Below are 57671 nucleotides of genomic sequence, written 5' to 3'. Positions count from 1 at the left end.
TGGAAAGGAGCGGATGTGTTCGAGACAACGCTTGCTTGGTGGCCGCTCATTTTTATCTTACTTGGTTTAGAAATTGTAATTTACACCTTATGGTTCCGTGGTAAAGGGAAAATGTACTATGATGTGCTAAGTGTTCTGTTCGTCGGATTTCTGGCAGTGTGCTGTTTAGTATTCGCAGGAGTCAGCTCTTTAGGATTAACACAGGAACTTAGACATGTGATCTCATCTACGGAGGAGAATTATTCCTTGCCGGAATGGAAGGGGAATGTTCCACAGGGTGTAGGTACACTTATAATCCAGGCTGCCGAACCTTATGGAATTATGGTTGATCGAACGGCTGGGAATGAGTTGAATGTATTTGGGAGTTATTCCACGGCAGAAGGGCAACTCAAGCAAGAGCAAGAGAAGCGGCTGTTGCAAACTAAACAAGTCGGAGATACATTTTACGTCATTTTAGGAGACATACCTAGACATCTAGTATTCGATAACTCCAGGAATGCGTTGAACGTGACCGTTGCGGCTCCTGTAAATCTAAAGGTAATCGTAAGAGATAATTATGGAAATGTTGTAACAAGGTAAAAAAAGATCGCTTCCCACCCGATGAGGGGATGGGCTGCGATCTTTTTTTGGTTAAGAACGAAGCTCTTTCTCTAGGGCAGCACCCATTTCACGTGAGCGCTCGGCACATCGGTTAACGGCTGCAATCACAGTTTCAAAGAATTCCCCTCGTTCAAGCACTTCTATAGCTGCTTGTGTTGATCCGTTAGGGGAAGTAACCTTCTTACGAAGTGCTGCGGGTTCTTCTCCCGTCTGTTGTACCATTCGGGCAGCTCCCAGCACAGTTTGAACAGTTAATTCGGTGCTTTGATCAAGTGGCAGCCCACCACGGATACCAGCGGCGATCATGGCTTCCATCATGTAATAGATATACGCAGGCCCGCTGCCTGAAATTCCGGTCAAGGTTTCCATACGTTCCTCATCAATGACTGTTGTAAGCCCGACAGCCTCAAAGATATTAAGAGCAAGGCGACGGCCTCTTTCGTCTACTTCTTTGGAGAAGGCTAGACCAGTGGCACCCAGACCGATGGAACTGGATGTGTTAGGCATTGTGCGAACAATAGGCTGTGCTTTGCCAAGTAGACCTTGCATGGTTCGAATAGATAGACCTGCAATGACAGAAACTACGATCTGATCCGGAGAAAGAAGCGGGCCTAGTCCGCGTAAGGATTCGGCAGCATCTTTAGGTTTCATTGCCAGTACTATTACTGGTGCGTTCCGTAAGTATTCTACTTTTTGTTCGGGATCATTTGTGCCTATTACACCATAACGGCTTTTTAATTCTGCCAGACGTTCACTGCTGCTGCGATTGAGCATGATGACATTATCGGACTTCACGATATTGCGGCTAATCATCCCGCGAACGATGGCTTCTGCCATGGAGCCTGCGCCATAAAAAACAATATTATGATTCATGAGTGGAACTGAAGGTTGCTGACACATGGCTAAAATCCTCCTAAAAGTTGTGTGATAGAATACTTAAACGTGTATACTAACCCCGAATTTGTCCCGTTCCGTAGATCTTATATTTGGTTGAAGTTAGTGCAGGCAGACCCATCGGGCCACGAGCGTGGAGTTTCTGGGTACTAATACCAATCTCTGCACCGAATCCAAATTCAAAGCCATCCGTGAAGCGGGTTGAGGCATTGTGATAAACAGCGGCAGCATCCACTTCTTGTAAAAAGCGTGTGGCGTTCTCCTGATCTTCTGTTACGATACATTCCGAATGTTTTGTGCCATACTGGGCGATATGCTGCATAGCTTCTTCCATATCACTGACGATTCTAATATTAAGGATATAATCATTGTATTCTGTAGCATAGTCTTCTACGGTTGCAGGTAATACCCATGGGACATGAGAGATGGTTTGTTGACAGCCACGAAGTTCTACATGAACCTCACGGAATGCTTCGGCTAAGGATAACAGATATTTGCTCGCGTAATCCTGATGAACGAGTAGTGTTTCCATAGAGTTACATACCGAAGGGCGCTGAGCTTTGGCATTTAAACTAATGTCCTGTGCCATTTCTGGCAAGGCAGTTGCGTCGAGATAAGTATGGCAGATGCCTGCTCCAGTTTCAATTACGGGAACGGTTGCGTTAAGGACTACATTTTGAATAAGAGAGCTGCCTCCGCGCGGGATAATCACATCTAAAAGTCCGTTCAGCTTTAGCATTTCATCTACTGAAGAACGATTTGGGTCTTCAATCAGCTGAAGCGCGTTAGGCGGCATTGAGGTTTCAGCAAGAGCATTGTGCAGAACCTCGACAATTTTACGGTTGGAGGACAGGGCAGAGGAGCCACCGCGCAGCACAACAGCGTTGCCGGTTTTAAGACATAGACCCGCAGCATCAACAGTCACATTGGGACGTGCTTCGTAGATGATGCCGATCACACCAAGCGGAACACGCAGCTTCTGGATGTTGAGGCCGTTAGGACGTTCAATGCTTTCTAGCGTGTCACCGATAGGGTCCGGTAATACAGCGATTTGTTGCAAGCCTTCGGCAATGCTGTTAATCCGGTCAACATCTAATGCCAGCCGGTCGAGCATGGATTCCGGAGTTCCATTAAGTCTTCCTCGTTCCAAATCCTCCGCGTTGGCGGTGATAATGGCGGGAGCTTCGCGGCGAAGTGCATCGGCCATGACCAGCAGTGCTTCATTCTTCTGGCCAGTTGTTAAGCTTGCTAGAACTCCTGTTGTCTCCTTGGCTAATTTACTCTTATTAATAACTTCACTCATGACGTTTCCTCCCTATATTTGAATTGAAAAAAATGTTTATCTCAGTGTAATCCATTCGTCACGGTGAATGACCTCAAGCCGGTGTACTTCTCCCAGCTTCGGTACAATTTCACGGCTTGGCAGACCTTGAATGCTGCGCAGCTGAGCATCATCGTAATTTACAATCCCACGTCCAAGCAATTTGGAGTCGGGTCCAAGAACTTCTACAACATCTCCTGCGTGAAAACTACCTTCTGTCTGTTTGACGCCTACAGGCAACAGGCTGTGTCCGCCATGTAGCAAAGCTTCTACAGCCCCTTCGTCCACGTATAGGGAGCCGAGAGGGGTAGACATAAAGCCTAGCCATTGTTTTTTGACGGGAAGAGAGGATAGCTTCGTTGCAAAATAAGTGCCCCTGCCTTCTCCCGTTGCAGCAAGCTGTAAATCACCAGGTTCGGTGGCTCTTCCGACAAAGACAGGAACACCACCCCGAGTAGCAATTTTGGCCGCATCGATTTTGGATCGCATACCGCCTGTTCCAACACTAGAGCCAGCTCCACCAGCAATAGCATATATCTCCGGTGTAATGTCATCTACGAACTGATAACGGACAGCATCCGGATGCTTGCGGGGATCTCCACTGTATAAACCATCCATGTCGGTTAAGACAAGCAGTCTAGAGGCTTTTAACAGGTTGGCTACGAGCGCAGAGAGGGTATCATTATCGCCAAATTTCAGTTCATCTACGGAGACAGTGTCATTCTCGTTAAATACGGGCACCGCTCCTTGGCGAAGTAGCTCTTCTACAGTCATCATAGCGTTATTCATGGCTCTGCGGCTGCAGAAATCGGTGCGAGTCAGCAATATTTGCGCGGTAGTAATTCCATGCTGGGCAAAAGCTTCCTGATAAGCCTGCATCAGCAGTACCTGACCCACAGCCGCAGCGGCCTGCTTCTCATGCAGCAGCTTCGGACGTGCTGGATAACCGATACTGCGGAAGCCGGCGGCTACCGCACCAGAGGTTACTAACAACACCTCACAGCCGTTTTTCTTCAACTCGGCAATCTCTGAGGCAAAAAAGGAGACTGCTTCACGATTCAAACCGCCCTCGGGTCCGGTCAGCGAGCTGCTGCCTATTTTGACCACGATTCGCGTCGTCATTTCTATCCACATCCTCTTCGTTTATTAAGTCCTGAAAACAACAAAAAGCCCCCATCCTTAGACTTAGCAAAGGACGAAAGCTTATAAACTTCCGCGGTACCACCTTCATTGATGAGGGATCATCCGACTTCATTCTCATAACGGGAGGATCCGTCCTGTTAGACACAGGCCGCTCGGGGGTAGGATTCGGAACGAAAACCGCGGTAAATTCTTTCAGCCTGTCGGAATCTACTCTCTAGGCGCGGTTAGACTCATTCTTACTGGTCCCGTCTGCACGTTTCACTTATTTTCAATAGAATACCATGGAGCTGGTTGCATTGCAAAGGGAAAACGTAGGATATATTTCTTCATGCAGAAAGCTCTATATATTATGTTTAACCTCAAAGAGAAGGGGTAAAGAACTTATAATCTGTTACCAGGAGGTGGATTAAATTGACTAAAGACAACAATGCCGAGCAGGGACAGAATCAAGATTCAAACGAAGTAGCAGAGCTTCAGAATAGTGTGACTCGTGAATTTGTGGAAGAGCACACCGGGGCTCCAGTTGATAAGGGATTGACTGATTCAAGTAAAGCACGTGTGTCGGATGATCAGAACCGCCTGATTACACAGCGTAATTTGCGTAAATAATCTAGTATTGTTAAAAGAGGTTTACCTGAAAAAGTGCCCCGACAACCACGCGAATGGTTACTGGGGCACTTTATTTGTATATATTCTATTCTTCCGTTAATTCAGACACGGTTGATTTGAATGTTTCTACAAAAGCCTTTGCGGCCTTGGATAAATATCGTCCGCGTCGATATGCTACAACTAGCGTACGACTAGGCACCGGATCAGCGAGCGGTAAGTAGACTGGAACAAATTCACTCCGCGGTGCACGAGCGATAAAACGAGGAACAAGAGTCACGCCCATACCTGTTGCCACTAGGGATTGAACGGTTTCCATATTATTGCTCTCGAAAACGATTCGTGGCTCGAATCCGGCTTTCCGGCACAGCTCCACAGTCATTTTGCGGAAGCCCTGACCTTCCTTAAGTACGATGAAAGGTTCGTCCTTAAGCTCTTCAAGTGAGGTCCGTGTTCCATCTATGATTCGTTTAGCGAGCGGATGTTCAGGAGGGACGGCAAGATCAATTCTTTCCTCTCCAAGCTCTTCATAAGCTAGAGCAGGAATTTCGAGGGGTAAGGAGAGCAGGCTTAAATCGGTCTGACCACTTGCCGTGAGCTTCTCTAGGTTCATCGACGAGTCTTCTAGCAGCGTAATTTCTACCTCAGGATAATTTTGTTTGAAAACTGGAAGCACATGCGGCAGAAGATGTGCACCTGTAATCGGCATACTGCCCACAACTACACGTCCAGTGCGCAGTTCTGATATGTCGGACATCTCTTGTCGCAGCAGCTCCACTGCGTCAATGATAATCTGGGCTTGTTCAACGAATTTAGAACCTGCGTAGGTCAGCTCAACTGAGCTGGTATTACGCTGAAAAAGCATTACGCCGAGCTCTTTTTCCAGTTTGGAAAGCTGCTGGCTGAGCGAGGGCTGGGCAATATGCAGCTTGTCCGCTGCACGTGAAAAGTTTTTTTCGGCTGCGATTTGCAGCACATACTGCAGTTGTCTCAGTTCCATATATGGACTCCTTAGGGAAATGATTTACTTATAAGTATATCCTATTGGATTATAGTTTTGTATAGGCAACCCGAAGGAGCATTCACTTCTTCACTCCCCAGAATTTGCGGGGCCTGTTTTCAAGAATTATCCCTACTACACTGATCGAAGTATCCGATACCCTCCCGCAGTATATTTATTGCGCCGGATCTTGAGAGTATCTATGAGATAACTGCATTCTGTGCAGCTATTTCGTATGCAAAAGGGATGATTTTGGTTTTAAGTGTATTCTATACAACTAAAAACCAGAGTTCCCAGCTATAGAGCGATAATTCAAGAAAATAGCTGCACAAAATACAGTTATATTCATTAACGAATGATTCACAGGAATATAGCTGTACAAAATACAACTAAACGCTCCTACACATCCCGCTTGCGCAACGCTCCTACATATCCCGCTTGCTCAACGCTCCTACACATCCAGCTTGCGCCTCGCTCCTACACATCAAGCTTGCGCATCGCTCTTACACATCCCGGTTGCGCAACGCTCCTACACATCCAGCTTGCGCCTCGCTCCTATACATCCCGGTTGTGCATCGCACCTACATATTGCGCCTCAACACACCCTAACTCAGCTTATAGGTTCAGACTATCACTTTTATAGATATCATATCTTGGAATTATAAAGACAGGGGTGTTATATTTAGATCATTCAAGAGAGACTCCACGCTCTCTTCCAATGAACGATTCTATTAATGAGGTGAAATTATGAGCAACAAGACAATGTTTGAGAAGATTTGGGAGAATCACGTTATTCATCAAGAGGAAGGTAAACCTAGCATTATTTATATTGATCTGCATTTGGTTCATGAAGTTACTTCTCCGCAGGCTTTTGAAGGGCTTCGCCTCAGCAACCGGAAGGTTCGCCGTCCTGAGCTGACTTTCGCAACGATGGATCATAACGTACCAACTAAAGATCGTTTTAACATTAAAGATCCAATCTCCAAGCAGCAAATTGATACCCTTTCTAAGAACTGTGCTGATTTTGGTGTAAGACTGTTCGATCTGAATGATATTGATCAAGGCGTTGTACACGTAATGGGTCCTGAAATCGGGTTGACACATCCTGGTAAAACTATCGTTTGCGGCGACAGCCATACCTCCACGCATGGTGCATTCGGCGCGCTGGCATTCGGTATCGGAACTAGTGAAGTTGAACATGTAATGGCTACCCAATGTTTGCAGCAATCCAAAGCTAAGACTATGGAAGTACGCTTTACAGGCAAACGTAACCCTGGCGTAACAGCAAAAGATATGATCCTTGGTGTTATTGCTAAGTACGGTACTGATTTTGCCACAGGTTATGTAATTGAGTATACAGGCGAAGCTATTCGTGAATTGTCGATGGAAGAACGTATGACTGTCTGCAATATGTCGATCGAAGGTGGAGCAAGAGCTGGCTTGATTGCCCCTGATGAAACTACTTTTAATTATCTGCGTGGACGTCAATACGTACCGCAAGGCGAAGCTTATGATGCTGCTGTAGAAGCATGGAAGAGTCTTGTAAGCGACGAGGGCGCCCAGTACGATACGGTTGTTGAATTTGATGTGGAAACATTGATTCCACAAGTGACTTGGGGTACTAGCCCGGGCATGGGAACTGACATCAACTCCAGCGTTCCGAATCCAGCGGACTTCACCACTGAAAATGAACGTAAAGCTGCTGAAAAGGCGCTTGAATATATGGATTTGACTCCTGGAACACCTATTTCCGAAATTCCGATTGATTATGTATTTATCGGTTCCTGCACTAACGGGCGGATCGAAGATTTGAGAGCTGCAGCAGTGGTAGCTAAAGGTCATAAGGTGTCTGAAAAGGTTACTGCCATTGTTGTTCCAGGCTCGGGCCGTGTTAAGATGCAGGCTGAGAAAGAAGGACTTGATAAAGTCTTTACTGACGCTGGCTTTGAATGGCGTGAAGCGGGATGCAGCATGTGCTTGGCCATGAACCCGGATGTTCTGCAGCCTGGACAACGCTGTGCATCTACCTCGAACCGTAACTTTGAAGGACGCCAAGGACGCGGAGGACGTACACATCTGGTATCTCCAGCTATGGCAGCCGCAGCTGCGATCAAAGGTCGTTTCACTGATGTACGTGATTGGAATTATAAGACGGAAGCCGTCAGCTCATAGAACTAGAGAGAACACGGGAGGATAAAACTATGGATGCTTTTAAAAAATTAACAGGAATTGTTGCACCAGTTGACCGGGTAAATGTAGATACGGATGCGATTATTCCAAAACAGTTTTTGAAACGGATTGAACGGACGGGATTTGGACAGTTTTTGTTCTATGAATGGCGTTTTGATGAAGAAGGTAACGATAATCCAGCCTTCGAAATGAATAAACCACGTTATCAAGGGGCTTCTGTTCTGATCTCACGCGCTAACTTTGGCTGTGGATCCTCTCGGGAGCATGCACCATGGGCGATTATGGATTACGGGTTCAGAGTTGTAATTGCACCTTCTTATGCGGATATCTTCTACAATAACTGCTTTAAGAACGGCATTCTGCCGATTAAGCTTTCGGAAGAGCAAGTGGATGAATTGTTCAAACGGACAGCTGAGCATGAGGACTACAAGCTGACAGTTGATCTTGAGAACAATGCTTTACAAGATGAATTCGGACTGAGCATCAGCTTTGATCTGGATGAGCACCGTCGTCAATTCCTGCTGCAAGGCTTGGATGATATCGGTTTGACCCTTCAACATGCAGATGAAATTGCTGCTTATGAAGAGCGTCATGCTGCAAAGCTATTCTCTTAAAAAGAGGATATAACTGGTCTGATACTTAAACTTTACAAAAAATACGCAAAACTTCTATTTCCGGGTGTCGGAAATAGAAGTTTTTTTGCTATAATCGATATATTCATTGGTCATTAAGGAAACATTTGGTGATTTCTGTCGTCTAAATACTTATCTAGGATCTATTACTTGCAGAAGGAGCGGAAAATGAGAATGAGAAGAGCTGGGCTTCGTGTATTGCTGCTTTTGTTACTGCCTTTATTATTTTTAACATCCACCGGACAAGAAGCTGCCGCAGCTGGTAGCAGCACAGGCAGAATTATTATGGACAATCAGGAACTTGCTTTGCCAAAAGGAATTAAACTCGAAAATGTAAATGGTAGCGTTATGATTCCGGTCAGAGTGGTAGTAGAGAATCTTGGATTCGAGGTGTTATGGGAGCAGCAGACCCGGAAAGTAACCGTTCACCAGGATGGTAAAAGCATTGAGCTGGCGGTAGGACGGAAAACAGCTGATGCAGATGGGGTGACATTTGATTTAAATGCAGCTCCTAAGCAGAGTGGCGGCACAGTACTCGTTCCAATTCGTTTCGTAAGCGAGCAGTTCGGCTTAAAGGTGGGCTGGGATAATGTTGATAAAACCGTCTATTTGACAGGTGGACAAGTTAGCAATCCTACAATGACACCTGAGGGGAATACTACCAATCCAACAGCAACTAATACACCTGCTCCAACTCCAAGTGCTACGCCGGGAAGTGACAACGGGACAACTGCTGGCAGTGTAGTAACTTCACCCAGCCCGACACCAGTTCCACAAACAACTACGGCACCGGGAAGCACAGCAGGAATTCCAACAGGCCCTCTAGTAAACGGGGCAGTATTCACTGAGAACCGACTTATTATCGCTGTGTCGGGGGCTACTAAGCCAAACGTTACAAAAATGAGCAACCCTGATCGAATCGTCGTAGATTTTCCGGGTGCTGCGTTCGATCCGAATTTCATTGGAAGTCTTACGGGTGTTACCACCACTGGCGGTCCACAAGGTAAGCTGGACGTTGCCGGCTACCCGCTCGTTTCTGAGATCCGTTATGCACTGTTCAGTGTGAGTCCTTCCACTGTCAGATTCGTAATTCAAACGGTTGGAAATCAACCGTACCAGCTTAGTACGGATGAAAGCACCGGGCTGGTTACGATTGATTTGAATGTAACTAACAACGGAGGCAACACCACAGGGGCTAATGGAACGTTAGGTAAGCCAATTGTAGTTCTAGATGCGGGTCATGGCGGAACTCAATCAGGAGCTGTCAGTCTCACAGGTAAGCTGGAAAAAGACTTCAATCTGGCCGTCATCCGCAAAGTACAAACACTGTTAACGCAGGAAGCATTAGTTGACGTGGTGTTTACTCGAACTGACGATGCTACATTGGGGCTTCAGGATCGCGTGAAAATTGCGGAGGCTGCTAAAGCGAATCTCTTTATTTCAGTGCACGCGAATTCGCTAGAGGTTGGATATCCAAATAGAGATAAAATAAATGGCAGTGAAACCTATTATTCTCGCAGTGATAGTCTGCCTCTTGCTCAGATTATGCATAAGCATTTATTAGCCGCTACTGGTTTTAAAGACAACGGGATTCGTACGAAAAGCCTTCATGTTACACGGGAAACCACAATGCCAGCAGTCTTGCTAGAGGTAGGATATCTTACAAATTCAGGAAATGAATCGGCGATGTATAGTGAGCAGCTTCAAGAGAAATTAGCGAGAGAAATTGTTGCCGGAATTAAGGAATATCTGGGGCTTTAACACTTGCGGTTGGTGAGATTTCTCAATTTTTATGGAATATATTCGCAACCTTTATAGATTACCAGCGTCTAATAGAGGTCTGAGGTTGACGGAGACAGGGGCACCACGATCGCCATTCACAGGCGAATACTAGATTCTTAGAGGTGAAGAATGAAGAAATTCAGTTTGATGTTGTTATTGTTGCTCTTTGTGTTGGTTTTGCCTGAGCATGGACATGCTGCTGCCGCGAATAGCAAGATTTATCTAGACGGCAAAGAGATTACTGCAGGGCAAAAAGTACCGGTTGAAAATGTGAATGATACTATCATGGTACCGTTGAGATTGATCTCCGAGAGTCTTGGTTATACCGTGGGCTGGGATCAAAAAAGCAAAACGGTGACGATTGAACAGCAAGGGAAGGTAATCAAACTTATTGTTAATCAAAAGACAGCTTCGGTTGATGACAAAACAGTACAGCTTACCACTGCGCCTGTCCTGCGGAGTGATACGACACTTGTACCTATACGGTTCATAAGTGAGCAGTTTGGTCTCACCGTCACTTGGGATAATGCGAAGAAGATCGTGTATCTTATTACCCCAGGATCCTCAAATGAAAACGGCAGTTCTGATGGGAACTCTGGAAATGGTGGATCTGAAGTTGTTGTTCCGCCGGTAGATCCTACTAAAAATTTAACCATGATAAATGGTTTGAGCTTTAGTGAGAATCGTTTGAGCATTGCGATGGAAGGTAATTCCGAGCCAAAAGTAAGTGTAATGACAGGGCCGGATCGGTTAGTTATTGATTTTCCTAATGCCACTTTCTCAGATCTGTTTGGTACGGGACAAGTTCTTGATCCTGATCTGAATGGTAAACTGGAAGTGAAGGATTATCCTGATGTATCAGGTGTCCGGTATTCGCTTTATAGCTCCAATCCTTATACTGTACGTTTTGTAATTGATTTGAATTATCCTAAGAATTATAACATCAGCGTATCTGGGACGGATTCTAAGTTGGTTATCATTGACCTGAATGCAGAAAGTACGGATGATACTTCAACACAGCCAGGTAATGATGGCAAGAAGCTCGTAGTACTGGATGCGGGGCACGGAGCTAAAGATTCTGGTGCAGTAGGAGTAACAGGAAAATACGAAAAGAATTTTAATTTAGCTATAGTACTTAAGACAGCAGCATTGCTGAAAAAAGAAAGTAATATCGATGTCGTACTGACACGCAGTGATGATACATTCTTGGAGCTCAAGGATAGAGCGGCTATGGCTAATAATTTAAAAGCAGATCTATTCATTTCTGTACATGCTAACAGTTCCGCATCTTCTGCGGCAAGCGGGACAGAAACGTATTATCAGCGGGAAGCCAGTAAGGCCTTAGCGAAAGTAATGCATAAGTATCTTGTTGAGGCTACAGGGCTTAGTGATCGCGGTGTACGATACGGAAATTTCCATGTCATTCGTGAAACGAAAATGCCTGCTGTTCTACTTGAAGTAGGATACCTTAGCAATAAGAAGGATGAGACATTGCTCTTTACGGAAGCATTACAAAATAAAGTTGCTGCTTCAATAGTGAGTGGAATCAAGGAATATTTGGGTATAAAATAACAGACCAGTGGCAGACGAGCGCCGCAAAGTCAGCTTTCTGCTTTTATCAATAAAAAGGCAAGAAGTGGTTTTGCGGTACCTGTCTGCCCGTATTCATCTAGAGGAGGCGTTTATTAATGTTTAAACAAAAATGGACTATGGTTGGGGTTGCTGCGCTGCTTCTACTAGTGATAGCTGGCTGTGGAGATAAGCCTACTGCAGCTCCTGCTAATGGAGTGGAGCAAGATACTACAAACGTTGTAAGTGGTGCGGGAGAAAGTACCCCAGCTCCATCTGATGATCAGGAAACCGAAGTGGCTAGTACTCCGCAACCGACAGCAGATAATACTAATGTAGAAACTCAGCCGTCTTCGAAGCCGGTAGAAAATGAGACACAAAAGCAAAGCCAGAGTATTGAAGTTTATTACACTGATTCGCAAATTATGAATTTAGTGCCTGCTAAGACTACGATTAACTACTCTGACGATGTTGAGAAATATACAGAAACGTTCAAAGCACTGCAAAGTAGTGAAAATACAGATCTTATACCTTTATGGGGAAAAATTGAACTGAAATCATTAAAATTTGTAGAGGGTCAAATCGTAATGGATATTCACAAACCAGATGAAGCTCAGCTTGGTGCGGGTGGAGAATCCTTTGCCATTACTTCACTTGCCAAAACTTATTTTCAATTTGCGGAAGTAAAGAGTATCGAAGTTTTAGTTGATGGTGAAAAGGTAGAAAGTCTAATGGGCCATGTGGATCTATTGCATCCTATGACTAGAGATAATTCTTAATTGGTTATGCAACAAAGGAATTAGGCATCTAGCTGACGAATTTTTAAACATACTATTTATTTGAGTCATAGAGAGGGGAATAATCTATTGTCCGCGCAAAAAAGGTCAAAACGTCCATTGAAGGCTTATTCTAATAAAGCAGTGTCGGCTGTTATGGCTGGTGTTATGGTTTTTGGTGGTGCAAGTGCAGTGTTTGCAGACACAGCTGCCACTACACCGACATCAACCACTACACAATCTGTAGGGATTTTTAGCGATGTGAAGACAGGCTTCTGGGCTGAAAAACATATTTATAAACTCGCTTCACAAGGAATTGTGGTTGGGAATAATGGATTGTTCCGTCCGGGTGATTCTGTAACTCAGCAGGAAGCAGTGCTTATGGCCCTGCGGTTTATGAAGCTGCAGGATAAAGTGGATGCTTCTTCTGCGGTAGCATTGCCTACAGATTTTAAGGTTACGAATTATTACAAGGATTATGTTGTGTTAGCTTTTCAACAAGGATTACTCGATAAAGCAACCGAAATGGCTCCAGATAATCTGAAGACTTCTTGGGGAGAGCGTAAAGCATCCCGGGAATGGATTGCGGAGCTGTTAATCCGCTCCCTTGGAAAAAGCGCAGATGCAGCAGGGGCCGCTAGTGAGCCAACAGGCTTTGCGGATGATACCAAAGTGTCTGCCAACAAACGTGGTTACATCAACGTTGCCGTTGATTTAGGCCTAGCAAACGGACTTGACGGCAATCGTTTTGATCCGCAAGGTGCTGTAACACGTGCGCAATTGGCGACTTTTTTCAGTCGTGCTGAAGCTCACAATACGGTTGAATACGACAACACGGTATCAGGAACGATCAGTCAATTAGCAGATGGGAAACTATCCGTTTATAACAACGGAAAGACTTCTACATATACCCTGGGAGCAAGCACTGCTTATTACACAAGTGCTTCTGAAAGCAGAATCAATCTAAGTGATGTCCAACCCTACACTAAGGTTACTGTAATTGGCGCGACATATAACGCGGCTTATGTTGAAGTGACTGACCCTACACAACAAGTAGAGACTCTGTCAGGAAACTTTGCCATGGTAGCTCCAGGTAATAAGCTTTGGTTAAAGTCACCAACAGGGTTCACTGAATACTACTACGATGAGACTACTTCCTTTGTGGATGTAAATGGAGCTGGAATTGAACCTGCTTCGCTGGTAACAGACAGTGTAGTTTCACTGCAACGTGAAACGTACAGTGGTTCGCATAAAGTAGTGAAGGTTCAGGTGACTTCAGGGGTCATTAACAAAACAACAACAGGCACCATTCAAAGTGTAGATCTTACTGGCAAAAGCATTACTTTCAAAAATACCGCGGGTACAGTAGAAACTTTTAAATGGGAAGATGAGACTTCATTATTCAGCTCCCAAGCATCAGTGCTGAAACCTGCAGATTTGAAGACAGGTAATGCGGTGAAATATACGATTCAAGATAATGTGATCCGCACTGTAGAAGTGACGGAAGGTGTTGAACGGACAGTTGAGGGGGTACTTACCGAGCTGACTAGTTCCACAGTTGTTTACAAAAAAGCAGACGGAAATCGTGAGGTTAAACTGCTTGGCACTAAACCGACGATTGTTATTCCGAACATGAGTGGAGCAGTAGCTGATGATCTTATTGCTGATGCAGTAGGTGGGGACAAGATTCAGGTTACCTTAAACAGCAGCGATCAAGTTACCAAAATTGAAGTGTTAAGCCGCCAAATTGAGCAGTATAGTGGAGCAACAATTGTGGATTATAATAGCAAAACACAGCTCCTTACAGTTATGGACAGCAGCAAAAAAGCCCATGTGGTTCAGTTGGATGAGAAAACAAAGCTGATTTATGAAGGTGCATTGCCTAACTTAACTAATATGGGTGCGAAACTTATCGAGAACCGCAAAGTTAATCTGAAGGCAATAGGACAGCGGGCTTTGTCTTTGGAAATTGTCACAAAGTACGAAGGAACTTTAACAGCTGTTAATTCTACGTCGAAAACTCTTGTTTTGAAGCTTAATGATGGACAAAGTTTAACGATGCCTTATCCGCAACTTGTTGATCTCTTTGGTAAGACTAGTCCTTCCCTAAGTGATATTCCTATTGGAAGCAATGTAACGGCTTCACTGACTACAGGTCAGGATCTGATAGCGGTATTGAAAGTGAAGACTGTGCTGCAAGTTGAAGCGGCAACCGTGAATTCTGGAACCAACCGTTTGGGCATCAAATGGAATGGGGGAACCAGTGATATTAATACTTTGGCAATCCCGTTGACCAATGAAGCTGGTGAGAGCATTAAGCTAACGGATTTAAAAGCGGGAGATTATCTTAATGTGACCTTTGATGGTAGCTCACCGCTGGCTATTCAAGCAGTTAAGCTCACAACAGGTCAGGTAAGTTCTGTAGATGCCGCTGGGAATAGCGTAGTCGTGAAGGATTATGCTGGAGCTGCACAGACCTTAGCGGTAAGTGGAGGAGTCAAAATCATTCGTGACGGCTCGACAACGACTGCTCTTAGCAACTTGACGGCAGGGGACAGAGTAGAGATTCGCAAGGATCCGGATGGATCTACAACGATTCGTATTATGTCTCAGCTCAGTAGAACATTCTCACGTTATGAGAGTGCAACAAACTCATTGGTGACGAAGAGACCTAATTTGAACGATAAATATCAATTTTTTGTTCCTGCTAATGTTTATATTCATCAGGGAGATTCGACTTTATCCGTGCAATCTTTGAAAGAAAATGATAATATTATAATGTATTTCAATAATGATATTTTGGTTGAAATTGTGAAACAATAGTTGCAATGGTGGATTTCTGAGTGAATCACCGTCTTGACACAGGGGGCTTTACCTGCGTCAAGACGTTTTTTTTGAAATATAAGAAAGTATAAGTATTGCTCCTATACTGTATGTCTTATATTTCTCGCTTAAACGCTTACTGTTCTTATTAGGACAATCCAGGCGTTAATACTTGAAATATAATGCCAGTATCGTATGTGTTGAAATGTATGAATCCATACGTTATAATACATACTTTGCTTATATTTCTAACATTTGAGGTGAGACGCTCGTAGAATTTTCTGAGCGTTTTTGCTCCGTGGAGGGGACACTATGAAAGCTGCAGACGTCCGCCACATTTTGGATACGATTGGAGATTTGTTTCCGGATGCACATTGTGAGCTGAATCACAGTAACGCTTTTGAATTGACAATAGCGGTGCTGCTGTCAGCCCAATGTACGGATGCAACGGTGAACAAAGTGACCGAGGACCTGTTCCAAAAGTACAAAGCCCCCATCGATTATATTTCTGTGCCGCTGGAGGAATTGGAGGGGGATATCCGGCGCATCGGCTTATATCGTAACAAAGCTAAGCATATCCAAAGCCTGTGCTCTATACTCATAGAACAGTATGGCGGAGAAGTGCCTGAGGCACATGACTTACTTGTAACGTTGCCAGGAGTAGGTCGTAAAACCGCTAACGTAGTAGTATCCAACGCATTTGGAGTTCCTGCCATTGCTGTGGACACTCATGTGGAGCGGGTTGCTAAACGACTTGCATTGGCAGGCTGGAAAGATTCTGTGCTGGAAGTGGAGAAAAAGCTGATGAAGGCTGTGCCACGTGATGAATGGACGCTCACGCATCACCGGCTAATCTTTTTCGGACGATATCACTGTAAGGCTCAGAATCCAAAATGTCAGGTTTGTCCGCTCCTTGATGTATGTCGAGAGGGCAAAAAACGTATGAAAACGGCTGTCGTCAGGAAAGCTAAAGATCATACGCCAAAAAGTTAAAAGTTAGAGTTGAAGAAGAGGATGGGATAGAGATGAAATGCATTTCTGTATACACAGATAATTTTGAGGTATTCTCGGATATTTTTGACCGCGTAGTGGAAAGCCCGCTGGAAGAAAATGAAGAGCAAGAAGTAGAGGGCATTACGATCAGTCATTCCGGTGATGTGCCTGAGCACTATCTGGAGCGTATGTCTGTAAAACCAGAGGTTGTCGTAATGAGAGACAAATCTCGTGGATTGACTATTCTGCAGCACGGAAAAGTATTTGAAATTCTGTTGCCTGTTTTGGAAACTGCATAATTGAGAAGTGACCTGAAATGGAGTCGGCCCTTGGGGCTGGCTCCTTTTTTATTGAATATCCTTATATTTCTACGAGAAACGACTGTTGGCTTTACAGGACGACAACCTCGCTTCTTTTTTTTATCATTTCGTAGGAGATGATAGGTTATTTTGTAAGTAGTGTGTATTTAATTTGTGTCAAACTGGTGATAAACTGTAATTATTATTTATAAAAATGTTCCGCGCTAAAGTTCAGAAATTGTACCTATATAAGTTTTGCATAAAAAAGAGCTTAAATCAGTATTCAAGAATGGATTAAGATCAGTGCATGATTAGAAGGTAACTGTGGAGGTGGAATGTCTGTGGGAGCGGAACGGGTTAGAATTCAGAGAGAGACATTAAGTGAAACAGCATCGCTGCTTTCCCAGCTGAAAGATTTAATGCGCCACTGGGGCGACGAGAGTGCTGAACGAATATATGAAGATTTACAAAATAAAGAGGGTGGGAATGAACTGACCCTTGCTTTTTGTGGGCATTTTTCGGCAGGGAAATCCAGCATGATTAATCTTTTATGCGGTAGCTCAGTGTTACCTTCCGGACCTGTGCCGACTAGTGCCAATATTGTTTCTATTCGCAGCGGGGCTCCACGAGTGCTTATCTATCCAAGGGTTGAGGGAAGTGAAAATGAATCTGCCCCTGTAGAGACAACACCAGAAAGATTACAGGAATATTGTCGAAATGGCGGAGAATATTCCGCGATTGAAGTCTGGAATGAGATTCCTCTTCTAGGGAAGCATGGTGTTCTATTGGATACGCCTGGCGTAGATTCGACGGATGATGGTCACCAGGCGGCCACTCGTTCCGCGCTGCATTTAGCTGATGTCGTCTTTTATGTTATGGATTATAACCATGTACAGTCAGAGAATAATTTGGCTTTTGCCAAAAATCTTAGTGACTGGGGCAAACCGCTCTATCTTATTGTTAATCAGATAGACAAGCATAGAGAACAAGAAATTTCCATTGAAGAATATAAACGCCAGCTTGAAAATGCTTTTGAGCAGTGGGGGATTCATTGTGCGGGGATTCTGTTTACCTCACTCAAAATGAAAGAGCACCCACTGAATCATTGGGATAATCTGCTGAACCTTATAACAGAGCTGTTGGAGCACAGGGAACAATTGCTTCAATATAGCTTGTCACGTTCCATTCATCATACAGCAGATTCTTCGCTAACCGCGTTCCGTGAAGACCAGCAGGAGGAACGGGAAACTTTTTTAGCTGAGCTAGAGGGTGCAGCGGTTACAGTTGTGATGGAAGAGCTGAAATCGCTGGAAGAAGAGAAGGCACTGCTTGAGGAGCTGCCTCAGCAATCACGAGCTAGCCTGCGAAGTGATCTTGATGCCTTACTCAATAATGCTAACTTAATGCCTGCGGATGTTAGAGAGGCGGCAGGGAGCTATGTGGAGAGTGTCAGCCCAGGCTTCCGCTTAGGTTTGTTCTCTACAGCCGGACGGCGGGAGAAGGAACAAGGCAAACGACTGGATGCCTGGCAAGGATTACTGGTCCGAGAGGTTTCCGCTCAGCTGGAATGGCATCTGATTCAGCTGGTACGTCAATGGGCGGAGAATCTCGGACTGTGGGCAGAGGAGGCAGAGACGACTCTGAAGCAAGGGTTCCCGGCGGTGAGCCAAGAATGGCTGGCGGCTGTAGTAAAGCCGGGAACGGGGTATAGCGGCGAGGCGCTGCTCAATTTCTGCCGCACACTTGCGGCAGAGCTGAAGAGCCAATTCCGCCGCGCTGCGCTGTTAGTTGGCGATGAGCTGCTGGCGAAGCTGCCATCGCTTATCGAGGAGCAGCGCGCGGAACTCCAGCGCCGCGAACAGGCCCTTACGCGGCAGGCGAGCGCTGCCCGCGCGCTAGCCGCCCTGGACCGCGCGGCTGACGCTCGCGCGCACGAGCTAGCGGCGCTGCTGCCGCCGCGCCGGACCCTCACCCCCGGCATCCTGCCGGAGGTGAGGGTCACCCCGCGTGCGGCTGCGCAGAGCGCCGCACCGCGGGCGACCCAGCCGCGCGAACGCGCCGCGGCTGGAAGTGCCGCCGCCGCAAGCTGGGCGGCGGGAACGGCTTCGCCGGCGGGCGGCCGCCGCCGGCTCTCGGCAGCCGCTGACGCGCTGGCGGCTGCGGCAGAGCTGCTGCGCCGCGAGCCAGCGATGGCATCGGCGGCGCGCAGTCTGGCCGCGCGGGCGGAGGATCTCGCCGGCGGCCGCTTTACCCTTGCGCTGTTCGGTGCGTTCAGCGCAGGCAAATCTTCCTTCGCCAACGCTTTGCTCGGCGAAGAAGTACTGCCCGTGTCGCCACACCCTGCCACGGCCGCAGTTAACCGCATATTGGCGCCGGAAGGAGACTTCCGCCATGCCAGCGCGGTTGTAACGATGAAGAGCATGGCGGATTTCTGGGATGACATCTGCCATTCCTTCAGCGTGCTGCAGCTTGGAGAGCCGCAACAGGATACGTGGACAGCAGTACTTGCGAGCCTGCCAACACGGGGAATTCACCCCTCTGCGCTGCCGCATGCAGGATTTCTAAGAGCCGCAGCATCCGGTTGGGCTGAAGCTGAGCCGCTATTAGGAACGGTACGGACGGTTGATTTGGATGAATATCGAAACCTAGTTGCGGAAGAGACCCGGGCTTGCTTCGTGCAAGGGATTGACCTGTATTATGCCTGTCCTTTGACGGAGAGCGGGATTGTGCTCGTAGATACACCAGGAGCAGATTCACTGCATGCACGCCACACTGGCGTAACCTTTAGTTACATGAAAAATGCGGATGCGATCTGTTTTGTGACCTATTATAACCACGCCTTTTCGAAGGCGGATCGCGGCCTCTTGGCCCAGCTGGGCCGCATTAAAGACAGCTTTGCTCTCGATAAAATGTTCTTTATTATCAATGCTTCTGATCTCGCTTCAAGCGAAGAAGAACTAGATGAGGTTAAAGCACATGTCGTTCAAAATCTGCGTGCCGGAGGTTTGCGGTCTCCGAGAATCTATGCTTTGTCCAGCTTGCTTGCTCTAGAAGCTAAAACTCAACATAATCACGATCTTTATGAAACCTCCCGCTTCAATGAATTTGAGCAAGCATTATCCAGCTTTGCTGGTGATGAGCTTCCACAGCTTTCACTTAACGCAGCTGCTGAGAGCATCGCATCGGTTCGGCGCCGGGCTGAGGAATGGCAGAATCTGGCTTCCAAGGCGGCGAGCGAGCGTGAAGCCGGGTTAAAAGAACTGCAGGAACGGCGGCAGTTCGCCATGAAGCGGTTATCTCTTTTGGAGACTGAGGAACGTCCTAGCAGAGATCTTATTCATGAAAGTGAAGAACTGATCTATCATGTGTGCCAGCGGATTAGCTTCTCCTTCAACAGAAATTTTCAGGAATCTTTTCATCCCTCCTTACTGCGTGAGGATGCAGGGAATTTAAAAGCCATTTTCTCTGCCTGTGGTGCCGAACTAATGCGTACTACTCAGCGCGAGCTTGAGCAAGAGCTATGGGCAACAACGCTGCGGCTAGAGAGCACGGGACGCAGGCTTGTACATGAAGCTGCTGAAGCGGCAGCTACAGAGCTACTCTTTTCCACGGAGGAATTTCATCTTATGGAGAATGAGGAGCAGGCTTGGCCATCTCCTAAGGATCTGGAATGCCAGCTTCAGCCTGTGCAGTGGTCCGCTTTATGGGGCCATTTCAAATCCCCGCGTTATTTCTTTGAGGGAACTGGGCGGGAATTAGTCAAAGGTGCGGCAGAGCCGCTTTTGAAAGAAGCGGTTAATCTTGCAGCGGCAGTGCAGAAGGAAAAATTAATTGCTCATTACGTCGAGAATATCAGCAGAGAATTAAAATCTGCTGCCGAAAGCCTGCAAGAAGGGCTTGCGGAGCAAGAGAAAGCGATGTTAGATCTCCTTAAAGGGGGTGAGACTGCAGATCATTGGGGCCAAATAAGCCACCAATTATCACGTCTAGAACAAACTTTCGTTGATAAAGTCGACAAAGTTCTGTGAAGTTTGTAGGAAAATGTCGAAGAACACTTGCAATCTGGCGTATGATGGATGAAAATAAAGAAGCCTGAAAATATACAATGAAACTGTTACGTTTTCTGAAATTCATAAAAACGAGACAGTCAATTTGCCGAAAGAGGTTGGAATCGACAATGTGGGGAGCTCCTTTTTCAGCTCAAAGCCGCAAGCTGTTGCTGCTGGGCAGCGGGGAACTGGGTAAGGAAGTCATAATTGAAGCTCAACGCCTTGGCGTAGAGACCGTAGCTGTAGACCGTTATACCGATGCACCGGCGATGGGTGTAGCTCATCGTTCACATGTAATTGATATGCTGGATGCAGAGGCGCTGAAAGCGCTGATTCGCTCTGAGAAACCGGATGTCATTGTTCCGGAGATTGAGGCAATTGCGACTCATGCTCTTCAAGAGCTTGAAGAAGAAGGCTTTTTCGTTGTTCCGACGGCGCGGGCGGCTCGGCTGACCATGGACAGAGAAGGGATTCGTCGTCTTGCGGCTGAAGACCTTGGACTGCCAACTGCTGATTACCGTTTTGCGGATAGTCTGGAAGAGCTGCAACAAGCTATAGCCGAGTTAGGCACTCCTTGTGTCATTAAGCCGATTATGAGTTCTTCTGGCAAGGGTCAGAGCGTATGCAAAAGACCTGAAGATGCAGAAAACTGCTGGAACACTGCTTTGGATGGAGCGAGAGCTAAAGGAACACGGGTTATCGTGGAGGCTTTTGTTACTTTTGAGAGCGAGATTACTCTTTTGACGGTGCGATCTGTGTCTGGTACGGTATTTTGTCCACCTATTGGACATATTCAGAAGGATGGAGATTACGTGGAATCCTGGCAGCCTCACTTTATGAAGCCAGAGCTGCTTGAAGAAGCGCAATCTATTGCAAAAGCAGTAACGGATCAGCTCGGAGGTTTCGGTATTTTTGGAGTGGAACTTTTTTTGACAGATCGAGGCGTATTGTTCAGTGAAGTGTCACCTAGACCCCATGATACGGGGATGGTCACGATGGCGACGCAGGATTTATCTCAATTTGCAGTGCATGTCAGAGCTATTCTTGGTTTTCCTGTCCAGTCAGTACAATTGCTGACACCTGGTGCCTCAGCTACGCTGAAGGCTGATGGAGAAGGACGAGCCTTTGCTGTGACCGGAATTGGTGAAGCTTTGGAACTGCCTAGGACTCAGGTTCGCGTATTTGGTAAACCGGAAGTTCGTCCTGGTCGGCGGATGGCAGTAGCGTTAAGTGCGGCGGAAGATGTGGAAATCGCGCGGACGATAGCCAAGCAGGCGGCGTCTATGCTAAAAGTGGAGGTATATGAGGATGAACAGTAGTACCATGGCACCTGTACTGGAAATTCGCAAATGCGGCTTGAATGATCTGGAGAGAGTTACAGCGCTTCTGCGGGAATTCGGCTATCCAACAACGCTAAGCGTGATGAAAGAGAGACTGGAAAGCATGGAGAACAGCAATCTCCAATGCACACTTGTAGCAGAGCTGAACAATGAAGTTGTGGGTATGATCGGCCTTAGACAGGTAAGCTCGTATTACAAACAGACAGATTGTATCACTGAGATTACTGCACTTATCGTATCAGAAGAACTCAGAGGAAACGGACTCGGTAAAAGACTTGTGGCCGCAGCAGAAGAATGGGCACGTGAGCAAGGTTGCTGTCAGCTTTTCCTTAGAAGTGGCAACCGCGTAGAACGCGCACCGGCACATGCTTTTTATCGTCATATCGGTTTCGAAAAGACAGCAGGCTATCGCTTTAACAAAGCGTTGCTATAATACTTATAGGTTACCGATCATCCCCATCCCAGCTACGGCGGGATGGTTTTTTTTTGCTCTGGAACTCTTTTTTTATATGTATTTAATATATTAATACCTAAAACTATTTAAATAACTTAACCATAGATGGATTGGTTTGAATCATATACAATAAAATTTATGACATCTAAAACGTTTCCAAAGAGGGATGAGACATGTATAAGCTAGTTCTTGCTGAAGATGAAGAAGACGTTAGGGAAGGCGTTATCGGGCAGATTGACTGGGAGCGTTACGGATTTGAGATTGTCGAGCAGGCGGAGAATGGACGGGAAGCTGCGGATGCCATAGACCGTTTGCTGCCGGATGTGGTAGTTACCGATATCCAAATGCCTTTTATGAATGGACTTCAGCTGGCTGAATGGATTCGTAGTCATCATCCTAACACTAAGATTATCATTTTGACTGGGTATGATGAATTTGAATATGCTCAGAAGGCGATAAAATTGCAAATTGATGAGTATATTTTGAAACCGTTCTCTTCACAGGAATTAATTGAAGTATTGCTTAAGGTTAGAGCCACTATCGAGGCTGAAATTGCAGAAAAAGAAAATGTATTTGTACTCAGTGAGCATTACCGGAAAAGTCTGCCTGTGTTAAGGGAGCAATTTTTATCGTCCCTTATTTCGCGTAGATTGCGTACGGATGAAATTGCTGAGAAAAGCACTGAATATGGCATAAAATTAACGGGACGGTGGTTTCAGGCTTCGGTAATTAGTGTGGATTATATTCGTCCTGAGCGGGAATCTGCTGGGGGTGCAACAGGCGGACAAATTTCTTTACGAGACACTGGTGAAAAGAATTTACAGCTATTCGCTGTGCTGAATATTGCTGAAGAAATATGCTCGAAGCATGGTTTTGGAAGGGTGTTTATTCATCGTGATGAGGTCGTATTGCTCACAATCCATGAAGAAGGGGAAGAAACTGATATTACTGGAAAGACATTTGAGCTTCTTGAAGAAATCCGCCAGAACGTACAGCGTTTTCTGAAGCTGACGGTCACGGCAGGCTCCGGAACGGTCTGTTCATCGCCTGCTTTGTTATTTAATTCTTTTGGGGATGCCTTGCAGGCATTAGATTATCGGCTTATTCTCGGCAATAACCGGGTGATCTGGATTGAGGACGTTGAGTCACGTTCCAGCACACTGCTAACCTATGATGAACTAACCCAGCAATCCTTAATCCGGACGATTAAACTAGGTACGGTGCAAGAACTCAAAGAGGTTGTTGAGGATTTATTTGCCGGTCTTGACGCAGAGCAGGTGTCTACACAGGATTATCAGATTTTTTTGCTGGAGATTTTTACATCTATCCTGCGAGTGGCTAAAGAATCCGGCAGTGAGGCTGCAAAGTATATTGGTTCTGGCATTTCGTCGCTAACTGCCATCAATAAATTTAATAGTATGGCCGAAGCCAAGCAATGGATTATTGCAGTCTGTAGCGGTTTAATGGATACGATTGCATTAGAACGTCAATCCTCCTATAAGCTGCTTATTGATGAAGCTAAAGAATATATACGCAGCCACTATGTTGAATCTGATATTTCCATCGGCAAGGTTTGTCAGCATTTACATATAAGTACCGGCTATTTTAGCAGTATTTTCAAGAAGGAAATGAAAATGACGTTCGTTAGTTATCTTTTGCAAATTAGGTTAGAAGCAGCCAAGGAACTTTTGCGGTCCACGGAGCTGAAGGCCTTTGAAATTGCAGAAAAAATAGGTTTTGCCGATCCTAACTATTTCAGCTTTTGTTTCCGCAAAAAATATGGCCAATCTCCTAAAGAGTATAAAAACAGCTCCAGAGGAGGGTAAAGATGCTGAAGGATAAACCATATTCCTTTCCTCTAAGACCGCAGCATCCCAAAGGTGGAAAACGTCGGTTGTCCTCCAAGCTCCGAAGCATTCAAGTTACGATTACACTCACTTTTACATCTGTTGCCGTGCTAGTAGCTGTAGTTGTAAGTCTTATGCTGTACAACAAGTTTGCCAAGACCGCAGAAGAGAATGCCAATATGAATATGCAGCAGATCATTGAGCAAGTGAATTACAATCTAGGTCTTTATGTTAAGGGAATGCGCAATATTTTTGAGACAGCGGAGGAGCAGATTACGAATAGCCCTTCCGTGGATTCCGCTTTATTGACGGAAAGAATGGCTATGCTAATGGGGAGCAGAGAGGATCTGGTCTCGGCGGCTGTTTTTACCCCACAGGGGAAATATGTCGTGGGAACACCCGGTCAGAAGCTGCGCAGTAACACACAGCTGGAGACTCAGAGCTGGTTTACGACGGCGCAAAGAACATCAGAGCTCTCCTATTCCGCACCTCATATTCAGAATTTGTTCAAAGGTCAATATATCTGGGTTGTGTCTATCAGCAAATTAATTCAATATAAGGAGAACGGAGTCTTAAAAACCGGCATCCTGCTGATGGATTTTAACTTTCGAACCATTGATGAGCTGAGCAAGCAGGTTAAGCTTGGCAAAAGAGGATACGCTTACATCCTCGATCAGCTAGGAAATATTGTGTACCATCCCCAGCAGCAGCTGATTTACGCTGGCTTAAAATATGAGAATGTGGAGCCAGTACTGGAATATGCTTTTCGTAGCTATTTGGATGAGTCTACGGGTGAAAAACGTTTTATCACCGTAAGGACACTGGAACAGACAGGCTGGAAGATCGTGGGCGTGGCTTATTACGATGAGATTGTAACCACCAAACGTGATCTAAACACTTTTTTATCCTGGTTTTTAGCGGTAGTCATTTTATGCGTAATTATTGTATCCGTCTTTTTGTCTGCACGTATTGCCCGCCCTATCCGCAAGCTGGAACGGACGCTTCAGCAGGTGGGCGAAGGGGATCTCAACACCCGAATAGATGTCAGTGGGGCGTATGAGGTGGAACAGCTGTCCAAACGGTTTAACCTTATGCTGCAACGTATCCGTCAACTGATGGATCAGATTATTTATGAACAGGAAACCAAACGTAAAGGTGAGCTTGAAGTACTGCAATCCCAGATCAATCCGCACTTTCTGTACAATACCTTGAATTCTGTGATCCGGCTCGCTGAACGCGGCAAGACTGAGGAGGTAGTCACGATGATTCAGTCCTTATCGAAGTTTTTCCGGATTAGCCTTAGTAAAGGGAATAATATGATTACCGTGCAGGAAGAGCTTGATCATGTTCGTCATTACCTTGTGATTCAGAGCTTTCGGTTCAAAAATAAGTTCCGCTACGAGATCGAGGCTCAGGATGAAGTGCTGCAGTGTCAGACGATTAAGCTAATTTTACAACCTATTGTGGAGAATGCCCTGTATCACGGGATTGAAATGATGCCTGATGAAGGTTTTATTTCGATCCAAGCGGAGCTGAAGGATGATCTTGTCATCATCCGCATTCGTGATAATGGACTGGGAATGTCCGAGGAGACTATGAAGGTTCTTTTGACTGGCGGCAGTAAGAGTATGCATGGCTCCGGGGTAGGCGTTAGAAATGTTAACGAGCGTATTGAGCTGTATTATGGGCGTGATTATGGTCTTTCTTTTGAAAGTGAAATTGAAGAAGGCACTACGGTTACTCTTATCTTCCCGGCACTCACAGCAGGCGAGGGCAATCCTGGACATGAGGAGGATGAGACATCGGTATGAGAATCGTTCGTTTTTGGCTAACCCTGCTGGTATGTGTGATGTTATGGACAACCATCACCTCTTGTTTTAATTCGGCACCTAATTATATCAACACGAACAAAACCCGCAATATTCATCTTATTGTAAAAATGAACAAAGGCGACTATTGGAATACAGTTAGATTGGGGGCAGAAGCCGCGGCACAGGAATTTAATGTGAAACTAACGTTCAAAGCTCCGAATGCTGAGAGTGATATTGCGGAACAGGTCAGAATGGTTGAGGACTCCATTAAAGAAAAAGCGGACGTTATTATTTTAGCTGCCAGTAGCTATATGGGACTTGCACAAGTGGTTGATCGGGCGGCATATTCCAAGATTCCCGTATTGTCTGTGGATGCAGAAGTCGGTTCGGCCAGAGTAAGAGCCTATGTGGGTTCAAACGGCTATGAAGCGGGACAAAAGTCTGCAGAAAGACTCATTCAGCTGCTAAATGGATACGGGGAGGTTGGCATCATTAACTTCACAAATTCATCTTTGGGGGCGGAGCAGGAGTCTTCAAACGGCATTGAATATGGTGCTAGGGACGCGGAGGAGCGGGAAAAGGGATTTTTAAATTACGCTGCCCGATATCCGAACATACAGGTAGTAGAGATTTCTTATACCACGTCGAGTATTAGTGATGCTGAAGAGCTGACACGGTTAATGCTGCTGAAACATCCAAATCTTCGCGGGATCGCCAGCTTGAATGAGACAGCTTCACAGGGGGCGGCAAAAGCTATCCAGAGCCGAGGGCTGCATAATATTAAAATGGTTGCGTTCGACAGCTCCCCGTCAATGATGGAGTTGCTGCAGGAGGGTACGGTTCAAGCGACCGTAATCCAAAATCCTTTTAGTAACGGGTATTTAGCCGTAAAACATGCCGTTGAGGTAATCGAAGGAATGGATGTTCCTGAACGTGTCGATACGGGCACTAAACTCATTGATTTGGACAATATGCTGTGGCCTGAGAATCAGAAATTATTATTTCCCTTCGTCAGATAGTGGACGGTTTATTTTTGAAAAGACGAATGCCATCCTTAAAATGGGAGGTATTCGTTTTTTGGGTTCAGTAGAATTTTTATAAAAGTGAGTAGGATTTTATATTCGAAACCGTTTTCACCTAAGGCATAATATGGATGTGCCCGAGAGAATTCAGGGTTAAACCAAAAAAAGAAGTATAAACAGGAGGTCAATGAATAATGAAAAAAATCACTTCCGTTCTTTTAGCAAGCGCAATACTGGGTGCCGCCCTGGCAGGCTGTGGCAATAGCAACAATAATGCAGACAGTGGTAAAGCTACCAACGCTCCAAAAACTGAAAATGCGGGCTCTTCCACTGAAACGCCAAAAGTAGGGGTAGCCATTTACAAATTTGACGATACCTTCATGACAGGTGTTCGTAACGCAATCGACACTGCTGCCAAAGGCATTGCTACTGTAGATATCGTAGATAGCCAAAATTCTCAACCCACACAAAATGACAAAGTTGACTTGTTCATCACCAAAAAATATAAAGGCATGCTGATCAATCCGGTTGACCGTACTGCGGCTGGCGTTATTATCGAAAAAGCAAAAGCGGCAAATATTCCGGTGGTTTTCCTGAACCGCGAGCCGCTGCCAGAAGATATGAAGAAATGGGATAAGGTTTATTATGTAGGCGCTAAAGCGGAAGAATCCGGAACTATGTCCGGTCAACTGATCGTGGACTACTGGAAGGCACATCCTGAAGCAGATAAAAACGGCGACGGTGTCCTCCAATACGTAATGCTAAAAGGCGAACCGGGGCACCAAGACGCTGAGCTTCGTACTACTTACTCCATCCAAGCAATTGAAGATGCCGGCATCAAGGTAGAAAAGCTGGCTGAAGATACTGCGATGTGGGACCGCGTAAAAGGGCAAGAAAAAATGGCAGCGTTCCTTGGCTCCCATGGCGACAAAATTGAAGCTGTGCTTGCGAACAATGACGATATGGCTCTCGGTGCCATCGAAGCTCTGAAAGCTTCAGGTTACTTCACGGGTGATAAATTCATGCCGGTAGTAGGTGTAGATGCTACTGCTCCTGCGATTCAAGCGCTGCAAGATGGAACGATGCTTGGTACCGTGCTGAATGATGCGAACAACCAAGGTAAAGCTGCGATCACAGTTGCTGCTCTGCTTGCTAAAGGAGAAACACCTACAAAAGATAACGTAGGCTTTGATATCACAGACAACCAATACGTGTGGATTTCCTATAAAAAGATCACCAAAGACAATATCGATGACGCCAAATAATAACGCTCTAATCTAGATGGAATTCATGATCATATGGCAGCAACGGGGAGCGGATATTCGCTCCTCGGATTTCTTTCAGGCAGGGAACAGGATGAAACCGCTGTGCCTCTCATGAAAAAAGAAAAAAGCGTAGGGGGCGTAACAACATGGAAAAAGCTGAGTTTTTGCTAGAAATGAATGATATTACTAAAGAATTCCCCGGCGTCAAAGCGCTGGATGCAGTTAGTTTAAAGGTCAGACCAGGTTCGGTGCATGCCCTTATGGGCGAGAATGGTGCGGGTAAGTCCACTTTAATGAAATGTCTCTTTGGTATTTATTCACCGGATGCCGGTGAGATTTTTTTGGAGGGTGAGAAGACCTCTATCGGAAGCTCAAATGACGCTTTGAAAAATGGGATCTCCATGATTCACCAAGAGCTGCATCCCGTGCCGTTCCGAAGTGTGATGGAGAATATCTGGTTAGGACGTTTCCCAACCAAAGGGATTGGACCTTTTCAGTTTATTGACCATAAGAAAATGTACACTGACACGGAGAATTTGTTTAAAGATCTGGATATCGATCTGAATCCCGAGACATTAGTGGGTAAGCTGTCTGTATCCAAAATCCAATCCATTGAAATTGCGAAGGCTGTCTCTTTTCACTCCCGCGTTATTGTAATGGATGAACCTACTTCCTCCCTGACCAGTGTGGAGGTGGAGCATTTATTTCGGATCATACGGGACCTTAGGAGTAGAGGCGTAGCTATTATTTATATATCTCACAAAATGGAAGAGATTCTCGAAATTTCTGACGAGGTTACCATTATGCGGGACGGTAAAAAAATCGGAACCTGGCCAGCGGCGGAATTGACTACAGATCTTATCATTTCCAAAATGGTCGGCCGCGACTTGACCAATCGATTCCCAGAACGTTTTAACGTGCCTGGCGAAGTATATATGAAGGTTGAAGGATTAACCTCCCCTGAAGAAAGATCGTTTAAAGATGTTTCTTTTGAATTAAGACGAGGTGAGGTTTTAGGGATTGGTGGTCTGGTAGGCGCTCAGAGAACAGAGGTTATTGAGGCATTATTCGGCCTGAGGGCTATCAAATCGGGGACGATTTCTATCGATGGTAAGCGCATTCATATCCAATCTCCCAAGGATGCTAAGAAACACGGAATGGCTTTGCTTACGGAGGAACGGCGTGTCACCGGTATTTTTCCAGTCTTGTCTGTTCATGAAAATGGCGCAATCGCTAATCTGCATCGATACCAGAAACTACTACTTCTACTAGATGGAAAAAAGAAAAAAGAAGAAGTCGATAAAATGATTGAAAAATTACGGACCAAAACTCCAACAACCAAAACGCTGATCATGAATCTTTCTGGTGGGAATCAGCAAAAAGTGCTGCTCGCCAGATGGCTTCTAACCGAGCCCGAAATCCTGCTTCTGGACGAGCCGACTCGCGGTATCGACGTAGGGGCTAAATTCGAGATTTATTCGATTATTGCCGACTTGGCGCAGCAAGGGAAAAGCATCATTATGATCTCCTCAGAAATGCCGGAGCTGCTCGGAATGTCTGACCGTGTAATGGTCATGTCGGAGGGTAGGCTTACCGGAATACTAGAAGGCGAGCAAGCTACGGAAACCGAAGTTATGCGGCTCGCTGCACAGCATTAGGATAGGATTTCAATGATAGTTTTGCTGGGCGAAACTAGATTTGGTTTACGAAGAGAAGTACTCTTCGCGTAACTTTAAGGAGGAACACTACTAATGAACGCTAAACGAGCCCAATCTTTTATTACTCAAAATGCTATTTATATTGTCTTGGTAATTCTAATTATGGGTATTGCCTTATATGAGCCGGCCTTTATCTCTGTAAATACTTTACGGGACATTCTAATTCAGTCGTCAACACGGATTATCATCGCGCTTGGTGTTGCCTTCATCCTTATCACAGCTGGGACGGACTTGTCTGCTGGACGTGTGGTTGGTTTTACAGCGGTAATCTCTGCTTCGATGCTGCAAATTCCGGATTATTCCCGGCGCTTTTTTCCTGATCTGCCGCAGGTGCAAGTGTGGCTTCCGATCCTTATAGCTATTATCGCTGGCCTTCTCTGCGGACTAGTCAATGGTATTGTCGTCTCCAAGCTGAACGTCCCGCCGTTTATCGCAACACTGGGTACGATGGTTATCGTCTACGGCTTGAATTCCTTGTACTTTGACATGGACCCCAACCAATCACAGCCGATTGGCGGTCTGCGTCCAGATTTCACTACAATCGGTTCCGGGTTTATCGGCAAGGGGCAATATTCAATCCCGTATATCGTGCTGATAGCCTTGGGTGTCGCCGCCATCGTATGGGTGGTGTTCAATAAAACTAAGCTGGGCAAGAACATGTACGCTATCGGCGGTAACATGCAGGCAGCAAAAGTATCTGGCATCGATGTTTCCAAGAACTTGATCTACATCTATGCGATTGCTGGAGCCCTTTATGGTTTGGCGGGTGTGCTGGAGGCTGCCAGAACAGGTGGCGCAACCAATAACTACGGGAACATGTATGAGCTTGATGCGATTGCTGCTTGCGTCGTGGGCGGGGTGTCCACAACCGGTGGTATCGGAACAGTGCCAGGTGTTCTGGTCGGTGTTATTATCTTTACCTTAATCAACTACGGCCTGACCTTTATCGGCATCAGCCCTTACTATCAGTTGATTATCAAAGGTCTGATCATCATCGCCGCGGTCGCGTTTGATATGCGGAAGTATTCTTCGAAGAAGTAGTTGTGTGGGGGATGTGTGGTGATTATAGCGTTTGCTATTTATGGCAAACGCTTTTTGGTTTGTCCATTTTCGCTTGCGGATATAAGCAACTCGTAAGAATCAGTTCATAAGATACAAATCATATGAACCTATTTAAAGTACAAATTCATAAGTGCCAATTCATATGATGCAAATTAAAAGTACCGATTTATAAGAAGCAATTCATAAGTACAAATTCATAAGTACTGAACGTCGCCCCCTTGCTCCTCGCATAGGAAAACTACGCACGAGCACGAAAACTACCCACAAAAACTAACCACAAAAACTATGTATGAAAAACTACCCACAAAAACTAGTTTAATTAGTTAGGGATAAACCAATTTCGCTCCCACTAGTACCATTGGGACCAGCATCAAGTACAGCAATAATATCAACTACGCCAATAATATCAACTACACCAATAATGTCACTGTCAGCACTGCTAACTAAAGCACCACTAACTACGGTACTGCCAACCACAACACTGTCAACCACAACACGACTAACTACAGTACTAACAACTAAACACAACACCAAAACTACCCACTAAAATGCCACCACGACTAAACAGCGCCAGCAACACTAACATCAACATTACTTACTACCACCAACTTCAATCAACATTGCCACCCCTGCTCCATCAAATCTAATATTCCACCAATAGGATTTACTCCACCCAATAGTTGCACCATAACCGCCACGGTACTACTACAGCATCATTACCATCACCAATTAATATCATCAACACAAACACGGTTATCACAATCCTCTCAACATTATCAGCATGAACATGGCAATCACCGCCACAAATCAATATCAGCAGTAATAACACGACCATCGTCATCAGGAGCACCACGAAAACACATCATATTCATCATTGCTCACCAACAATATCAACAAACTAATAGTAGTTACAGAACAGAAGCACCATGAGGTGAGAGAACGGTATAAATCCCGTAGAATTGGCTGAAACGAGTTACGTGGGGCGAAAGAACGGTATAAATCCCGTAGAATTGGCTGAAACGAGCTACGTGGGGCGAAAGAACGGTATAAATCCCGCAGAATTGGCTGAAACGAGCTACGTGAGGCGAAAGAACGGTATAAATCCCGCAGAATTAGCTGAAACGAGCTACGGAGGAGGAAAGAGAGGCATTAATGCTCTAAAGTACGCCAAAACGAGCTACAGTGGAGGAAAGAGAGTCATTAATGCCCTAGAATACGCCGAAACGAGCGACGGAGGAGGAAAGAGAGGCAAAAATGCCCTAGAATACACCAAAACGAGCGACGGAGGAGGAAAGAGAGTCATTAATGCCCTAGAATACGCCAAATCGAGCAACGGAAGTGGAAAGAGAGGCAAAAGTATCCTAGAATACGCCTCCCCCTAACCCCAAAGATCAAAAAGCACATAAACCAACGTTCTCCCATATTCTATAGGCAAATGCCTTTGTTAAAGGGGAGCGACTGGATGTTAAGGATTAGGTTGAATGAGCTGGGGAAAGGGAATGACAATGGTCTGATACAGGCGGATGTATGGAAATGGGATGGCATTGGCTGGAACGAATATATTACTCAGCAGGATGAGGATTTCATACGCACGGAAGAGGAGTTGTTCGTCACGATTCCGGCAGAAGCGGGATTATATCGTGTAGATTACTCTAATAAGCCTTTTGAGGCGCCATACTTATTGCCGGAGTGGGTGGGGGACGATCTGCGGACCACGGGTCTCCATCCGGCGCCGTTTAATCTCAAAGAGGGCACACTTTGGGGATATATTAATGACGAGGGCCGTGTTCAGATTGAACCCCGGTACGAATATGCTGAGGATTTTCAAAAGAACGGTCTTGCCGTAGTTCAGCGAAAAAATAACAGCGGGCTCATTGACAGCACTGGAAGAGAACGAGTGAAGCCGATCTATTCTTTTATTGCGCCTTTTTCGGAAGAGCGCGCGGTCGTGTCGGATGCCAAGGGCTACACTTTTATTGATGAAAAAGGCAAAGAAGTGACGTCCGCCCGGTATGATTATTTGAACTCATTACATGAGGGGCGAGCACTATTTTCAAAACAAAATACGACCGGCGGCCAATCGCTATATGGATATGTGGACGCGCAAGGCAAAGAGGTGCTGCCCGCGATTTATGTAGATGCCAATGATTTTATGAACGGCGTGGCTTTGGTTAAAATCAAAGAAGGAGAGTATGCGCTCATCGATCCGGATGGGAACATTCTGCATACGTATAACCATCCTTTCGTTGGAAGTCCGGGAGAAGGTTTGCTAGCCTATCAAGCGACTGAAAACGGTAAATATGGCTATTTAAATACGGATGGTTCTGTAGCTATTCAGCCGCAATTCACCTCTGCTTTACCTTTTTCAGAGGGACGTGCGGTGGTGAATACCGCTGAAAATTATGGCAACGCCTACGGGCTGATTGATAAACAAGGAAAAATGATCATCCCGGCAAAATATTATGAAGTATTGCAGCTAGGTGAAGGCAGAGTAGCCATAGGAACGCCTGTATTCCCCAGCCAGCCTTATCGCGGATCACGTTACGTAATTGCAGATGCGGAAACGGGAGCGGTCCTGAGCAATCACACCCTGCTTGGCGTGAACAATTATCAGGAAGGCTTGGCGTCTGTATTTGATGCTAAAGATACTTATTTTATCGATAGAAGTGGAAAAAAGGCAGCCCAGCCCCCAGTTATTCCAGGGGCAGGAACACTCACCCTTAGCGGACGTTTGATAAGAGCAGATGTAGATCAACGCACATCTTATTATGATCGGCAGGGAAAGCAGGTTTGGCGCCAAAATGGAGTCATTCCGCTGAGACCTCCCTATTCCGTAGTGGAGAAGAAATACAAACCGAACAGGGATTATCTGGTGTATTATCCGGTCGTTGAGGGGATTGCAAGTGCGGAAGTTTCGCGAGAGGTTAACGATAAGCTGCGCAAGCTATCCCTTGCTGAAGACGTTGGGAGTGGAGGGGTTTCCCAGGACTTTAGTTATAATGGTGATTTTTCAGTCTCTTTCTTCCGTAAAAACCTGCTGGTGCTGGAGCTGACCGGGTATCGTTTTCCTTTTGGAGCAGCACATGGAATGCCTACCAAAATCTATCCGCATATTAATTTGCGCAGCGGCAGGTTCTATAAGCTGGGGGATTTGTTCAAGCCGGGCAGCAGATATGTGGAGAAGCTCAGTAAAATTGTGGGCAAACAGATCGAGAACGATCCACAATATTCATATGTTTTTCCGGATACGTATAAAGGAATTACCTCGGATCAGCCCTTTTTTGTAGATAATGAAGCGTTGTATCTATATTTCGCACCTTATGAGATCGCTCCGTATTCTGCAGGTTTTCCAACCTTCCGGATTCCTTATGCGGAAATCATGGGATTGATCTCTACGGAGGGCGAGTTCTGGCAATCGTTTCATTAATCGTCAGGTATCCATAGGTTTGCTGAAGTTGCCGTCCTTTCGGGGAGGGCGACTTTTTTCGCTTTTTTTTCGCGCATAACAGGTAAAATGGTATTTTTAGGCAGGAAAACAGCGAAAGAAAGCGAATGTATCTAGGAATCGGAAATCTTACAGTCAAGACTATTATATGTAAAAAATTAGAAGCGCACATTTGAGAGATTTATGCTACAATGACTGAGGAACAAATTACAACTTTGTAACATTTGTAGATGGTCACTCTAGGCAGAAGCATATATTACACGCAAGAAAAAAGGAGATGGCAGATTGAAGAACAAGACATTAAAAGCAATCATCGGTGGTAGCGTGGCAGCTGTTATGGCACTTAGTATTTCTCTTCCATTGGAAGCAAATGCGGCATCGAATGAATCGACAGTAACAATAAAAGGCACAAGTTATGAGCAAATATTACAATATTTTAAACAAGCTAATCTTGAGGGATTCCCTTTTTCGAATAGCACAATCGTGGTGACTAAGCCGCAAACTGGAACAGTACCAAACAAAGACAACACGACCACAACTACAACTACAAAACCGGTTACAAAGCCAGCAGACACAACTACTGTAACTAAGCCAACAGATAATACAACTACAACAGGTGCTGTGAGTAATAAAGGAACCTATGTTCAGCAAATCGTAACGCTGGTAAACAAAGAACGTGCAGCAGCTGGTTTGTCACCTGTAGCTGGTTTGTCACCTGTAGCTGGATTGGACAGCCTGCACAAAGTTGCCGCTACAAAAGCTACAGATATGCGTTCGAATAACTATTTCTCACATACTTCACCTACGTATGGTTCACCTTTTGATATGATGAAATCCTTTGGCATCACTTATAAAGCCGCAGGTGAGAATATCGCAATGGGACAAAAAACACCAGAGGAAGTAATGAAGGCATGGATGAATAGTCCAGGTCACCGCGCTAATATTTTGAATGCTAACTTCAATTATATCGGTGTAGGCTATGATAATAATTACTGGGTTCAAGAGTTTATTGGTAAATAATACGAGTAGATGCTTCAGGAAGAAATCGTTCTCCGATGTAAGTCGGGGAGCGGTTTTTTTTGTGTGGTGAAGATTAAAAATGCAACAAAAAAAGAAGCAAGGAACTTGTCCTTACTTCTTCTGTCTAGCTCTATGGGTTATGCAGGGGTCGAACCTGCGACCTGCCGATTAAGAGTCGGCTGCTCTACCAGCTAAGCTAATAACCCGTAATGTCTAAAGAGTCAACGGTGAATATTATATAATGGCATTAATTAAAAAGCCAGTATTTTTTTATTTTCAAAAAAGTCCACACTCGTTCCTCGGCAAAAACACTGTAGCAGCGGGATTTTTTTCTTTGCTAGACATTTGCAAAACTTGTATGGAAGAATTATGTTTATGTAACATAGTTAAGATCTTTGTAAATTGTGGAACAATACATAATAGAACGGCATACGGAGGGATAGCTTTGAAGGATTCGAAATGGACATGGCGCAGCGTCAGCTTGATTTCCATAGTAACAACTATAGTTTTGATGGTTGGTTTAGTTTATGCGGTTAAAGATATTATCTATCCGGTCGGAGAGGTTACCGAGAGCAGCTTGCCTCAGCAAACAGCCGCACCGGTGACGGAGACCGTCAAGCTCCTCAAAATTGTTGCGCTCGGGGATTCGCTTACCAAGGGGACCGGTGATAACACCGGAGAAGGGTTTGTTAAGCGTACGGTTACTGGTTTATCCGCAAAAGGTGTCACAGTAGACTTTTTAGGCAATATGGGGATTAACGGGTTGACTACTGCGGGGCTGTTAAGCAAACTGAACGAAGATGGTGTGGAGTATGCCTTGCGCATGTCGAATGTTGTTTTGCTATCCGTCGGAGGAAATGATCTGTTTAAGGATTCGGATATTCTTGAGAATAATGGGGCGCAACAGGGCAACACAACTTCATCAACCTCTGGGCAGGAGCTGACTCCAGAGTCTTTATTAGCCGCTCTGCCAGAAGCAGCAGCTAGACTGGAGAAGATTCTCGATAAAATCTCACAGATCAATCCGAATGCGCAAGTTTACTATATGGGGCTGTATAATCCCTTTGGCGATATTCCAGAATTACTGGCACCAGGCAATCAAGCGGTAACGAAGTGGAATAATACGGCAATGGATATTATTAATGAGCATAGCAACATGACCTTGGTTCCTACGTTTGACTTGTTTAACAGACATTTGGACAAGTATCTATCCACCGATCATTTTCATCCTAATGGTGATGGCTATCAGCGAATCGGAGAACGGTTCATACAGGCTGTGCAGTAGTATATAGGTGAGTGTTAAATTTTGCAGTAAGATCATGTAGGTAAATGCCCTTTGAGCAAGTACAAACCGAGAAAATGACAGTCACAAGGAGCTAAATTAAATATGACAAAAGCGAATAGTGAAGACTCCGGCACAGTCGTCTTGTCTGTGGACGGGGTACGTAAAAAAATAGGACGAAAATGGATTATAGATGATGTCACTTTCGATGTGAGAAAAGGGGAGATTTTCGGCTTTCTCGGGCCTAATGGGGCTGGGAAGACGACCACGATCCGCATGCTTGTGGATTTGATTCGACCTACTGAGGGCAAGATTACAGTATGTGGGTACAATGTGAACCGAAATCCGGAAAAAGCATTGCAATATGTAGGCTCTATCGTTGAGAATCCTGAGGTATATACCTATTTGACCGGGTGGGAGAATTTGCAGCATTTTGCCCGGATGCAGCCTGGCGTAGACAATGAACGTATTAGCGAAGTGGTAGATATTGTTCGATTAGATCAGCGGATACATGATAAGGTAAGTACATACTCGCTTGGGATGAGACAACGATTAGGCATTGCGCAGGCGCTGTTGGGACGTCCACGGCTGCTTATTTTGGACGAGCCGACGAATGGACTTGACCCTAAAGGCATTAAAGAGCTGCGAGAATTCATTCGCAAGCTGGCGGATGAAGGGCTGGCGGTGTTCGTATCGAGCCATCTGCTTAGTGAAATTCAGCTTCTTTGCGACCGTGTAGCGATTATTAGTAAAGGGCGTGTATTGGCAGTAGGTGCGGTAGATGAGCTGATCGCTCGTAATTCGCCGTATGTACTTTGGGAGCTGGAGCCTTTTGCTGAGGCCCGGGAAATGCTGGCTGATCGTTCAGATATTCAAATTCAGAAACTGGAAGACGTCACATTAGATGACTCAATTATTGCCGGGATGGGCCCCAATTCTTTAATAACGATCATGGATCAGGATCTGATCCCCGAGATTGTGGCCGTAATGGTTACTGCTGAAATTGAGGTGAGAGCTGTGCATAAAATTAATCCGACACTGGAACAGCTATTCTTGAAACTAACGGAGGGTGAGAATGTTGAGTAACTTGCTTCCGCTAATCCGTAATGAGTGCTTGAAGATTATAAAAAAGAAACGGTTTTATGTTATACTGCTGATTCTGATTGTACTGGTGCCTATGTTCACCTATGCACAGATGCGTTCAGCCGAACGGAGTCGGGAGAAATTTAATTCCGATTGGCGGCTTGAGATCCAGCAGCAGATTATCGATAATCAAAATTCACTGGGCAGTGACCGGATTCCAGAGGAATGGAAGACTTATCGGCGAATATTTGTACAACAGCTTCAGTATTATCTTCACCATGACGTTAATCCGAATGAACCTAGCGGGGTTACCTTTACCCGAGAATTTATGGATAATTCGGTTACATTATTTATTCCGTTGCTCATTATGGCGGTGGCCTCAGATTTGGTCTCGGCCGAAAGGACAACTGGAACTATCAAAATGCTGTTGACTAGGCCGGTCAAGCGTTGGAAGGTGCTCTTTAGCAAAATGACAGCACTGCTAATGTTTGTCTCGCTTATCGTACTTTCCACATTTGCAATCAGTTACTTTATCTCTGGTCTCGCCTTTGGTTTTAAAGGTTTTAATATTCCTGTTTTTACAGGCTTTAAAATCAGTGGTGATTCGCTAGATATGTCTACTGTACATGCAGTGCCCCAGTGGAAATATATGCTTATGCAAGGTGGTTTGATTTGGTTCGTCAGCGTAGTGGTTGCACTGCTCGCGTTTATGATCTCGGTGCTTGTTCGCAGTACTGCGGCGAGTATAGTAGTTATGATGGCAGCGCTGATTGCAGGTAGTATACTGACCAATATGGCCTCTGCCTGGACAACAGCAAAATATTTATTTATGGTAAATCTTGGACTGACCAGCTATTTGTCTGGTACTCCCGCCCCCATTGAAGGGATGTCCTTGTCATTTTCCATGGCTGTGCTGGCTGTATGGGGGGCCGCTTCGGTGATCATTTCATTCGCCGTCTTTACGAAAAGGGATATTTTGAATTAGAATGAACAAAGTGACCAAAACGTTTGTTTGCATTTCTTAGAAATATAGGAGAGTATAATTTCACGTTATATTCTATCCTTAGGTTTTTGGCAGTAACGGATACCGTTCTTAACATAAAGGACGGCCAAGCCGTTTCTTCTTAGTATAGAGAAAAGAAGGAGGAGCATGAATGCTCGAACAGATCGATATGTTTGCTGAAGTTTCTAATAACGGCGAGAATGGCCGTACTGGATACGATGCTGACGACATTCAAGTGCTCGAAGGTCTGGTTGCAGTACGCAAACGACCTGGCATGTATATCGGCAGTACGAGTTCTTCAGGACTACATCATTTAGTATGGGAAATCGTAGATAATGCCGTAGATGAGCATTTAGCCAAGTATTGTACAAAGATTGACATACTGCTTCGCAAGGATGGCTCGGTAACCGTTAGCGATAATGGACGGGGGATCCCAACTGGAATGCATAAGACAGGGGTACCTACCCCGCAAGTTGTATTTACAATTTTGCATGCGGGCGGTAAGTTCGGTGGATCGGGTTATAAAAAATCAGGCGGTTTGCATGGCGTAGGGGCTTCTGTCACAAACGCTTTGTCTGAATGGCTCGAAGTAGAGATTTATCGTGAGGGCAAAATCCATCGGCAGCGGTTTGAGTACTGGGTGGACAAGAAGGGCAAGGAGCATGTTGGCGAACCTGTAACTGGTCTTGAAGTTCTGGGTAACACCAATAAAACGGGTTCGAAAATTACTTTCAAGCCAGATATTCGTGTCTTCCCAAATGGAATTGCTCTGAATTATGACACGCTGGCAGAGCGGGTTCAGGAGATTGCTTTTCTGAATTCCGGTCTGCGTATTACACTGCAAGATGAGCGGAGCAACCGTCAGGATGAGTTCTTTTATGAAGGTGGAGCTAGTCAATTTGTGCAGTTCCTCAACGAAGGTAAGGATGTTCTCCATGATGTTATCCATTTCAGTGCAGAAAAGGATGATATCGAGGTAGAAGTAGCTCTGCAATACAACGGAGGCTACACAGAAACCTTGGCTTCCTTCGTAAACTCCATTCCAACTCGCAGCGGAGGCACACATGAGACCGGCTTTAAAACTGCGTACACTCGTGTATTAAATGAATATGCCCGCCGCACGCAATTGCTTAAAGAAAAAGATAAAAACCTGGAAGGTAATGATCTGCGGGAAGGCATGATGGCTGTCATCAGTGTAAAAATGTCCGAGGTTGAATTTGTTGGACAGACGAAGGATCAGCTTGGCAGTGCTTCCGCCCGTAGTGCAGTAGATTATATCGTTTCTGAAAATATGGCGCGTTTCTTGGAAGAAAATCCACAAGTTGCGCAGAGCCTGCTGAAGAAATCGATTCAAGCGTCGAAAGCGCGGGAAGCGGCACGTAAAGCCCGCGATGAGATCCGCACAGGCAAGAAACGCAGCGAAAGCTCGAATCTTGGCGGTAAGCTGTCTCCTGCACAATCAAAGGACGTTACACGTACGGAGCTGTTCATCGTGGAAGGTGATTCCGCCGGTGGTTCAGCTAAGCAAGGCCGTGACTCTAAGATTCAAGCGATATTGCCGCTAAAAGGTAAACCGATGAATCCGGAGAAAGCTAAGCTGCTGGACATCCTGAAGAACGACGAGTATAAAGCAATTATTTCTACAATAGGTGCTGGAATTGGTCCGGATTTCACCGTCGAAGACAGCAATTATTCTAAAATTATCATTATGACCGATGCCGATACCGATGGAGCGCATATTCAGGTGCTGCTGCTGACATTTTTCTATCGTTATATGAAGCCTTTATTAGATGCAGGTAAGGTCTTTATCGCTCAGCCTCCGCTTTATAAGTTGACCCGCAAAACGGGTAAGCTGGAGACCGTAAGGTATGCATGGAGTGATGAAGAGCTGCAAAATTACTTAAAGGAATTCGGCAAAAACTTCGAGCTTCAGCGTTATAAAGGATTGGGCGAGATGAACCCCGATCAGCTGTGGGAAACAACGATGAATCCAGAGTCGCGTACGCTGCTTCAGGTACAGATTGAGGATGCCGCTAAGGCGGAGCGCCGTGTTTCAACACTTATGGGTGACAAAGTCGATCCACGTAAACGCTGGATTGTTGAAAATGTCGATTTCACCGAAATTGTAGAGTAATGTCAGTGCTGCAAGTGACGATAATCCCGATTTTCTAAGAGCTTGGTGATTTATGGGACCTAGGGGAATTTTGGAACTGTAGGAGAGATAGTGCCCGGAATTCCAAAAATCTCTGAAGTACCTGAGACTCACCACACTATTTTAAAACGGGCAGTTTGAGGAACAGAAGGTGAGCAAAGTGAGTAGTTTATCAGAACAATTTTTGCCGGCATTTCTGGAAGAGGTCGTCGGTGACCGCTTTGGTCGGTATTCCAAATATATTATTCAGGACCGGGCAATCCCCGATGTCCGTGATGGACTTAAACCCGTGCAGCGCCGGATTCTTTATGCGATGTACGACTCCGGCAACACCCCTGACAAGCCATACCGCAAGTCAGCCAAAACTGTCGGAGATGTAATGGGTAATTACCATCCACATGGTGACTCCTCTATTTACGATGGTATGGTACGTATGGCACAGCCTTGGAAGATGGGGCATGTGCTAGTTGACGGTCACGGCAACTGGGGCTCCATGGACGATGACCCAGCTGCGGCAATGCGTTATACAGAAGCACGGCTGTCTCCCATTGCAATGGAGATGATGCGTGATATCGAGAAGCGGACGGTCTTGTTTAAAGATAACTTTGACAATACGGCCAAAGAGCCTGTTGTGGTTCCTTCCCGGTATCCGAATCTGCTCGTAAATGGCACGAGTGGGATTTCTGCGGGTTTTGCTACTGAAATTCCGCCACATAATCTGCGTGAAGTAATTGATGCTTGTATCGCAGTGATGCAGAAGCCAAATATTGAGCTGGAAGAAATTATGACCTTCATGAAAGGTCCGGATTTCCCTACAGGTGGCACAATCATGGGCGGAGACGGCATCATGGATGCTTACCGCACAGGTAAAGGCCGTATTTACCTGCGCTCCAAAACAGAGATTGAGAATATGCGGGGCGGCAAGCAGCAAATCGTGATCACGGAAGTTCCATTCCAGATTGTAAAATCACGGTTGGTTACTTCCATGGAGAATATTCGGCTGGAGAAAAAGATCGATGGCATTGCCGAGGTTCGTGATGAGAGCGGCCGTGAGGGACTGCGGATTGTAGTCGAACTCAAAAAAGAGGCTGATGCTCAAGGCGTGTTGGCGTATCTGCTCAAAAAAACCGATCTTCAAATTACCTATAACTTCAATATGGTTGCTATTGTTAACAAAGCACCTCAGCAGCTTGGTCTAAAAGCCATCCTGGAAGCTTATATCGCACATCAGCGTGAAGTTGTGACTCATCGCACCCAGTTCGATCTGGAACGCGCTGAAGACCGTGCTCATGTCTTAGAGGGCTTAGTTAAAGCACTAAACATCCTGGATGAGGTTATCGCTGCGATCAAAGCGTCGAAAAATCGTCAGGATGCTCAGAACAATCTCGTATGGATGTTCGGCTTCAGTGAACGCCAAGCCGATTCGATTCTTACTTTGCAATTGTATCGTCTGACCAATCTGGAGATCACTTCACTCCAGAAAGAGTTAGATGAAATGATGGCAAAGATTACACATCTGCGCGGCATTTTGGATAGCGACAAAAAGCTAGTTGCTGTAATTCGTAAGGAACTGCTGGAGATTCGCGACAAATACGGCATTGATCGCCGTTCTCTGATCCAAGGCGAAGTCGAGGAGCTCAAGGTTAGCCTTGAAGCGCTGGTCAATGCGGAGGATGTGCTCGTTGCTCTTTCAGCAGATGGTTATATTAAGCGGACTAGTATGCTTTCCTTCACCCGTTCTGGTGGGGAGCGTCATACCTCAGGCGTCAAAGAAGGCGATCATATCGTCAGGCTGCTGGATGTAAATACCCGTGACAGTCTGCTGGTATTTACCCGCAAAGGGCAATACTTCTTGCTTCCTGTGCACCAGATCCCGGAGTTTAAATGGAAAGAGCCTGGTACAGCGATTGTGAATGTTATTGGATTGTCTAAAGGAGATGGAATCGTTAGTGTGATTCCGGTTAATAATCTAGATGATCCGCAGCAGAGCCTTGTGTTTGTCACCCGCCGGGGTCAGGTGAAGCGTACAGAGCTCAAGGAATACTCTACAAGCCGTTCTGGAGCTGTAGCGGCCTGTAAGGTAGCCGAGGGTGATGAGATCATTACAGTGGCTTCTAGTACGAATGACAAGGACATTGTGCTGGTCACCCGTGAGGGAATGAGTATCCGATTCCATGAGAATGAGGTTAACCCTATGGGTCGCGTTGCATCCGGTGTAAGAGGAATTCAGCTGCGCGAGGGCGACGAGGTGATTTCCTGCTTCTGGGTCAGCGAAGATGAAGGCGAAATCCTTGCTATTTCTGATATTGGTTATGCGAAACGTTCATTACTTGTGGATTATCCATCACAAAGCCGTGGTGGCAAAGGAATGCCAACCTTCGAATTCAAGGAAGGCAAACGAATACGTCCAAATGGCAGCAGGTTAGCAGGGGCTTTCTATTGCAAGGAGCCATTAGAACTGAATGCCGTTACCCGTGAGAATGCCCACCATACGTTCTCCTCTGAATCAGCGCCGCTGGGCGAGCGTCGTTCTACAGGCAAACAGATTGTAGCTGTGGAGAAAAAGGATGAGATCATAAATCTTTTCCCATCAGTTCATTAAAACTAGCGATTAACAAGTGATTTTATAACGGCGTTTAGTCCGCTCTTTTGGAGGGTTGACTAAGCGTCGTTTTTTATTTTTTTATGCTGAAGGTCCGGCAGATTTATTTTTTCTTCGTTTGCAGGAAATGGAAGTTGTTTCGCGAAAATGTAGATATACCGGATAGAACCGCGAGGAAAGGAAGGAATAAGTGTGCATGCTTCTGAATTCAGTAAAATTTGGCATAAGATTTTAAAAGATTATAAATTACATATGGACAGTAATCTTGCTCCAACGCTGACGGATGCCCAACTTACTGTACTTGAACTGCTTCAGGAACGCGACGCCATGAAGCCTTCTGATCTGGCTCCACATTTGGCGACCAGTCCTGCAGCGGTTACGATGTTACTTGATCGGATGGAGAAGCATGAGCTTATTGTGCGGGAAAGAGATGCTTCGGACCGGCGGATTGTATGGGTGAGTATAACGGAGACTGGAATGGAAGAAACTGCACGGGGTCTAAAGATCCGCAGTGATTTTTTTGCGGAAGCGCTTGATCCGATCTCCTCTCATAACCAACAGTTACTGCTCTACTTAATGGGCAAAATGGTTGTTACAACTACACCGGAGGGTTCTACACCTTGAAGCAAATAGCTTGGCTGTATCACTACTGCTTTTAGAGTATGTAGAAGCATTAGAGTATGTAGAAGCATTTAGAGTATGTAGAAGCATTAGAGTATGTAGAAGCATTTAGAGTATGTAGAAGCATTTAGAGTATGTAGAAGCATTTAGAGTATGTAGAAGCGTTTAGAGTGTTTTAGAGCAATTAGAGGCATCTAAATGTATTTAGTTGTATTTTGTACAGCTATTATTTGTAAATTACTCGAGCATTGAGATATAACTGTATTTTATACAACTATTTTCTTGATTTACTTCTCTTTTTACAGTTTCCCTGATTTTTAGTTGTAAAGAGTACACTTAAAATCCGACCTACTGTTTTTTTATTCGGAATAAGTGTATAGAGTGCAGTTATCTTACTTTCATTTCAGATTCCAACTAGGATCCACTACTGTACCACTACTGTACCACTGCTGATCCATCGCTAAACAGAGCGGTGGACCGTTAGCTAAGTTCAGGCTGGAAGGTGGAAAGGATGTTTAATCTCTCAAAATGATGTTTAATCTCGAAGGGATATTCAATGCCCGGCTGGAAAAATCGGACTAAGCATATCCTGCGGAGCTAGAAGAGCACTCCAACGTGGACCCTCTGTCCATAGTCTGTTCAAGTAGCAGACGCAGAAACAAAAACAAGGCAGTGATTCTCCACTAACCGGAGAGTCACTGCCTCGTTTTTATCGTTTCATTGCCTAGAAAGGGCTGTTTTAGGACAGCCCTTCTTGTAGTGTTTCACGCGGCCACAGATCCCAAGGATGGGTTTGTGGGGGCAGAGAGATGAGTTCCACTTCTTCTTTAGTAACAGGGTGAGGGAATCCTACAAGTGCTGACCATAACGCAATTTGTTGCCCCGGTCTGTTCACTGAAGCCCCGTACTTCTGATCACCGTATAATGGACAGCCGATCGAACTCAGCTGCACCCGAATTTGGTGGGAACGCCCTGTAAGTAAATCAATCTTAAGCAGGCTGTATCCTTCTGCACTGTCAAGCACTGTGTAATCCAGAATTGCTTCCTTGCCGCCGGGAGTTCCTTTTCGAACCACGGTGACGGTGTTACTCTTTGCGTCTTTAAGCAGCGTATCTGTAAGACGGCCACGAGTGGCTGGCGGTTTACCATGCACAACTGTTAAATACACCTTATGAAAGCCGTGAATACGGACACTCTCGGATAGTCTTGAAGCCGCTTTGGAAGTCTTGGCAAAAATCATTGCGCCCCCAACCGGTCGATCCAAACGGTGGACCAGACCGATATAGACGTTGCCGGGTTTGTTGAAACGTTCCTTCACATCTTCTTTCAGCAGATTCAGCAGGTCAGGATCGCCTGTTGCATCCTCCTGAACAGGAATATTCACGGGTTTTACAATCCCCAGAAGATGGTTGTCTTCGTATAACACTTCAAAGCGTTGTGATCCGCCGCTTACAGCCTCATTGTTGCCGGAACTATGCTGTTTCATGGCTTACGCCTCCCAGCGACCCAGGATACCACATGGCAGGTTCATGCCGGAGGAGGTGATCGGAAGACCAATTTCGCCGGAGGTAAGTTTTCCGCCATAACGTTTGCCCATGGTCATGGACAACATGTTGCGCAGTACAGTTGGAGAAATTCCAGTGGTGTAGGAATTAATGAGCATGAACAATGGGTTGTCGCTCATAATCTCCATACAGCTCTCAAGGAAAGGGTACAAGCTTGATTCAAGCTTCCACATTTCTCCACCAGGTCCTCTTCCGTAAGAAGGAGGGTCCATAATAATCGCGTCATATTTGCTGCCGCGGCGTTGTTCACGTTGTACGAACTTGAATACATCATCCGTGATAAAGCGGACTGGACGTTCTCCAAGACCAGACAGCTGAACGTTTTCTTTCGCCCACTGCACCATACCTTTGGCTGCATCCACGTGAACGACAGACGCACCGGCACTCGCCGCTGCCACAGTAGCTCCACCTGTGTAAGCAAAAAGATTCAGCACTGAGATTGGACGGTTAGCCGCTGCAATCTTGTCCATCATCCAGCTCCAGTTGGCTGCTTGTTCCGGGAATAGTCCTGTATGCTTGAAGTTTGTAGGACGTAAGTGGAATTTTAATTTACCATAGCTAATCTTCCAATCGTCTGGAATGGTTTTTTTCATTTCCCATTGTCCGCCACCAGCGGAGGAACGGTGATAATGTCCGTGCACATCACGCCATTTAGCGGTCTCATTATTTAGAGGCCAAATAATCTGTGGATCAGGACGACGCAAGATAATATCGCCCCAGCGTTCGAGCTTCTCTCCACCGCCTGTATCAATTACTTCATAGTCTTTCCAATCGCTCGCTATATACATGATTTAATCCATCCTTCAAAAAAATTCATTTAGCCTTTATTGTACAACATTTCACCTGATTGCTACAAACAAATTACGCCTCAGCCAGCTTCACCAATTATTTTGTCCAATGCTAATGAAGTGTATAATATTCCCATACTTATGCGGCTATTCAACTGGTGCTTCATGACTTGATTGTGTATGATCAGATAGTAGAGTTCTTACCCTATTTACGATCGGAGAACTAAAGCTATGTTCAATCTCTCACCGCTGTATTTCCCTATAACTGCAAAACCCAACCACACTAGTGAGTTTCTGCCCAGCCATGCCTTGCAGCCGTTTATTCGCTGTTTTTGGGGTTCTGTAGATGTGGAGTCTATACAACAACCTGAGACGGAGACAATAATTCCGGACACCTGTATGGATATTATTTGGGATTTGGATAGAGAATCAGGCAATACAAACACTTTTTTCTCCGGCATCAATGACACTCCATTTGAAGTCTCTTCAGACAGAAAGCCAGGGGGGAGTTCAACCTTTGGTATCCGGTTTCATTTCTGGGCGGTTCATTTTTTTGCAGATGATCATCTGCGGAATGTCTTGAATGCACATGTCGATGTAGAACAATATTTTGGCACTTTTAAAAAAGAGCTTGGTCATCTATTGGAGAAAGTAAACTCGATGGACGAAAAGATTGCAGCCGCTGAAGCCTATCTGCTTCGTCGTCTTGAGCGTAGAGGGCGGACTAACGATCGGATGATGAACGCAGTCTATACTATGGTTAAACAAAAAGGGATTGTGACCGCAGAGGATTTGGAGACCAGTTCTAATTTAAGCAGACGACAACTTGAACGGCTTTTTCAAGAATATATAGGTGTATCGCCAAAAAAAACAGCAGATCTCGTGCGGTTTCAGAATGTATGGCGGGAGATGTGTCATTTACCTGGGCAGACGAAGAATATGCAGGATCTTATTTTCGCGTATGGTTACAGTCACCAGTCCCATTTTATCAATAATTTCAAAAAATATGCAGGAAGAACCCCACTTGAAGCCTTGGTCTATGCAGGCCGAAGAATGTCGTGATTTTGCAATACAAAGCGTGTCAACCTTGTTAGACTAAACCCAAGTAAGAAATGAGACATATTATGAGAATGAGAGGGGACAAGTTATGATTTCGTCTTTTGAAGGGACTAACATTTACACTAAAGATACTGCGGTGTCAGCTAAATTTTATACGGAGGTACTAGGAATTCCTATGCCTTTCGAAGGTTACGGTAATTTCGACGGGGCAAAGCTTGGCTTTGGCAAGAAACAGCCGGGAATTATTATTTGGGATGCTGCAAAGTGGGAAAATCTTACGACAGGTTTTGTTAATTTAGTATTCGGCTGTGATAATCTGGATGAGACATACGAGCAGTTGAAAGCTAAGGGACTGGATTGTCAGCCACCTGTTACGATGGAATATGGCGGTAAAGAAATGAATTTTCGTGATCCTGATGGGAATCACATAACCTTGCTGGAAGGTGCTTATTAAGCTTCTTTTTAAGAAAAATGAGACGGAGCGCAAACCTCAACCGTGTGTAATAACGGGGAGTTTGCGTTTTTTTAACTTTATTTATTGACAATGATAATCATTATCAAATAGAATGAGGTGAAGCGTATATGATTTAAATTTAAGGCGTTAGTAGGGGAGGAACAGGAGTTTATGGCTAAAGTGCTTGTGGCATATGCTAGTTTAACTGGCAACACTGAGGAAATGGCTGAATTGATTGTAGAAGGAATACGCCAAGCAGGCGGTGAGGCTGTTTTGAAGTCGGTCACTGAATGTAATGCGATTGAGATAAAATCATATGAAGGCGTTCTGCTAGGGGCATACACTTGGGGAGACGGAGAGTTGCCGGATGAATCTCTTGATTTCTATGAGGAGATGGATGAACTTGATTTGACTGCTATGAAGTCAGCAGTTTTTGGTAGTGGAGATACAGGCTACGCCATTTATTGTGGGGCAGTGGATGTTATCGAGGAGAAGCTAAAGGAGCGTGGAGCAGTCATTTTGCAAGATAGCCTAAAGATTGAGTATGGCCCGAATGCTGCCGAAAAAGAAGCCTGCCGTCAATTCGGACGTCAATTCATCGAAGCCTGTATGGCGGTAACCTAAGATGGGTGGGCCAGTGGGAAGTTGGTTTAACAAGCCAAGGGATGTACATAGCCCTCCGTATAAACGGCTGCACGATTATCGCATGGAGCATATTATGCTGGGCGGGACTGAGAATTTAGCTAGCGGAGCGCCAGCGACGGGGCTCCCACGCTGGCGCCAGCAGGTTCAATATGCTGTGGGGCATACACTTAATGACTTCTATAGTCTGTTGCCGGAAGTGCGAAGAGAGACACCTATACAATTTCTGTTAGAGCGCCGGTGGCCTCCTAGGGGAGATGCTTTTCCCTCCCTTTTGCAATATTGGGATATCAAAACGAGTGTAGCTGATGAGCTTATGCGTATCGTTTCAAGCAATCATCTACAGGAGATTCCAGTGATGTTATATGAACAGTGGCATGTCCCAGTTCCACCGCTGAATTTGGAGTTATCGATGATTACGCAGCTGGCTTGGAACTCTTCAAAAAGTGGCCGAAGCGTGAACATTCAGAAATTTATGGTTAATGGCAATGAGGATATCATCACTGGATTTATGCATATGGCCAATGTTTTTTGCCATCATGCTTATGGTGAGCCAGCGGAGACCGTGGAAGTTTTCTCGCTGCTGGATGGACGTAAATACTGCTTTGATGGAGAGGCAATCTCGATTATGGAGTCACTGGATTATGTGCGTCTGTTATCCGTATTTCTTGAGCGGGAAGTGTTAGCTGACGGTTCCTTAAGCTGCAGCGATCGTAGAAATGAGAGAGGCGAAGCGAATTATTTACTATAATAAATAGACCTCCTTATCTGCAGGTTAGAACACCAGCAAGTAAGGAGGTCTTATTGTGACTGCTTTATTAAAATCTCAAGAGTAGGTCTGGGGATTAGCCGATATATCGGTAATAATCCTGTTTATTCTGAATGACAAAGCCGCAGCTCTCATACAGCTTAAGTGCATTGGGATTATCCAGTGCGACCTCCAGATTTACACCATTATAATTTTTGCGCTCTCGTTCGATGGTCTGAAGAAGGGCGCTGCGGCCAATGCCAAGCCCACGTAGCTTTTTGTCGACTGTAAATCCATAGATCCAGGATTCATTATCTTCAGTCCACACTCGCATCTTCCCAACAGGCCTGCCGTCCATCTCGATCATAATATTCTCTTGCATACCTTCCTGTTTGTGCAACTCATACTGCTCTGCAGCATCTTCTGTCTTCATATCAAAACCTCCACAATCCAGTTCGACCAGAATGTGTGCCTCTTCTTCACGAGCTGGCCGTAAGACGACAGTCCCTGTTGCTGAGCTGACATCAGATGACACCATGGAATTGCCATCCCATTTCATTTGATATTCAGCGTGATTGAACTGCAGAGGCAAGGTTTGCAGGAAAGCAGTTCCAGATGAAGAAGCGGCGGGTGCATTTAGAAGAAGAGTAGAGACTTTATTGCGCTTGATTATGGTTTGTGCTCGGTTCCACAGAGAGGTGAAGATTCCGCGTCGACGGTAGCCTGGCCGAACCATGCCACAGACCTCCATATCGCTTCCAAAACCATAGAGTCCCAAGAAACCGACCAGTAATTCGTCCTCATAAGTCACGAGCCATTCCGTATCACCTGCGCTTGATGGCTGGCGGAGCATATCCCAATTCAGTTTTAATGAGATTCCTTCATATTGCTCACAGCGTTGTTGTAATTCCTCAATATTCTTAAAAGTGTCGGCAGTCGTCAAACCCGTTTCCCCCTAAAGTGTATTTGAACTATTATAAGTTCGCATAGTTACTAAAAAAGCTTCGCGGAAACGGGAGCAGGTTTTAAGCTCTCCCGCCAGTATTCCCGCTCAGCACGTCTTTGTACTCCGGGTGCTTCTCGAATTGATGCGCAGCATAGGAGCACACGGGTACAATTTTTAAATTCTCATTCCGAGCCTTGTCCACAACAGCACGTACAAGCTCTTGTCCAGTACCTTGACCGCGCAGTTCTTCGGAGACACGGGTGTGGTCAATGACTAATTCCCCGGCTTCTTTATCCAAACTGTATGTGATTTCGGCAAGGTCCTTACCGTCATTAGCAACAAAAAAACGTCCGTTTTCATTTTGAATTTGCATCTTATGGCTTCACTCCTAATTAGTTATTGCCTATATTTTACTACCATGAATTGCAAAAAGCGAGGAGCGAACCAGATTGATTGTTCTTCGGGTTGAATGTTGTTTTCCTTGTTACCTGTGGATCGCAGTGCTGCATTTTTGTTCATGTGGGCAACATGGCTATAGCAGAATATAGCAAGTGAGAGTTAACTAACCTCGAGTATTTGTTTTGATAAGCTGAAAACTGGGAACGCTGGGAACGCTGGTACCCCCGGAACCCCGGAACCCCGGAACCCCGGAACCCCGGAACCCCGGAACCCCGGAACCCCGGAACCCCGGAACCCCGGAACCCCGGAACCCCGGAACCCCGGAACCCCGGAACCCCGGAACCCCGGAACCCCGGAACCCCGGAACCCCGGAACCCCGGAACCCCGGAACCCCGGAACCCCGGAACCCCGGAACCCCCCCGGAACCCCGGAACCCCGGAACCCCGGAACCCCGGAACCCCGGAACCCTTGGAACCTCGGAACCTCAGAACGCTGGATCCATGGAACCCCGAACCCTTAACTCTCGCTTGTCCTAATCTCTGCGGAATCTAACGGACCCAATTGACGCTATTTGCACATTTTTAGTCATTTGAGCAAAGTTTCGGACCCCAGTGCAGCTATTCCTTTGGAATAGGCGCGAAATAGGCATTTTTAATGCCCATAGCGCCTATGGAGTCCGATAACATGCTGAAAATGGGATAATACTGCGAATAAGGTCAACTGTGTCCGATAGCGTAGGATCCTAATCCGCCGCAGAAGCTTACGGACCAGAGTCCTAATCCCCCGCTGATGCTTACGGTCCAGAATCCTAATTCCCCACTGATGCTTAGGGACCCAGCAGACGCTATTTGCACATATTTAGCCTTTTGAGTAAAGTTTCGGACCCCAGTGCAGCTATTCCTTTGGAATAGGCACGAAATAGGCATTTATAGTGTCAATAGCGCCTATGGAGTCCGATAGCATGCTGAAAATGGGATAATACTGCGAATAAGGTCAACTGTGTCCGATAGCGTAGGATCCTAATCCCCCGCTGATGCTTATGGACCAGAGTCCTAATTTCCCACTGATGTTTACGGACCCAGCAGACGCTATTAGCACAAGGTCAACTGAGTCCGATAGAGCTGAGTCTTGATCTCCCGCTGGAGATTGCGGACCCAGCAGACGCTATTAGCACAAGGTCAATTGTGTCCGATAGCGCAGAGTCCTGATCTCGCGCTGAAGCCTGCGGATCGAGCAGACGGCATTAGCACAAGCTCAGTTGTGTCCGATAGCACCCACGCTCGCGGAAATGACAGCTAAACCAGCGTGCAATACAGAAAATTCGGAGCAGAAACAGCAGCTAATGAATTTTTATGCACTCCCGTTTATAGAGTAGCTTGCGTATTCTCAGGATAATACAATAAGATTAAGAGAATATCTCACTACTGAAAAGAACCGCTAGCAGGAGGAATCATTGTGGAATACAAGGTTGAGGTTGAATTTGGATCGATTTATGAATTGTTGAACAGCTTACATACTTATCTCTGCAAAAAATCCTATAAGAAGATTGATTTAGGGGTAGCATGGGCTAATGAAATTGAAAGCACGCTCAGTGAAGAGCTGTTATCCCGTTTGAAAGAAACCGAACTAAACAATGAGTGGAAAATGTTGAATCTGCTCATTTACTGTTGTCCATTTAAAGATGATGTAGACAGTGTGTTGAACTGGATTGAAGGGTTATCGGTTGGCGAGTTATATGAGACCTTATCAAAATATGTAAAGGTATTTCCAAGCCATATGGAGGATTACCGTAACCACGTAGTATTTTTACTCTCCGAGTGGAACCGCCAGTACTTTAGCCAATGTAATCCTGCGATTTTGAGCAAACTGCAGCAGCATGCGGATGCCAAGAACATGGAGCTTAATGGACTGGACACTGCGGATTTCGTGAACAAGACGACCAACGGATTTTACTTCATGCCTACGGATGGGCTTAAGAAGCTCGTACTGATTCCACAGTATCATTTTCAACCTGCTAATATTATCTATTGCTACGGTGAATTAACGATCTGTCATTATGCGGCGTGGATATCGATGGAGAATGAGGAAATCTCCCCTTTTATGTACAGAGCGATCCGTAGTCTGAGTGAAAAAAGCCGGCTAAAAATCCTCCAAGCCCTTAGTGGTGGCCGTAAGACGTTTACCGAAATTGTTAAGCATGCGGGGATCTCGAAGGGGATTGTGCATGATCATATTTTTAATCTTCGTTGTGCAGGTTTACTTCATGCCTATATTGAAGGGGAGAATGTCACCGGATACAGTCTGCGTCTTGAAGGCATTCATCGGATGAATGAGCAGCTATTCGAGTATTTGAAATAATGATTTTTTAAAAATATAACCGCCTGAAAGCCAGGACTTCTCTTATGCAGAGAGGGTTTTGGCTTTTTTTATTTGTTTTAATTATCGCCTAATTCTGTTTATGGAGAATTTTTTTGAAGTTCTCTCTTTACAGAACTAGAAAACCTTTCTATAATGAACATCAGATGTTATTCATACTTAACGGGTAGGAATTATAGTTATTATTCTATTCAGAGAGAAAAGGGAGATAGGTACATGAGAAAAAATGCGATTGTAATCACTTCATTACTGCTTACGGGGTCACTGTTACTTTCTGCTTGCGCTAACAACAGTAATAACGAATCCTCATCCGCAAACAATGCGGCTGCAGGCTCCAATTCAACCAATGTGGAAGCAACCACTGCACCAGAGATCGTTCCTGCGGGTGCTCTAAGCGAACCTTTTACTGCCACGGATTTATCCAAACTTCCAGCGGTGGCCCAGAAACGTACAGATACCATTATCGTCGGGCTTACGGACCCAAGCGGAGCGTTCACTCCTTATTTTCAACAAAGTGGTTATGATGGCAATGTCTCTTCACTGCTATACGCTTCTCTCGTAACTGTTGATGACAAAGGCGTTCCAACGCCGGAACTTGCGGAGAGCTGGGATGTTTCGGATGATCAGCTTACATACACTTTCCACTTGAGAAAAGATTTGAAATTCAGCGACGGTTCACCGTTAACAGCGGATGATGTGGCATTTACATGGACGATCCAATACGACAAATCGTATGACGGTAGCTCCCAGCTTCCATCGCTAAATGTTAAAGGCGGCAAAGCCTATAAGGAAGGTACATCCCCTACAGTTGAGGGCATTAAAGTAATTGATCCACAGACGATCTCAGCAACCCTTGAGCAACCGAACGCAACGGCGCTGGTACAGCTCGGATCAAACGTACTGTCGAAAGCCTACTATGGCAAGGACTATAAAATTGGAAATCTTGAATACATTAAAAAGCTGCATGAGAAGCCACTTGGCGATGGTCCTTACAAGCTGGAGAAATTTATTCCAGGTCAAGAAGTGCGTTTTGTAGCGAATGAGAATTATTTCAAAGGTAAACCAAAGACGGAGCATTTCATCTACAAAACTACGGAAGGCGACGTATGGCAGTTCGTAGAAACTGGTGAAGTGGACTACGCTTCCTTTAGTGCGACTGACGAGAATATCGAGAAGCTGAAAGCACTCGGTTTTGTGAATATTATTCCTTACACTCCAAGCACCTATGGTTACTTGCAAGTTAACCTGAAGCATGAGCAGCTCAAGGATAAGCTTGTACGTCAAGCTATTGTGTACGGTTTGGATCGTCAGAGTATTTATGTGGATGCAGCACAAGGTGCAGGGTCTATTGCCAACATCCCGGCATCCCCTATCTCTTGGTCTTACACGGAGGAAGGTATTAATCCTTACAAATATGATCCGGAAAAAGCAAAACAATTACTCGATGAAGCTGGCTGGACGGTAGGCGCGGGGGGGATCCGTGAAAAAGATGGCAAACCGCTGTCCATCCATTACCTCGGTTCGAAGAGTAAAAACACAGATATTTTCATCGCTGTAGCTAAAGAGAATTTTGAAGCGCTGGGTATCGAATTCCAGCCTGAGGTTTTCGCAGACTTTAACTCACTGGTATCGAAAGTAGAAGGTGGGGACTACGATCTCGTATCCTTCTCCACAAGCATGTTGACTGATCCGTCTGACGGGTTCATGCAATTCTTCGATGGAGAAATCACGGATTATGACAATCCGAAATTCCTGGAGCTGTACAACAAAGCCTTGGCCACTACTGATATTGAGGCGCGCAAAGCGGTATATAAAGAGCTGTATCAGCTTTTCAATGATGAACTGCCTATTATTTTTACAAGTTATAAAAAGACAGTATACGCCTATAACGGACGTATTGAGAATCTATCGGTCAGCCCGTTCATCGGTCTTGCTGGCAGTCTGCCAACTTGGAGCCTGAAATAAATAAACCAGTGTCCCCTGCCCTGACTGGATTCAAGGGCAGGGGACGAATCATAAGGAGTCTGTCATGAGCGCTTATTTATCGAAAAGACTGTTGTACATGGTCATCATCTTATTTGCGGCATCATTATTGATCTTCTGTTTGTATGCTTCAACTCCCGGTGACTTCATAACCGGAAATATTAAATTGACCGCTGAACGCAAAGCTGAGCTGCGTGAAATCTACGGCTTAAATAAGCCTGTGCTTGAACGGTATGGGATCTGGATGAAGAATGCGCTGCATGGTGATTTCGGGTATTCCTTAGCCCAACAAAAGCCTGTGCTGCAGCTTTTTAATGATTATATTTGGAATTCCTTTCTGCTGGCTGCCGTATCTACGTTTCTGACGTGGGTGATTGCGGTCATTATTGGCGTCATCTCTGCCTATAAGCAATATTCATGGTTTGATACACTCGTGATGATCGCTATATTCGCAGCCATGTCGCTGCCGTCATTTTTTATAGGCTTATTCCTGATCAAAATCCTGGCCGTCGATCTCAAGTGGCTGCCTCCAGGTGGAATAATCACCACGGGTAGTAATGCTACGGGTTTGGCTTACTTTAAGGAGATCGTAACGCACATGACCCTTCCGGTTGTGGTTATGACCCTTCTGGGATTAGGTTCGCTCACCCGTTATTTCCGCAGCAATATGATCGATGTCTTAAAACAGGATTATATCCGTACGGCACGCGCCAAAGGCCTAAAAGAACGCAAGGTGCTCTTTACACACGCCTTACGTAATGCCTTGCTGCCCGCAATTACACTGGTTGGTTTTGAGCTTCCGGCACTATTTGGCGGATCACTTATTATTGAGAAAATATTCAATTGGCCTGGGATTGGCCAACTGTATATGCAGTCCTTCGGACTAAGGGATTATCCTTTGCTGATGGGCTTTACGATGTTTATTGCCATACTTACCGTCATAGGAACGTTGCTTTCGGATGTTTTGTACCGGATTGCCGATCCTAGAGTTCGGCTATAGAGAGGAGGAAGCTGACGTGGCAGTTCAAAGTAATGTAGCTGGGATCGCGAAGCCGCAGACCACCAAAGGAAAATCCTCTTTATTCCGGCAATCTATGCGGAGGTTGCTGAAGAACAAGCTGGCGGTATCCGGATTTGTGGTGGTGATCTTTATGTTTGCGCTTTGTTTTATTGGTCCGCTGTTCTCACCCTATACGGATAACAAAATTAATATGGCCATGATGAACAAGGCACCCAATATGAAGCATTGGCTGGGCACTGATGCATTGGGCAGAGATATTCTGACCCGGGTAATGCAGGCGGGGCGCATTTCACTGACTGTGGGACTAGCATCAATGGTTCTTTCGGTGTTTATCGGTGCTCTTCTGGGGGCTATTGCTGGGTATTACCGCGGTATTGCTGATCAAATCATAATGCGGATTGCGGATCTTCTGTTGACGGTTCCGAGTCTGCCACTGCTCTTTATTTTTGGTGCGTTATTATCGGAGTGGAAGATTCCAACGGATTATCGGATGTATATCGTTATGCTGATGCTTAGTATTGTTAGCTGGCCGGGTATGGCACGTATGGTACGGGGGCAAATGCTTAGTCTGCGTGAACGTGAGTTTATGCAGGCGGCGGTAGTATTAGGCCTCCGTGACCGGCGTAAATTATTTAATCATTTGCTGCCGAATATCGTTCCGTTGCTGATCGTTATGGCTACCCTTAACATCGGTGGCGCTATATTGAGTGAATCGGTTCTCAGCTTTTTTGGGCTAGGTGTTATGCCGCCAACTCCAACCTGGGGCAATATGATTGATGCTGCGAATAATATGATCGACTTTCAGGATCGGCCGTGGCTGTGGATTCCACCAGGGTTATCGATTTTTGCGACAGTGATCGCGATCAATATCTTTGGGGACGGACTCCGGGACGTGCTTGATCCTAAACAGAAGAGGTAGGTGACCCTCAGATGAGTGATTTAATGAATATAGACGGTCTAAGTACATACTTCTTCACGGAAGAAGGAAAAGTGAAAGCCGTTGATGATGTAAGCTTCCGTGTTCGCGAGGGAGAGACGGTATGTATCGTTGGAGAATCAGGCTGCGGCAAAAGCGTGACCGCGATGTCCATCATGGGGCTTGTTGAGGAACCCGGGGGCAAGGTAGCCCAAGGGAAAATTGATTTTCAGGGTGAAGATTTGTTGAAAATGGACAAAAACACACTGCGGACCATCCGCGGGAATGAGATCGCGATGATCTTTCAGGAGCCCATGTCCTCCCTTAATCCTGTAATCAAGATCGGTGAGCAAATCATGGAGCCGCTGAT

Annotated in this window: 47 protein-coding genes, 1 tRNA gene and 1 pseudogene (2 of these 49 only partly in view); 37 read left to right on the top strand and 12 right to left on the bottom strand. The window is 45.5% G+C overall.

Features of this window, described 5'->3' with window-relative positions; genetic code table 11:
- Positions 1-579: the 3' portion of a hypothetical protein gene (locus MHH46_RS21035; protein ID WP_081387077.1), read on the top strand. 147 nt of this gene lie to the left of the window's left edge; 579 of the gene's 726 nt are visible here — the last part of the coding sequence; the start codon falls outside the window, past its left edge; it ends in the stop codon at positions 577-579.
- Positions 580-630: 51 nt separating this feature from the next.
- Here MHH46_RS21035 and proC read toward each other — a convergent pair whose 3' ends face one another.
- Genes proC through proB form a run of 3 tightly spaced genes read right to left on the bottom strand, consistent with a single transcriptional unit; the run spans position 631 to position 3937 of the window.
- A complete protein-coding gene (proC, locus tag MHH46_RS21030) occupies positions 631-1500 on the bottom strand; it encodes a pyrroline-5-carboxylate reductase (protein WP_076192179.1) in 870 nt (289 codons plus the stop codon).
- A gap of 49 nt (positions 1501-1549) precedes the next feature.
- Complete coding sequence (locus tag MHH46_RS21025; protein WP_076192177.1) at positions 1550-2797, bottom strand: glutamate-5-semialdehyde dehydrogenase; 1248 nt, start codon at positions 2795-2797, stop codon at positions 1550-1552.
- 36 nt (positions 2798-2833) lie between these two features.
- Positions 2834-3937, bottom strand: a complete 1104-nt coding sequence (gene proB / locus MHH46_RS21020; protein ID WP_076101454.1) for a glutamate 5-kinase — start codon at positions 3935-3937, stop codon at positions 2834-2836.
- A 432-nt stretch (positions 3938-4369) separates the two neighbouring features.
- On the opposite strand from proB, the gene MHH46_RS21015 reads away from it, so the two are divergent.
- A complete protein-coding gene (locus tag MHH46_RS21015) occupies positions 4370-4567 on the top strand; it encodes a hypothetical protein (protein ID WP_076192175.1) in 198 nt (65 codons plus the stop codon).
- Between the two features lie 85 nt (positions 4568-4652).
- Here the strand turns inward: MHH46_RS21015 and MHH46_RS21010 are convergent, their stop codons facing one another.
- Positions 4653-5564 (bottom strand): LysR family transcriptional regulator, encoded by a 912-nt coding sequence (locus MHH46_RS21010; RefSeq protein WP_076127566.1) that lies wholly within the window; start codon positions 5562-5564, stop codon positions 4653-4655.
- Between the two features lie 747 nt (positions 5565-6311).
- Here MHH46_RS21010 and leuC point away from each other — a divergent pair.
- The 17 genes from leuC to mglC all read left to right on the top strand — a co-directional run bounded on the left by leuC (position 6312) and on the right by mglC (position 31175).
- Positions 6312-7736: a 3-isopropylmalate dehydratase large subunit gene (gene leuC, locus MHH46_RS21005; RefSeq protein ID WP_076127568.1), complete on the top strand. Its 1425-nt coding sequence runs from the start codon at positions 6312-6314 to the stop codon at positions 7734-7736.
- A 29-nt stretch (positions 7737-7765) separates the two neighbouring features.
- Complete coding sequence (gene leuD / locus MHH46_RS21000) at positions 7766-8368, top strand: 3-isopropylmalate dehydratase small subunit (RefSeq protein WP_076127570.1); 603 nt, start codon at positions 7766-7768, stop codon at positions 8366-8368.
- Positions 8369-8554: 186 nt separating this feature from the next.
- A complete protein-coding gene (locus tag MHH46_RS20995; RefSeq protein ID WP_081387076.1) occupies positions 8555-10147 on the top strand; it encodes an N-acetylmuramoyl-L-alanine amidase family protein in 1593 nt (530 codons plus the stop codon).
- A 150-nt stretch (positions 10148-10297) separates the two neighbouring features.
- A complete protein-coding gene (locus MHH46_RS20990) occupies positions 10298-11740 on the top strand; it encodes an N-acetylmuramoyl-L-alanine amidase family protein (RefSeq protein ID WP_076127574.1) in 1443 nt (480 codons plus the stop codon).
- 116 nt (positions 11741-11856) lie between these two features.
- Complete coding sequence (locus tag MHH46_RS20985) at positions 11857-12516, top strand: GerMN domain-containing protein (RefSeq protein ID WP_076192173.1); 660 nt, start codon at positions 11857-11859, stop codon at positions 12514-12516.
- An 87-nt stretch (positions 12517-12603) separates the two neighbouring features.
- Entirely contained in the window at positions 12604-15336 is a 2733-nt protein-coding gene (locus MHH46_RS20980; protein WP_081387837.1) for an S-layer homology domain-containing protein, read from the top strand.
- A gap of 312 nt (positions 15337-15648) precedes the next feature.
- Positions 15649-16329 carry an endonuclease III gene (gene nth, locus MHH46_RS20975; RefSeq protein WP_036676333.1) on the top strand — a complete coding sequence of 227 codons (681 nt, stop codon included), beginning with the start codon at positions 15649-15651 and terminating at the stop codon, positions 16327-16329.
- A gap of 32 nt (positions 16330-16361) precedes the next feature.
- A complete protein-coding gene (locus MHH46_RS20970) occupies positions 16362-16628 on the top strand; it encodes a hypothetical protein (protein ID WP_036676334.1) in 267 nt (88 codons plus the stop codon).
- A 341-nt stretch (positions 16629-16969) separates the two neighbouring features.
- Positions 16970-20656 carry a dynamin family protein gene (locus MHH46_RS20965; protein ID WP_256717197.1) on the top strand — a complete coding sequence of 1229 codons (3687 nt, stop codon included), beginning with the start codon at positions 16970-16972 and terminating at the stop codon, positions 20654-20656.
- Positions 20657-20805: 149 nt separating this feature from the next.
- Entirely contained in the window at positions 20806-21996 is a 1191-nt protein-coding gene (purT, locus tag MHH46_RS20960) for a formate-dependent phosphoribosylglycinamide formyltransferase (RefSeq protein ID WP_076192169.1), read from the top strand.
- Positions 21986-22450 (top strand): GNAT family N-acetyltransferase, encoded by a 465-nt coding sequence (locus tag MHH46_RS20955; RefSeq protein WP_232061416.1) that lies wholly within the window; start codon positions 21986-21988, stop codon positions 22448-22450. Before purT ends, MHH46_RS20955 begins: the two co-directional genes overlap by 11 nt.
- Before the next feature lie 194 nt (positions 22451-22644).
- Positions 22645-24297: a response regulator gene (locus tag MHH46_RS20950; protein WP_076183962.1), complete on the top strand. Its 1653-nt coding sequence runs from the start codon at positions 22645-22647 to the stop codon at positions 24295-24297.
- Positions 24298-24299: 2 nt separating this feature from the next.
- Entirely contained in the window at positions 24300-26129 is a 1830-nt protein-coding gene (locus tag MHH46_RS20945) for a sensor histidine kinase (protein WP_081387836.1), read from the top strand.
- Positions 26126-27148 (top strand): substrate-binding domain-containing protein, encoded by a 1023-nt coding sequence (locus MHH46_RS20940; RefSeq protein ID WP_076127584.1) that lies wholly within the window; start codon positions 26126-26128, stop codon positions 27146-27148. The genes MHH46_RS20945 and MHH46_RS20940 overlap by 4 nt, the downstream gene beginning before the upstream one ends.
- 197 nt (positions 27149-27345) lie before the next feature.
- Positions 27346-28416 carry a galactose ABC transporter substrate-binding protein gene (locus tag MHH46_RS20935; RefSeq protein ID WP_094903385.1) on the top strand — a complete coding sequence of 357 codons (1071 nt, stop codon included), beginning with the start codon at positions 27346-27348 and terminating at the stop codon, positions 28414-28416.
- Between the two features lie 146 nt (positions 28417-28562).
- Positions 28563-30074 (top strand): sugar ABC transporter ATP-binding protein, encoded by a 1512-nt coding sequence (locus MHH46_RS20930; protein WP_076101437.1) that lies wholly within the window; start codon positions 28563-28565, stop codon positions 30072-30074.
- 93 nt (positions 30075-30167) lie between these two features.
- Positions 30168-31175, top strand: coding sequence for a galactose/methyl galactoside ABC transporter permease MglC (gene mglC / locus MHH46_RS20925; protein ID WP_076127586.1), 1008 nt, complete (start codon positions 30168-30170; stop codon positions 31173-31175).
- 336 nt (positions 31176-31511) lie between these two features.
- Here mglC and MHH46_RS20920 read toward each other — a convergent pair whose 3' ends face one another.
- Together MHH46_RS20920 and MHH46_RS20915 are read right to left on the bottom strand one after the other, a co-directional pair.
- Positions 31512-31727 carry a hypothetical protein gene (locus MHH46_RS20920; protein ID WP_076192167.1) on the bottom strand — a complete coding sequence of 72 codons (216 nt, stop codon included), beginning with the start codon at positions 31725-31727 and terminating at the stop codon, positions 31512-31514.
- 133 nt (positions 31728-31860) lie between these two features.
- Positions 31861-32037: a hypothetical protein gene (locus tag MHH46_RS20915; protein WP_175623563.1), complete on the bottom strand. Its 177-nt coding sequence runs from the start codon at positions 32035-32037 to the stop codon at positions 31861-31863.
- 118 nt (positions 32038-32155) lie between these two features.
- Here MHH46_RS20915 and MHH46_RS20910 point away from each other — a divergent pair, with 118 nt between their 5' ends.
- The 3 genes from MHH46_RS20910 (at position 32156) to MHH46_RS20900 (ending at position 35661) form a co-directional block, all read left to right on the top strand.
- Positions 32156-32578 carry a hypothetical protein gene (locus MHH46_RS20910; RefSeq protein ID WP_076192165.1) on the top strand — a complete coding sequence of 141 codons (423 nt, stop codon included), beginning with the start codon at positions 32156-32158 and terminating at the stop codon, positions 32576-32578.
- 80 nt (positions 32579-32658) lie between these two features.
- Entirely contained in the window at positions 32659-34623 is a 1965-nt protein-coding gene (locus MHH46_RS20905; RefSeq protein ID WP_076127593.1) for a WG repeat-containing protein, read from the top strand.
- A 303-nt stretch (positions 34624-34926) separates the two neighbouring features.
- Complete coding sequence (locus tag MHH46_RS20900; protein ID WP_076192163.1) at positions 34927-35661, top strand: CAP domain-containing protein; 735 nt, start codon at positions 34927-34929, stop codon at positions 35659-35661.
- A gap of 133 nt (positions 35662-35794) precedes the next feature.
- Here the strand turns inward: MHH46_RS20900 and MHH46_RS20895 are convergent.
- Positions 35795-35867: transfer RNA gene (locus MHH46_RS20895), tRNA-Lys, on the bottom strand.
- A gap of 239 nt (positions 35868-36106) precedes the next feature.
- Here MHH46_RS20895 and MHH46_RS20890 point away from each other — a divergent pair.
- The 6 genes from MHH46_RS20890 (at position 36107) to MHH46_RS20865 (ending at position 44407) form a co-directional block, all read left to right on the top strand.
- Positions 36107-36946, top strand: a complete 840-nt coding sequence (locus MHH46_RS20890) for a GDSL-type esterase/lipase family protein (protein WP_076127595.1) — start codon at positions 36107-36109, stop codon at positions 36944-36946.
- Between the two features lie 102 nt (positions 36947-37048).
- Positions 37049-38029: an ABC transporter ATP-binding protein gene (locus MHH46_RS20885; protein ID WP_036685707.1), complete on the top strand. Its 981-nt coding sequence runs from the start codon at positions 37049-37051 to the stop codon at positions 38027-38029.
- On the top strand, positions 38022-39011 hold the full coding sequence (locus MHH46_RS20880) for an ABC transporter permease (RefSeq protein ID WP_036685819.1): 990 nt from the start codon (positions 38022-38024) through the stop codon (positions 39009-39011). Before MHH46_RS20885 ends, MHH46_RS20880 begins: the two co-directional genes overlap by 8 nt.
- A gap of 169 nt (positions 39012-39180) precedes the next feature.
- Positions 39181-41163, top strand: a complete 1983-nt coding sequence (gene parE / locus MHH46_RS20875; protein WP_076127597.1) for a DNA topoisomerase IV subunit B — start codon at positions 39181-39183, stop codon at positions 41161-41163.
- Positions 41164-41341: 178 nt separating this feature from the next.
- On the top strand, positions 41342-43783 hold the full coding sequence (gene gyrA, locus MHH46_RS20870; protein ID WP_076127599.1) for a DNA gyrase subunit A: 2442 nt from the start codon (positions 41342-41344) through the stop codon (positions 43781-43783).
- Between the two features lie 192 nt (positions 43784-43975).
- Positions 43976-44407 carry a MarR family winged helix-turn-helix transcriptional regulator gene (locus tag MHH46_RS20865; protein WP_076127601.1) on the top strand — a complete coding sequence of 144 codons (432 nt, stop codon included), beginning with the start codon at positions 43976-43978 and terminating at the stop codon, positions 44405-44407.
- 736 nt (positions 44408-45143) lie between these two features.
- Here MHH46_RS20865 and MHH46_RS20860 read toward each other — a convergent pair.
- On the bottom strand, positions 45144-45890 hold the full coding sequence (locus MHH46_RS20860; RefSeq protein WP_076192161.1) for an RluA family pseudouridine synthase: 747 nt from the start codon (positions 45888-45890) through the stop codon (positions 45144-45146).
- Positions 45891-45893: 3 nt separating this feature from the next.
- Entirely contained in the window at positions 45894-46757 is an 864-nt protein-coding gene (locus tag MHH46_RS20855) for a class I SAM-dependent methyltransferase (protein WP_036685718.1), read from the bottom strand.
- Positions 46758-46988: 231 nt separating this feature from the next.
- Here MHH46_RS20855 and MHH46_RS20850 point away from each other — a divergent pair, with 231 nt between their 5' ends.
- The 4 genes from MHH46_RS20850 (at position 46989) to MHH46_RS20835 (ending at position 49663) form a co-directional block, all read left to right on the top strand.
- Entirely contained in the window at positions 46989-47819 is an 831-nt protein-coding gene (locus MHH46_RS20850; RefSeq protein WP_076127605.1) for a helix-turn-helix domain-containing protein, read from the top strand.
- An 85-nt stretch (positions 47820-47904) separates the two neighbouring features.
- Positions 47905-48270: a VOC family protein gene (locus MHH46_RS20845; protein ID WP_076127607.1), complete on the top strand. Its 366-nt coding sequence runs from the start codon at positions 47905-47907 to the stop codon at positions 48268-48270.
- Between the two features lie 171 nt (positions 48271-48441).
- Positions 48442-48894: a flavodoxin gene (locus MHH46_RS20840; RefSeq protein ID WP_076127609.1), complete on the top strand. Its 453-nt coding sequence runs from the start codon at positions 48442-48444 to the stop codon at positions 48892-48894.
- A 1-nt stretch (position 48895) separates the two neighbouring features.
- On the top strand, positions 48896-49663 hold the full coding sequence (locus tag MHH46_RS20835; RefSeq protein WP_076127611.1) for a hypothetical protein: 768 nt from the start codon (positions 48896-48898) through the stop codon (positions 49661-49663).
- Positions 49664-49757: 94 nt separating this feature from the next.
- Here MHH46_RS20835 and MHH46_RS20830 read toward each other — a convergent pair whose 3' ends face one another.
- Entirely contained in the window at positions 49758-50603 is an 846-nt protein-coding gene (locus MHH46_RS20830; RefSeq protein ID WP_076127613.1) for a GNAT family N-acetyltransferase, read from the bottom strand.
- A gap of 82 nt (positions 50604-50685) precedes the next feature.
- The gene (locus MHH46_RS20825; RefSeq protein WP_076134638.1) at positions 50686-50979 is read right to left on the bottom strand and encodes a GNAT family N-acetyltransferase; all 294 of its coding nucleotides are present in this window, start codon (positions 50977-50979) and stop codon (positions 50686-50688) included.
- 1481 nt (positions 50980-52460) lie between these two features.
- Here MHH46_RS20825 and MHH46_RS20820 point away from each other — a divergent pair.
- Positions 52461-53363: a helix-turn-helix transcriptional regulator gene (locus tag MHH46_RS20820; RefSeq protein WP_076192159.1), complete on the top strand. Its 903-nt coding sequence runs from the start codon at positions 52461-52463 to the stop codon at positions 53361-53363.
- A gap of 511 nt (positions 53364-53874) precedes the next feature.
- Here MHH46_RS20820 and MHH46_RS20815 read toward each other — a convergent pair.
- On the bottom strand, positions 53875-53967 hold the full coding sequence (locus tag MHH46_RS20815) for a hypothetical protein (RefSeq protein WP_367946831.1): 93 nt from the start codon (positions 53965-53967) through the stop codon (positions 53875-53877).
- Positions 53968-53975: 8 nt separating this feature from the next.
- Between MHH46_RS20815 and MHH46_RS20810 the strand changes: the two are divergent.
- The 4 genes and pseudogenes from MHH46_RS20810 to MHH46_RS20795 all read left to right on the top strand — a co-directional run.
- Positions 53976-55346, top strand: a pseudogene (locus MHH46_RS20810) (ABC transporter substrate-binding protein); the annotation flags it as partial.
- A gap of 64 nt (positions 55347-55410) precedes the next feature.
- Positions 55411-56364 carry an ABC transporter permease gene (locus tag MHH46_RS20805; RefSeq protein ID WP_076130810.1) on the top strand — a complete coding sequence of 318 codons (954 nt, stop codon included), beginning with the start codon at positions 55411-55413 and terminating at the stop codon, positions 56362-56364.
- 16 nt (positions 56365-56380) lie between these two features.
- Positions 56381-57304 carry an oligopeptide ABC transporter permease gene (opp4C, locus tag MHH46_RS20800; protein WP_036685740.1) on the top strand — a complete coding sequence of 308 codons (924 nt, stop codon included), beginning with the start codon at positions 56381-56383 and terminating at the stop codon, positions 57302-57304.
- Between the two features lie 11 nt (positions 57305-57315).
- A protein-coding gene (locus tag MHH46_RS20795) for an ABC transporter ATP-binding protein (protein WP_076130798.1) crosses the window boundary here: on the top strand, positions 57316-57671 show its 5' end (the start). It continues 628 nt past the right edge of the window; only the first 356 of its 984 coding nucleotides appear in the window; the start codon lies at positions 57316-57318; the stop codon falls past the right edge of the window.

The sequence above is a fragment of the Paenibacillus sp. FSL H8-0175 genome (assembly GCF_045040615.1).
Taxonomy (GTDB): domain Bacteria; phylum Bacillota; class Bacilli; order Paenibacillales; family Paenibacillaceae; genus Paenibacillus_AQ; species Paenibacillus_AQ odorifer.
The sequence above is the reverse complement of the archived record's forward strand: the minus strand, read 5'-3'. Positions and strand labels throughout refer to the sequence as shown.

Bases quoted from the DNA above. Each gene is read 5' to 3' on its own strand.
- proC (WP_076192179.1), bottom strand. From the start codon at position 1,500: ATGTGTCAGCAACCTTCAGTTCCACTCATGAATCATAATATTGTTTTT.
- MHH46_RS21025 (WP_076192177.1), bottom strand. From the start codon at position 2,797: ATGAGTGAAGTTATTAATAAGAGTAAATTAGCCAAGGAGACAACAGGA.
- proB (WP_076101454.1), bottom strand. From the start codon at position 3,937: ATGACGACGCGAATCGTGGTCAAAATAGGCAGCAGCTCGCTGACCGGA.
- MHH46_RS21010 (WP_076127566.1), bottom strand. From the start codon at position 5,564: ATGGAACTGAGACAACTGCAGTATGTGCTGCAAATCGCAGCCGAAAAA.
- leuC (WP_076127568.1), top strand. From the start codon at position 6,312: ATGAGCAACAAGACAATGTTTGAGAAGATTTGGGAGAATCACGTTATT.
- leuD (WP_076127570.1), top strand. From the start codon at position 7,766: ATGGATGCTTTTAAAAAATTAACAGGAATTGTTGCACCAGTTGACCGG.
- MHH46_RS20995 (WP_081387076.1), top strand. From the start codon at position 8,555: ATGAGAATGAGAAGAGCTGGGCTTCGTGTATTGCTGCTTTTGTTACTG.
- MHH46_RS20990 (WP_076127574.1), top strand. From the start codon at position 10,298: ATGAAGAAATTCAGTTTGATGTTGTTATTGTTGCTCTTTGTGTTGGTT.
- MHH46_RS20985 (WP_076192173.1), top strand. From the start codon at position 11,857: ATGTTTAAACAAAAATGGACTATGGTTGGGGTTGCTGCGCTGCTTCTA.
- nth (WP_036676333.1), top strand. From the start codon at position 15,649: ATGAAAGCTGCAGACGTCCGCCACATTTTGGATACGATTGGAGATTTG.
- MHH46_RS20970 (WP_036676334.1), top strand. From the start codon at position 16,362: ATGAAATGCATTTCTGTATACACAGATAATTTTGAGGTATTCTCGGAT.
- purT (WP_076192169.1), top strand. From the start codon at position 20,806: ATGTGGGGAGCTCCTTTTTCAGCTCAAAGCCGCAAGCTGTTGCTGCTG.
- MHH46_RS20955 (WP_232061416.1), top strand. From the start codon at position 21,986: ATGAACAGTAGTACCATGGCACCTGTACTGGAAATTCGCAAATGCGGC.
- MHH46_RS20950 (WP_076183962.1), top strand. From the start codon at position 22,645: ATGTATAAGCTAGTTCTTGCTGAAGATGAAGAAGACGTTAGGGAAGGC.
- MHH46_RS20945 (WP_081387836.1), top strand. From the start codon at position 24,300: ATGCTGAAGGATAAACCATATTCCTTTCCTCTAAGACCGCAGCATCCC.
- MHH46_RS20940 (WP_076127584.1), top strand. From the start codon at position 26,126: ATGAGAATCGTTCGTTTTTGGCTAACCCTGCTGGTATGTGTGATGTTA.
- MHH46_RS20935 (WP_094903385.1), top strand. From the start codon at position 27,346: ATGAAAAAAATCACTTCCGTTCTTTTAGCAAGCGCAATACTGGGTGCC.
- MHH46_RS20930 (WP_076101437.1), top strand. From the start codon at position 28,563: ATGGAAAAAGCTGAGTTTTTGCTAGAAATGAATGATATTACTAAAGAA.
- mglC (WP_076127586.1), top strand. From the start codon at position 30,168: ATGAACGCTAAACGAGCCCAATCTTTTATTACTCAAAATGCTATTTAT.
- MHH46_RS20915 (WP_175623563.1), bottom strand. From the start codon at position 32,037: ATGACGATGGTCGTGTTATTACTGCTGATATTGATTTGTGGCGGTGAT.
- MHH46_RS20905 (WP_076127593.1), top strand. From the start codon at position 32,659: ATGTTAAGGATTAGGTTGAATGAGCTGGGGAAAGGGAATGACAATGGT.
- MHH46_RS20885 (WP_036685707.1), top strand. From the start codon at position 37,049: ATGACAAAAGCGAATAGTGAAGACTCCGGCACAGTCGTCTTGTCTGTG.
- parE (WP_076127597.1), top strand. From the start codon at position 39,181: ATGCTCGAACAGATCGATATGTTTGCTGAAGTTTCTAATAACGGCGAG.
- MHH46_RS20860 (WP_076192161.1), bottom strand. From the start codon at position 45,890: ATGAAACAGCATAGTTCCGGCAACAATGAGGCTGTAAGCGGCGGATCA.
- MHH46_RS20855 (WP_036685718.1), bottom strand. From the start codon at position 46,757: ATGTATATAGCGAGCGATTGGAAAGACTATGAAGTAATTGATACAGGC.
- MHH46_RS20850 (WP_076127605.1), top strand. From the start codon at position 46,989: ATGTTCAATCTCTCACCGCTGTATTTCCCTATAACTGCAAAACCCAAC.
- MHH46_RS20845 (WP_076127607.1), top strand. From the start codon at position 47,905: ATGATTTCGTCTTTTGAAGGGACTAACATTTACACTAAAGATACTGCG.
- MHH46_RS20840 (WP_076127609.1), top strand. From the start codon at position 48,442: ATGGCTAAAGTGCTTGTGGCATATGCTAGTTTAACTGGCAACACTGAG.
- MHH46_RS20835 (WP_076127611.1), top strand. From the start codon at position 48,896: ATGGGTGGGCCAGTGGGAAGTTGGTTTAACAAGCCAAGGGATGTACAT.
- MHH46_RS20825 (WP_076134638.1), bottom strand. From the start codon at position 50,979: ATGCAAATTCAAAATGAAAACGGACGTTTTTTTGTTGCTAATGACGGT.
- MHH46_RS20805 (WP_076130810.1), top strand. From the start codon at position 55,411: ATGAGCGCTTATTTATCGAAAAGACTGTTGTACATGGTCATCATCTTA.